The following is a 57,164-nucleotide window of genomic DNA, read 5'->3' as shown; positions in this document are numbered from 1 at the left end:
ATGCTCCCTTTTTCTATCTTCGCCACATAGGATTTATCAAACTTGTGAGTCTCTCCAAACTTTGGCGGTTTTACCCAATCAACCCATTCCGGCAGATCCCCTTTGGGAAGTGTATATGTTACTGTTTCATCCGTATAGAATTCTTTATAAGCATCATGTATATCCGCTTTTGGCATTGCTTTTTCAATCCAATCCTTTGTATGAGTATATAAATCTGACATATATACATCCCCTTTTTCAATTAACAACCTTGCCTATGCCCTATTTTTTCACATTTCGCCGGATACTCCATAATATGTAGAAAAGTATTCAAAGGTGTTGAACAGTCGTCTATTCACACCGATTGCGTACAAACATGGGTAATAGAAACTGGAGGTTCATAACATGATAAACGTAACCGTAACCGGTGCAGGGGGATTTATCGGCAAGAATTTGATTGATAGACTGCGCAGGGAAAAAGGAGTCAAGCTCAAACAATATCATCATGGGGATGACCTGTCATTACTGCATGCATATTTAAATGATTCGGATATCATCTACCATTTAGCGGGAGTAAACAGACCACAAAATAACGATGAATTTGAGAGTGTTAATAAAGGACTTACGGAATCCATAGTCAGCTATTTAATAGATCATCATAAAACCCCGAAAATCATTTTCGCCTCATCCGCTCAGGCTGCGCATGATAACCTTTATGGTTTGAGTAAAAAAGCTGCAGAAGATGTTCTTAAAGCTTATAGTATGAAGACCGGTGCAGATGTGTGCATTTACCGTTTACCAGGCGTCTTCGGCAAGTGGTGCAAGCCACATTATAACTCGGTGGTGGCTACCTTTTGCCATGAAATTGCTCATGATAAAGATATTGAAATCCATGACGCGGATAAAATGCTTGAGCTCGTATATATTGATGATGTCATAGATAGTTTTATCGATTGCCTGGAACAGAAAAAACCGGAAAAGGCTTTCTACAATTCTATCAATAAGACCTTCCATATAACGGTGGATGGGCTGGCTCAAAAACTGTACGAAATAAAGAAAGTACGGGAATCACTGATTATACCTGATCTGTCTGATAAATTAACAAAATATCTGTATACGACCTATCTATCTTATTTAGACGCAAATAATTTTTCATATAAATTGCCTGTTCATCAGGATGAAAGAGGCAGTTTAGTTGAATTAATCAAATCACATCAGGCCGGGCAGATTTTTATATCAACATCCCGCGGGGGCATTGTAAGAGGAAATCATTATCATCATACGAAAGTAGAGAAATTTTGTGTCCTTAAAGGAGCAGCAGCCATTAAATTAAGAAAAATTGATTCTGATAAACTGATTACCTATCACGTGACAGATCAGAATATCGAAATTATAGACATCCCTCCAGGATATACACATTCGATTGAAAACGTAACGGATGACGAAATCGTTGTTATGTTTTGGGCAAATGAATTGTTTGATCCGGATAATCCGGATACGATCTATTTGGATGTTCAGCCGAATGAAGCTGATGAAAAGAAAGGATGATACCTTATGTCAACAAATAAAACATATACATGCCAGGAAGATGATATTTGTCTTGTTGCCTATCCAAAATCCGGGAACAACTTCTTACTATTTCTCGTAACTGCGCTATTATATCGAAAAAAAATGGACTGGGCCACAAAAGGCGAAATGATTCAAAACGTGGCAAGCGAACCAATTGAAAACTTGCCTTCGCCGCATCTTGTATGGAGCCACAATGGTTATGACGCATCCTATCCTAAAGTCATTTACCTGGTAAGAGATCCAAGGGATGTCGTTATTTCATATCATCATCACTTCCAGAAATATTATAATGAAAGCCGGCATTTCGATGCGTTTTTTACCGCTTTTATGAACGGCGAGATCGATCCCGGTATGTGGGACGCACAAGTAGAAAGCTGGCTGGATAATCAGGACAAAGTTAAAAATGGTTTCCTGCTTGTAAAATATGAAGATCTTCTTGCAGATACTGCGAAAGAAGCAAAAAGATTGATAAGCTTCTTAAACTTAAACAAAACCGAACAGGAAATCAACGAAGCTGTTCAATGGGCTTCTTTTGATAATATGAAAGCATTGGAACAGAAACAAAAGGAACATTTAAATGGCCCTTCACAGTCAGCCAATCCTGCCATTCCATTTGTCAGGGAGGGAAAAGCAAATAAATGGAAATCTGTTTTGAGCAAAGATCAGCAGCAGCAAATCAAGCAAGCTTTTGCTAAAACTTTTTCAAGACTCGGATATAATTAAAGAGATCTATGTAGACGAGGCCGGGACAAAAGTGAGTGTTTCATTCCAAACCTGAACCATACACAAATGTAGCGCAGGAAATATACTCGCTCAATCTATGTTTGGAATTTGCCGGGTTAAAATACTTCTGTTCCTGCCTCGTTTTCATTTCAGAAAGGTGGGAAACTCGAATGCTAAAATTACTGCTGATTGCTGCAGACACTTCTCATTTTACGAACAGTAATTATGCTGCTTTAGAGCAGGAACTCGCAAAGGTGACAGATTTGATGGTCTCCCGCAAATCCGGCCCTATCAAAAAAATATTGCATAAGCTTCCTGAAAAACCGGATTTCATCTTAATAATAAATGATGTAGGTAAAACATTCGCGCCTGTTGTCACCGGGTTAGCCGATATCAGCATACCTGCCGGACTGATGGTCAATGACGCACACCGTTTTGTGGAACAAAGAAGAAGGTACATCATACGTAGTCAGATCCAAACATTCTTTGTCATATGCAGGCATAATTTTTATCATCATTATCCCCATCAAAGAGATAATCAGGTGTTTTTTCTCCCTCAATTTGCAAATACCTCCATCTTTAAAGACTATGACAATGAAAAAACAATTGATATGATGATGCTTGGAGAAGTTTCACTTTCAAATATATATCCTTTGAGAGAAAAAATATTACAGCATTATAAAAATACTCCCGGATTTTTTAACCGTCCTCATCCCGGATGGCTAGAATTTACAAACGAGCAGGCAGGAGAAGCTTTAATTGGAGAGAATTACGCCAGAGCCATTAATCAGGCAAAATTGTTTTTTGCATGCGGTTCTATACGCCAGGTGGTGACTTTCAAATATTTTGAGGTGCCGGCATGCCGTACATTATTAATGGCTCCTGTCCTGCCTGAGCTTGAGGAGATCGGCTTTATTGCGGGAAAGCATTTTGTGGATATAAATGCAGAAAATTTTTCAGAAAGAGCTGCGTACTATCTTAAAAATTCAAAAGAACGGGAAAAAATTACGGAAGCCGGCTGCCGTTTTGTTCACAACCATCATTCAACCGCGCATCGGGCAAGCGAATTAGTACAACAAATAACAAGTGTTATATAAGAGACTGATCAAAAATCCCAATAAAAATAGTGAATCCCCTGCAAATGGAGACTCACTATTTTTGATTTTTTCTGGGGGTTGTCCCAGTTCCATTCCTAAAATTCGTGTTTATTTGGATATTTCCAATTCTTTTTTGTGTTTCTTCACGGATTGTTGCTAAAAAAGCTTACTTTGTAATAATATCCGCTTTCTTAAGAATTTGTTCAATGTCCTTGGATTCCATTAATTCATCATCAGATTGGTATCGTGTAAAAGCAACCATCGGTAATTTCTCGTATCTTTTCTTCACCTTTTCGGAAGCATTGTCTGGTAAAATAACATAGTAGTTTTCATCAAATTTATAAGCGTTCCGGGCTTCAGCATTTGATACTAATACCTCATGAATTTTTTCGCCTGGACGAATGCCAATCTCATTGATGTGGATCGCTTTTTTCGCGAAATGCTTTTCCAGAACACCTATTAAATCGACGATCCGGCATGCTTTCATTTTCATAACAAATATTTCTCCGCCAACTGCTTTTTCAGATGCGTATATCAATAAGTCAATGGCTTGAGACACTGTCAGGAAGAAGCGCGTCATTTCTCTGGAGGTAAGCGGAACTGCATGGTGAGCAGTAATCTGTTCTTTAAAAAATGGAATAACGCTGCCATTTGTCCCAATAACATTACCTCCGCGGATACAGACAAAACGTGTATGATTGCTTAATTGATCAGCCTGAATGATCAGCTTTTCTCCAATTGCTTTTGTCAGTCCATAGAAGTTGATTGGTTCAACTGCTTTATCTGTGGAAACATCAATGACTTTCTTCACCTTTTGGTTTAAACTTGCTTTGATAATATTCTCTGTTCCGTTTACATTGGTTTTTAACGCTTCTAAGGGCTGTTCTTCGCATATTGGTACATGTTTCAGTGCTGAAAGATGGAATAAATAATCAACATTTTTTGCCGCTTCATTTACTGCTTCAAAATCTCTTACATCTCCAATCAAAAATTTTAATGAAGAATGATCCGAAAATTCTCTTTTCATTTTCACCTGGGCAAACTCATTACGTGAAAAAATTCTTATTTCCTTCGGCTGAAAGGAAAGCAATTTTTTGACGAGTTCATGGCCCCAGGAACCTGTTCCTCCAGTAATTAATATTGTGGTATTTTGAAACACATTTAAACACTCCTCCAGGAATAATACCTATTATTAATATCATCAGCTCGAAAACATTCTCTTAAAGATGTTCTCGAACATAACTGATGGCTTGGATGACAGGAACGCTCCTCAAACAGGTCCCCGAATTCTTTCGTTTACTTCCTGTTTGGCGACTGACATCATTTATATTCAAATAGGTTATACCTCAATTTATGAAAAAACTAGTAGACGGTACATGATAGTCGTTTAAATAAAGGTAAAAGAGGCAATTGCTGCGAGTCCAAATATTGCCGTCTATATATAAAACCTTACAAATAAGACGGCTATTTTACACTTGACGTCTAATAGCAGAAAATGCCAGAGCAGTAATGATTAATAAAGTGAACAATACTATCAAATTTCATAGATTTTATAAATAAACCAGCATGATAGCCCGCTGGATGCTGAACTGTTTTCTTACTTTCCCCTTGCTTGATCCTGACCGGAATACTGATTTCGCATAACCAGTTAAACCTATGAAACTACGGGCTGCACTGCAAAACGGAACAATATCTTATCTCATAAATACGAATCTAACGCTCTACTAAAAACCAGCCATTTTTCAAATTCTCCCGGTTATAATAAAATCGCTCATTATCCTCATACCGCAACATCCTTCCGCCGGCAGCTTCAACAATTGCCTGGCCCGCTGCAGTATCCCACTCCATCGTCGGCGCATAGCGTGGGTAGTAATCTGCTTTCCCCTCTGCCACAAGACAGAATTTCAAAGAACTTCCTGCTGAAATCTCATCGACTGCGTGGCTATTTCGCAGCTCTTCAATAAACATTTTTGTTTCTTCTGACATATGAGAGCGGCTCGCAATAACATTAATAATGTCACCTGCGTCAGCAATTGGCAGCTTTATACTTTGTTCAATCAATGCTTCATCATCAAAAGGATCAGCAAGTGATGCAGCTTCTAATTTAAACGCTCCCAGTCTGGGCTGCCCGAAGTAAAACACATCCAGCACTGGAGCATAAATGACACCCATTACAGGATAGCCGTCTTCAACTAATGCGATATTTACCGTAAACTCCCCATTTTTATTAATGAACTCTTTTGTGCCATCCAGCGGATCCACCAGGAAAAATATAGACCAATTCTCACGTACAGCATACGGGATTTCACTTCCTTCTTCGCTTAAAATCGGAACACCTTCATACCCGTTTCGAAGCTGTTCGACAATTACTTGATGTGAACGCCGATCAGCTTCAGTCAGCAATGAACCGTCTGATTTTGTCTCAACTGAATAATCTTTATCATAAACATCAAGAATCCGCCGCCCAGCTTTTAATGATATATCCAGCATGTTTTTTAAGCTCACGTTAATCATTATCGAGAAACCCATTCGTTTTTAAATAAGACATAATTGACTGAACCGATTCTTCAATGCTCTCCGTATCCGTATTTACGGTGATTTCCGGGTTCACCGGTACCTCATATGGTGCATCAATCCCAGTAAACCCAGTAATTTCCCCAGCACGCACTTTTTTATAAAGCCCTTTTGGATCACGTGATTTACATGTCTCTATACTTGCATCTACAAATACCTCAATAAATTCACCGCTTTCCATCATTTTACGTATCTCATCACGATCTGAGCGATACGGTGATATGAAGGCTGCCAATATAACCAGCCCGGCTTCTGTCATCAGCTTGGATACTTCTCCGATGCGGCGGATATTTTCTTTACGATCATCCGGACCAAAGCCAAGGTCTTTATTTAATCCATGCCGGATGTTGTCTCCATCCAAACAGTAAGTCCGGATCCCTAACTGATACAGTTCTTTTTCAAGCTCAACCGAAATAGTCGATTTGCCGGAACCGGACAGGCCGGTAAACCATATCACGGCACTTCTATGATTATTCAAATCCCTCCGCTGCTCTTTCGTTACTTTCGAATGATGCCATTTTATATTTTCTGACTCTGCCATAAATTTCCCCTCCTAAAACCATATATGATAGATAATCAAAACAGACGTCACCATTACTATTAGACTTAGCGGAAGGCCTACCTTTACATAATCTATAAATCTGTAGCCGCCAGGTCCATATACAATTAAATTTGTCTGGTAACCGATTGGTGTAATAAAGCTTGCTGAAGCGGCAATCGCAATAAGGACAGCTATTCCCATCGGGTCGACACGAAGCGTATGTGCTATTTCAATTCCAAGCGGGAGTACCATAACAGCTGCTGTGCTATTGCTGAGAATCTCTGTAAATAAATTTGTCAACAGGTAAATCATAAACAAAATGGCCAGCAATCCTAATGGCTTACCAAAATTCAACAGCACATTTGCGCCCCATTCCGCCAACCCTGTTTTTCTCATTGCTGTTCCTATCCCGAATGAACTGGCAATCAACAATAAAACATTAAAATGAATATATTTTTTCGCTTCCTGGGGCGTAATAATTTTTGCGGCTAAAAATACCAATACTGCAAGTGCCATCGCTTTAAACATACTGAGCCATCCAAGAGTGACTGTCCCAACCATGCCAAGCAGCATAATGATAGAAAACCAGCCTTTCTTCACACTCTGCTTCAGGGCTGGCGGTGTATCCAATGGTGACACGACAAAAAAATCATTAGACCGATCATATTTTTCAACAAAATCGGTGCCTGCCAAAAGCAATAATGAATCTCCAGGCTTCAAAACAATATCCCCTATTTTGCTCTTAATCCGTTCATTATTACGGTGTACTGCAATGACCCCCGCATCATACCGCGAACGAAACCGGGACTGTTTAATAGTCTTGGATAAAAGTGATGACTGATCTGATACGACAGCATCCACTAAATTGGTGGACCCATCCTTAATATTGTCAAGGCCGACAGTCGTTCCTGTTTCCAATTTAAGGCCTTTTATATTTTGCAAGTCAGCAATGGTTGAAATCAAGCCGGTAAAAATCAGACGGTCTCTACTTTGAATAACTGTTGTGGACCTGACCGGTGAAATCCGCTCATCCCCCCGGATAATCTCAATCAGATAAAGCCCCTTCAATTCACGGAGTCCTGCCTGTTCAACGCTTTTACCAAGCAGCCCAAAATCTTCCGTTACCTGCATTTCAGCAATATATTCTTTAGGTTCTTCCTTCACTCTCTGACTGAAGCCTTTATTATCCGGCAGCAATTTATATCCGATAGTAAATAAATAAAGGAGCCCGATTAAAGTGACAGGAATACCAACTGCAGTTAAAGTAAATAACGAAAAACCCTCCAGCCCAAAGTCCAGCAGTAATCCGTGAATGACGAGATTCGTGGATGTTCCCATTAACGTTATCATTCCGCCTAAAATGGTGGCATAAGATAATGGAATTAAAAATTTGGAAGGAGCAATTCCGCGATCTTCACACCATTTTTTTATAATTGGCGTAAGGGTTACAACAATCGGTGTATTATTCAAAAAAGCCGAAAATGCAGATGTAGGCACAAAGAATCGCATCATAGAACCTCTGGGAGAGCGGCTGTTCTTTAGCCATTTGTCCATCATTTGATTGATCAAACCGCTTTTTTGTACAACTCCTGCAACGATAAACAATAACGCAACTGTCAGCATCCCTTCATTGGAAAAACCGCTTAATGCTTCATCAACTGTCAATATGCCAGACAGCATCAAAATAATGAGCACTGAGAAAATAACCATATCTGGCCGGGCCACCTCGAGAATCAGAACAGCAAACATGGTCAGAAGTAAAATCAGAACAAATATCATTTCCAACGTCATAGGGTATCAGATCCTCTTTCAGTGCATGTTCAAAAAGAAAAACACACTCCTTTTTAAACAGCAATTATTATTTTTTCTTCATTCCTTTTATCAGTACATCAGCAACCTCCGGACGTGAAAATTCTTTTGGAGGACGTTTACCGCTGCGAAGCATTTCACGCACCTTTGTACCGCTTAAATGAACATGATTTTCCCCGCTATGCGGACATGTTTTGGCAGAGGCCATATTTTCACAGGCTTTGCAGTAAAACGCATGTTCAAATTTGAAAATTTGAATACCAAGTTCCTCTTCATATTGTCCAATCAGTACCTGAGCATCGTACGTGCCATAATAATCTCCGACACCGGCATGATCACGCCCTACGATGAAATGCGTGCAGCCATAATTTTTGCGTACAATAGCGTGCAGAATAGCTTCTTTCGGCCCTGCATAACGCATTGCCGCCGGATAGATGACGAGGCGTACACGATCTGCCACATAGTAGTTTTTCAGAATTACTTCATAGCTTTCCATACGGACATCAGCCGGAATATCATCAGACTTGGTTTCACCGACAAGTGGATTCAACAGTAATCCATCCACCACCTCAAGAGCAGTCTTTTGAATATGTTCATGAGCACGATGAACAGGATTGCGAGTCTGGAAACCGACGATGGTTTTCCAGCCCAGGTCTGCAAACATTTGCCGCGTTTCAACAGGATCCATACAGTATACTGCGAACTGATTGTGATCCGGACGTCGAAGCAGTGTAACAGGGCCGCCAAGGTATATATTTCCTTTCTCATAAACTTTCTTCACACCAGGATGAGCTGCGTCACTCGTCCCATAGATATTTACCGCTTCCCTCGTTTTATCGTAAGCGTACTTCTCCTCCAGGGTGATTGTCCCATAAATAATATCGTCTGTTCCTCTAAGGGCAATTTGTTCACCAATGTTAAAGCTTTGAGCCAGTTCTTCTGTTACCGGCAGTGTAATCGGTATACTCCAGATTGTGCCATCCGCAAGACGTGTATTATGAATAACATTTTCATAATCACCCTGGCTCATAAATCCTGTCAGCGGACTAAATCCTCCTATTCCAATCAGTTCTAAATCAGAGAGCACCCAGGAGTTCACAGATAGTGATGGCAGCTTTTCAGCATTCCTGATTGCTTCATCTCTTTTCTTTCCTTTTAATTCACAGCAGATTAATCTTCCGCCATGTGGTTGATTAACCATAAAACAGCCTCCTGATTCCAGTTTTCATGAAGTTATATATTGAACTGCAGCATTGGAAAGAACACGCATGAGTCAATTTCTGTCACTAATGATTTAGAAACATGTTTCATAACAGAATACCCCGGCTATTAAATCAAGCCAGGGCATCTTTTATCCTTCTTTTTTACGCTGCTACAGGGAAACGGACAAAATTGATAGCATCTACGGAAATATATATTTTGGTATTGCCTCCGTAGCCGCTTGTAACATCAATAACCAGAGCCAAATCAGCAGTGACTGTTGAGAGAATACCTTCGATTAAATTGTTATCCGTAGCTACTTCAACTGTTGATCCAATTCGATTAGCCAGTTCCGTGGTAAACTTTGCTGCAAACATTTAAACTCCTCCTTTACGAATTACTGACAAATTCAATTTTTTCAATTCGGACCAATACTTGTGCACCGGAAGCTTCAATAATTACAATATAGTCATCCTGCACGGAAAGCAGTGTTCCAGATATTGTGTCAAAAGGAGTGGTGACCTGCACTTGTTCGTTCACTAAACCCAACAGAACCTCTCTAATGGTCGTTGGTGTACCAGGAGTTCCTCCGCCGCCTCCCCATTTACCCAGACTTAAATTTAGGTTCTGGCCGCCATCTAAACTGAATCCGGGTAAATTTAGAGCAAAATTGTGACTTAGCGTGCTGTCATTATTGGTGCTATTGGTCGTAACCATGTTTTGTGACATTTGGTTTAACAAATTTAATAGCTTTCTTTGACGATCTGTTAAATTAGCCAAGCTTGTTCATTCCTTTCCATGATGTTTTTTTGGATTTTCATTATTTAATAAGAAAACCCACAAAACAACTAAGAAATTAACTGTGCCTTATGACCAGCTAATCCTTTGTCTTTTTTCCTTTTGAGTCAATACCCCGACAGGCTGTAATCGCCATCAGGATACTGCTTTATAAGGAATCCATTATTTATGCGTGTACACGCATGGAATTTCGACGTATTCTGAAGATTTAATGATGATTCATTCTACGGAGACTTACGTATTTCGGATGATCAGACTCTACTTTGTGCTGCCGTCCCTTTTTTGTACGTTATTATCACAGTGTTTGTCCTAGTATTTGCAGTCCTAATTGCTATAATAATGATCATATTCGCAGTATTTCCCAGTCCCAATGCAGCATCATGAAAGCTGTTCCTTCTTAGGATAAAACTTCTGTTTAAAGGAAGTAACTTTTTCAGAATTACGTCTATTTGATGTTATAACTAACACCCCCTTCATTTAGATATAAAGTAATTTATGCTTCTTTTAATTAGCGAGATTGTACACATTCATTAAAATATTGCTTTCTTAACACAAAGGGCTGGACAAAAACCTTAAAAAAACAAAAAACAGTGACTTCGCACATTTTTGAGCAGGAAGTTACTGTTTTACTTGATAGTTAAATATGGTTGTAAGACTTTCTTCTAAGCATAAGATTCAAAAAAGGAGATCACTATGGTGGAATATCTATTACTTAAGTGAGGTGATTTCACCAATGCCGCCGTTCTCTTTGAACTGCATTTGAACGACCTTTTTTAAGAATTTGTTGATTCTCCCCCATCTACATGAAGTACTTGGCCCGTAACATGCCTGGAATCATCAGACGCCAAGTAAACAAAAGTTGGTGCTACTTCAAATGGTTGAGCCATCCGATTAAATAAATTTTCTCCATGCAGAGCATTCAAATCTGAAGACAAGCTTGACGGCGTAAGTGGTGTCCAGACCCGTCCAGGAGCAATGGCATTCACCCGGATCTGCCGTCTGGCAATATTTTTTGCTAAAGAACGGGTCCATCCAACAATAGCTCCCTTCGTAGCAGTATAATCCATTAATAAAGGTTCCCCTGCATATGTTACAACGGAGGTTGTGCCAATAATAGAGCTTCCTGCTTTTAAATGAGGCAGCGCTGCTCTGGTTGTGTAAAAGTGCGAGTAAATATTTACTTTGAAGGTTTGATCAAATTGCTCATCTGTAATTTTCTCCAATTCATCCTGTTGAAATTGAACACCAACATGATTACATAAAATATCCAATCTCCCAAAATGGTCCATCGTTTCCGACACGATATGTTCACACTGCTTTTTTTCACGGAGGTCACCCGGCAATAATAAGCATTCCTGGCCAAGCTCTTCTATCCTTCTTTTTGTCCGGTTGGCATCTTCGTGTTCATTTAAATAAGCAATTGCTACATTAGCGCCTTCTTTCGCAAAAGCAATTGCCGCAGCAGCTCCCATCCCACTATCTCCACCCGTTATCAGTGCAACTTTTTCTTCTAATTTTCCGCTTCCTTTATAATTTGAATTCTCAATAATTGGTTTTGGCACCATTAATTTTTCGACGCCCGGTTGTACCAGCTGTCGTTGTTCCGGCTGTGTAAGAGGTACCTCTTGATACCTGGTAATTTTACCGTATATAGGGTAATACGGATAAGGATCTTCTATTTTATTTTCTTCAAACCATTTTTGATATACTCAAATTTGTTCCAGCATTTCTTCAGTTAGCGATGGATCACGATCATTATTTTGGTTCTTCATAACGATTCTCCCTTCCCTTTCATAGAATATGATTAGGCTTTTGTATATGTGAAGCAATTTAGTATCATAAATGCTGCTGTAATGGTTTACAGATTGATCTACTGTAAAGCTTCCCCTAAAACGGGATCTTGCTCTTATGAAAGGAGGCAGTAATTTGGAATTTGAATTTTACCCTCAGGTTAGACGCTTATTGGAGAATAGAGTGGAAGAACTGGAAATGCATTATTTGGATTATCACTGGAGTACTCCGACAATTATAATTAGACCCCCTTATTATACCGACCCTGTATATGAGCCTTTTTACCCGGATATTGATTGACTGTTTCACTTTGACGGAAACATAAGCTTGAAAAAAATAATTTATATAAGAATTAAAATGGTGTTACATATATTCCATTCTGATATGTAACACCATTTATTCTTTTTTGTTCAGCATGAGAACTTGATTCGCAAAAATCCTGTCTAAAAAAATAGCAATATGCTTTGAAGAATTACAGGAAAATATATTCGAATCTACAATCAGGTTGATAACTGCGCATGACAAAGCAGCTTCTTTTACTTCAAATAAGGCAGGATTGTATCCAGAACCTTTTGAACCTCCAATGCCTGTTCAGCATATAATTTTTTAGCCTCCGGATTATTTGTCTGAAAGGAATATTCCTCCAAATCTGCCTGTATTTTTTTAAGAGATGCTGCTAACAATGGCCTTTCTTCCACCGCAGTTTTTGTGTATTGATCCTCATATAAATCAGCATACATGTTTCCTCGTGAATCAATTTGAGCCAGAAATACATCCTTTATATCTTCAGCACCTTGTTTCTGTATTTCTCCTGTAAGCCATTCCTCTGAGTAACCAAGATTCTCCAGGCTTTTTTTCATTATTTTTCCATCCATAATTAAGACTGCCGGCCCATGCTCCTGTTCCAGAGGAATTCCTAATGTTTGTGGAGTAACTGCCTGCTGATCCGTTTTCAGCATAATGCTCAATTCACCATTTGTTTCTAAAACAGCCATTTCTACATCAGAAACTTTAAATGTCCCTTTCTCCCTTAACAGCATTAGTAATTCATTAATTGTCAGCAAATTCTTTTTCAAATTTTTATCTAACACTTCTCCATTTCGAATGACTATCGTTGCTTTTCCATCAGTTATCTTTGAAAAAAGCATTGATTTCAAACCAAGATACGCCAAAATAATCGGGAAAAATCCCCAAATAGTTAACGATACTAATCCATTGACTATTTTAACATTTTGATCAACTGACAAAGTTGCAGCTATAGAACCAATAGTGATTCCGACACAATAATCAAAAAAGGTAAGCTGCGAAATTTGCTTCTTCCCCATAATCCGCGCCATTAAGAACAGTAAAAAGAATGCAGTTATTGAACGGATTAGAATTAATACAATCTCAGGCATGATCTAATTCCCGCCCTTTCTTAAATACGTAATATATTCGTATTATGGGGCAATCTATGTATAACCATTCATAAAACAGAAAGGGATTAAAATGAAGAAGATAATAATCATTTTTACGCTTATATTTATCATACTTTCAGGATGCACCAATCAAGTTGGCGGCGATCACTTCTTTAACCAAATTGATAAGCTTGAAAAGGCTATTGCTCAGCCTGAATGGAGTAAGGTTACATCTCAGGCTGAAGAATTAAAGCAAATGTTCGAAGAGGATAAATGGAAAATCCAGCTGATAGGCGATGAAGATGAATATGAGGGATTGGATGAAAGTATCAGTAATCTGATTGCTGCAGCTAAGGAAGAGGATTCAATAAATACCAGGCTGGAGCTTGCAACAGTTAAGTCTATCTTTGAAGGAATTTATTCGTTGTAAGTTAAAATGGAAGTACAAACAGAGTTAAATATACAAAAAATGCAAAAATAACTCTTTATACTAATGGGAATCAAACTGTGATTAAAACTAATAAAACCTAAATAGAAATAAGAAGCCCCTCAGCAGGGGCATATTCTCTTTAATGCAAAGGAGGGTTATTGGTTTGAACAGCAGCTGGTGCATACCCCTCTTGCATCTGCATCATATCCTGCTGCATAAGTTGTGGTACTTGATAATACCCATGTTTATTTTGATACAAAGAAATTTCTATAAAAATCCTCCTAGTTCATTTTCCTTCAATAATATGGTGCTAAAATAACGGACAAATATACGTTTTTTTGAAAAGATTCTAGAATTTATAAAAAGAAATTGATTTTGTTGTTCACACATTCATTTTCGGCGGTTCTTCCATCCAGCCATTATTAAGCATAATCGTTAATCCTTCCCTTGCATATTGGTAGATATCTTTAGCCTTTATTCCAAGACTCGCATTCAAATCATTACGCATACTGAAATTAGCACCGAAGCTTTGAGCTCCAAGAGATACATTACAAAAAAAGAAGGTTGTCATCATCATGAGTTGATCTGAAAAAGGTGCAGTTGTAGAACTTGTCACAGTGCCTCCAGAGGTAGCTGGTGACTGAATATCATCCCGAAGAAGGATTTCCCCAGTTTCATTTAAAATTTCTTTTGAAAGCTCCTTCCCTTTTGTAAAATATTTTTGGACTTCTTTATTCTTAGCACATTGCGCAAAACCTGCCATCAATTGCATACCGGTAATATTAACCTCAATATTTTGATAAAGGTATGAAAACTCTACCGTATTCAGGACTCGTTTATTTCCTAAAATATTTGTCCCTTTCGTGTAATTTTTGTCCGTAATGTAATCTACCGATTTTGGCATAGAGATATAATTTGGACGGGGAAGAAGCCCTTCCTCCAGTAAATATTGAGTGAAATAATTATAATAAGTCTGCGAAATTTGAATAATATCCATATAAAGCTTTATAATATCTTCGCGGTAAGAAACGGTTATATGGAGAGCATACATCGACAGGCTGAGTTTCTTTAATATTCGGCAAAACATAATATCAAAACCATTCTCGTATAGCCTCGGCGCTTCCAAATTCACATCTTCATGGGTAAATCCTTTGGGGGCAGCTGCGCCTTCCGCTTGAATCATCTTTTGCATTTCTTCGACTTTAGGGTGGAGTTTTTTCCATAACCCCGACATTAGATTTCGGGCTTTTTCATTCTCTGCTTTCTCAATAAAATATTCCAAATACCGCAGAATTAATGTTTTCTTCTGGTACGTCATCCAAAGAGCACCGAGTTCTGATGAAGTCATTTTAGGTTTATTGGGCATTAGCGCTTTACCTCCCTATATTTATTATTCGCTTTAAAAAGTAGTATTAGTTTTTTTGATGAATGTATACGTATTGCTGCACTTAAAAAACAGAGCATTAGCGCTATGATAAAATTTGTACCTATAATAAACAATGAGGCAGCTTTTTATGGCCGCCCCCTCACTTCATTCATCAATGATTTCATTCTGAATACATAAAATGGGTTTTCCTTTTGTATTGAATTGATTTGCTGATATTTTTAGCGGAATTAGAGCTTAAATAAACCGCTTTTTCAAATAACAAAATATGGTTCATCAAAAAAGCGAGTGATTTTTTGATAAAGGGATAAAATATAATTCGAGGGCAGTATTTATGTTGGAGCAACTGCTTAAAGCAAGGCTCCGTAAATAAATGTCTTCCTCATATAGAATACTGGGAGGGTTTTCAATGGATAACAATAAACGTAATTTTAATCGCAATGAACGTAGAAATCGTAATAATGAAAACAACCATAATCAAGAAATCAATAACGTGGAATTTGCAAATGAGAATGAGTTTATTGACGAAAATGCCTTCAAAGAAAATAACAAGCGCAACAATGAACGACGTAATAACCGCAAATAGGTAACATTACTTTTAAGATACCTGAATCGTTGGAGAACTAAAAAATCACCGGTTCAGGTATCTTTCTTTTCAAAATTCCAACGGCGAAAACTTCTGTGATTAAATAATTCTCAATACATATTTAATCAGTATATCTCTCCAAAATTTTCAAGTTTTCGCTTATGATAAAAAAATCCTTCTAGTAAATAATAGATATAAATAATACTTAAAGATTAATTTAATTTATGGAAATGAGAGGTGTAAAATGAAGAAAAAAATACTTTATACGATTACTTATCTGCTTCTTACTTCTTGTTTTTTCTTGTTAATCCAGGAACAAACCTATGCGAAAGACAGGTTTGATTTTGAGGAGGACGGGGATATTTTCTGGGATGCAAAAACGGAGGAAAAAGTTATCGCTTTAACCTTTGATGACGGCCCGCACTCAAAATATACTCCTGCTATATTGGATATTTTAGCTGAATATGATGCCAAAGCCACTTTTTTTGTATTGGGAGCCCATGCTGAAAAATTCCCGGATATCATCCAACGGCAAGTAATGGAAGGACATGAACTTGGCAATCATACCTATGATCACACCACTAAACTCAGCAGACTCAGTCAAGAAATGAAAGAAACCTCAGATATCCTTTATGCTATCACCGGAAACCGCCCAAAGCTTTTCCGGCCTGTCGGGGGTGGTTACAATGATGCGATTGTAAAGAGAGCTGAAAAGAACCATCTGCATGTTGTGCTATGGTCCTGGGATCAGGATACGAAAGACTGGGACGGGACAGATTATAAAACTATTGCAGACAATGTCATCAACAACCTTTCTCCGGGAGATGTCGTACTGTTTCATGACGCAGGAGGCAAAAGAGAACAAACAGTTAAAGCTCTTCCGCTTATTCTCGATTATTTAGCTAAAAACCAATATAAAACCATTACAGTATCTGAAATGATGGAAAAAGACCAAAAGTTAAAAGAAAATTAACAAATACAGGCTATATAACCGCTGTCCCTAAACATCAAACTTGAGCGGACAGCTGTTTTATTCCCCTGTAATGAATTTAATTTTTATATTCATCCATCTCCAGTCTGGAAAATGTTTTATCCATTTATTTCCCTCAACATTTAAAAAAACGGATTATTTCCATTATATTCGAAGCTTTTTATAGTAAATAGCAACCATTTCACATTCACCCCTTCTCATCATGAATAATCACGTTATTCTCCACTTTATGCGTTTTGACGTTATTTCTGCTTATGTTAATCTAATATGGTAAGTAAAAAATCCACTCAGGAGGTGAGAGCATTAACACAAACACCAAAAATGAAACAACATTAACTGTTGAATTTGAAACCGTTTTTTATTTTCGCAAGCCTGTAAAAGATGATGGAGCTGCTGTTTGGGAACTGATTAAAGATACCAGGGTACTCGATCTCAATTCATCTTACAGTTATTTAATGTGGTGTGATATTTTTTCTGAAACCTCGATTGTTGCAGAGAAAGACGGGAAAACGCTCGGTTTTATTTCCGGGTATAAAAATCCGAATAATCAGAATAGATTATTTATCTGGCAGGTTGCTGTAGATGCTTCCGCTCGGGGTAACGGATTAGCGACGAAAATGCTGCGCCAATTATTAAAGCGTGAGGCCTGTAAAGGTATTGATTATGTAGAGGCAACCGTTTCTCCTTCTAATCACCCTTCACAAGCTTTATTTAAGGGTCTTGCTGAAAAGCTTGATACAGATTGTCATATCAGTGATTATTTCATCGCGAACGATTTTCCGGATGAAGAGGAAGAACACGAGGATGAGTTACTGTTTACGATTGGACCAATTGCTGCAGAAAATAAATAATAAAAGGAATGATTTCATTGACAACAGCAACATTAAATGATGCGAAAATGAGAACGTTTGAAAATTTAGAATCAGAAGTAAGAAGCTACAGCAGAGGATGGCCTACTGTTTTTGAAAAATCAAAAGGCTACAGGCTGTGGGATACAGACGGAAAAGAATATATTGATTTCTTTGCAGGTGCAGGCACATTAAATTATGGTCACAATGATGATGTAATGCAGGAGAAATTAATTGAATATATCAAAAATGATGGCATTATCCATAGTCTCGATATGGGAACTCCCCCAAGAGAAAATTTTCTGGAACGCTTTAATGAAATTATACTCAAGCCGAGAAATCTTGATTACAAGATTATGTTCCCCGGCCCTACCGGAACAAATACAGTAGAAAGTGCTCTGAAAATTGCCAGAAAAGTAACCGGCCGGGAGACTGTAATCAGCTTTACCAATGCTTTTCATGGGATGACTATCGGATCGCTTTCTGTAACTGGAAATTCCTTTAAACGTCATGGAGCCGGTATTCCACTGCATCATGCTGTATCTATGCCATTTGATAATTATGTTGAGGATCATGATTCCATTGCTTACCTGGATCGATTTTTAGAAGACAGCGGAAGCGGCGTAGCGTTGCCTGCCGCAATTATTCTGGAAACCGTTCAGGGAGAAGGCGGAATTAATGCTGCACGAATGGAATGGCTGAAAAAAGTAGAAGAGCTGTGCAGACGCTGGGATATTCTGCTGATTGTCGATGATGTACAGGCCGGAAATGGCCGTACCGGTACATTTTTCAGCTTTGAACCAGCAGGGATTGAACCAGATATTGTCTGTCTATCCAAATCCATCGGCGGAATCGGCCTTCCAATGGCAATTACTCTGATTAAATCAGAGTATGACCAATGGGGACCCGGCGAGCATAATGGAACCTTCCGCGGCAACAACATGGCGTTTATTGCTGCAACGGAAGCGCTTAAAAATTGGGAGACAGATGATTTCAGTAAGGAAATACAAGAAAAAGGCGTATTTCTAAAAAAAGCAGTGAACAAGCTGATTGAAAAATATCCTGAATTACAGGGAGAAGCCAGGGGCAGAGGTTTAATGCAGGGTATTGCTATTGAAAAAGAAGGATTGGCAGGAGAAATTTGTGCAGAGGCTTTTAAGCGCGGACTGATTGTAGAAACTTCAGGTCCAGATGATGAAGTAGTTAAATTCCTGCCACCGCTGATTATTGATCAGGAAGGACTGGAAAAAGGGCTGAAGCTGCTGGATGACAGCATAAAACATGTACTTGAACGATAAAATAGATAGAGACTTATTAACAGAGAGGGGAAATAATAAATGATCGTAAAATCACTGGAAGATTTACTTGGAACAGATGCTGAAACAAAATCCGAAAACTGGGAGAGCCGCCGTTTTATTTTAAAGAAAGACGGGGTCGGCTTCAGTATGAACGATACAATAATTAAAGCAGGAACAGATAATTTCTTCTGGTATAAAAATCATATTGAAGCAGTGTACTGCATCGAAGGTGAAGGAGAAATTGAAAAGGTTTCGAACGGAGAAGTGTACCAGATTAAGCCTGGCACAATGTATCTTTTAAATGAAAATGATAAACACCGCCTTCGTGCACGTACAGAGATGCGTATGGTGTGTGTATTCAACCCGCCGTTAGTGGGAACAGAAACGCATAATGAAGAAGGATTCTACCCTCTTTTAACTGAATAGCTCAATCTTAAAACCATCTGATAGGAAAAATTCTATATCAGATGGTTTTTTAGGCTTTAAAAGAATTTTACATAATTATGGACCAGCGCAGCTGCAGCAAATCAATCTTTTTCAGATTGTTACACACACGGAAAGAAAAGGCGAATAAACTGGGTGTAGGTTGAAAGGAGGTTAACGGATGTCTTTTCACAATCAACCCTCACCCAAATGGCACCCATATCATCAAAATCAGAGGGATAATATTCAGCAGGATAACCATCATCATCCCGCCGGCAGCAGAAACAAATCGGGTAATCAAGGTGCGGAAACACAACTCCAAGGCCCTGAGTATGGAGCAGGTATGTTACCAGGATACAATATGTTTCCTGTCCGGGATATAAATAAACAGGGACAATATAATACCCATTCAACATATCCTGTCAGCTCCTATGACGGTATAACACCGGATATGCAATCCATGATGCAAATGATGACACATCTCAAAAATCAAATGGATCAGCTTAATCAATTGATTATGCAGAACAATCGTCTGTTACAGTCAATACATGATCAGGAAGATACGAAGTGTGTTCAGGGCAGTGGCGGCGGAGCAGTTATTGTACGAATGTGATGAAAAATAAACAGATTTTCTCGAATTATTATCTATTACCTTTGTATTTAGCGGGCTTATTTCAGGGGAAGATACAATCCTCTGAAATAAGCCCGCTATTATTTGTTAATTTAAAACTTCTTGTTCTGAGTATATCTTCTCTCCTTATGGTGATGGACTTGGATAAGAAGATAATAATTAATCTTATTCAATATAGTTTCTTCCTATAGCAAGCGATACATTTTTACAATTACCTTATAACTGCCGTTTCATGATAACATTCTGTTTAATCATTTACATTGTGAAATTTAACTCAACGGAAGGAAGATTAAAATTATGCGGACGGTTCAAACAACGCAAGTTCTGGGTAACAGTAAATTTAATAAATTCCATTTACTTATTTTTCTTTGGTGCTTTTTCGCTATCGGCTTTGATGGCTTTGACGTGGCCATATACGGAATTGGGTTACCTTTAATGATGGAGGATTTTAATATCAGCAGAGTGGAAGCTGGGGCTATAAGCAGCTATACTCTTATCAGTGCGATGGTCGGTACTTTTCTGCTTGGTTCTATTTCTGATCTAATTGGCCGTAAAAAAGCAATTGCCATTTGCTTAACCTTATTCAGCTTTTTTACCTTTTTAGCAGGCTTTGCAAAGGACCCAACCTTATTTATGATTATGCGGATTATTGCTTCACTGGGCTTAGGCGGAATTATGCCGATCCTTGTAGCAATTATGGGTGAGTATTCTCCGGTGAAGAAACGGGCGTTGACGATTGCTACAATGTACTGCGGCTATTCTATCGGAGCAATTATCGCTTCCTTAATCGGAATGTACTTGATGGAATTGACGAGCTGGAGATTATTATATTGGACTAGTATTATTCCCCTTATCACACTGCCTTGGTTCTTAAAGCAATTTCCTGAATCTGTTTCTTATTATCTTAAAAAGAAAAAAGGAGGTAAAATCGCAGAAATTCTCAATAAAGTTGACCCTGGTGGTAACTATCAAGCGACCGATAACTATGAATATGAAACATTCAAAGCGAGCACAAGAGAATTCCCGATTAAAAAGGTTTTCTCGAATAAACGGACCAGCAGCACCCTTGCATTTTGGATTGCAGTCACTTGCTCGATGCTCGTTATATCGGGATTAACAACCTGGCTGCCGCAAATTATGGTTGAATCAGGTCACGGCCTCGCGTCCAGCCTATCCTTTAATCTGATGCTTGCTGTCGGACAAATTTCCGGTTCTATATTTGGCGGGATGTTAGTGAGCCGTCTTGGACATCGTTTTGTCTTAATCCTGATGTTTTTTATCGGATCACTATGTTTTGTTATGTTAAGTATAACAACAAATTCACTCTTACTATATCTTATCATTACATTAACAGGCGCTTGTACCGTGGGGACACAAAATTTAGTCAATCCATATATTTCCGAATTCTACCCAAGAGAGATTCGTACGACCGGATTAAGTATAGCTGTTGGTGTCGGGCGAATTGGAGGAATCATGGCGCCGGTAGCCATTGCGCTTTTACTGACAACCAATTTAGATCCGCAGCATGCGTTTATGGCATTTGCTATACCTAGTCTGATTGGAGCTGTTGCTTTTATTACAGTCAGGGAAAAGAATGCGAGTTTTGACCATGTCGTACCAGTGAAAAAACATAAAATAGCTTAAAGTATTACCTGCAATTATATAATACTGCACTTGCTATAAACTATTGAATAATAGCTCATCATAAAACAAGCCGCCTGCTTCTCAAATCTTTCAGAACAGGTGGCTTTATAAAACGAACTAGTTGTCTTACCTATCAGATATCGTACTGATTCCATTCTAAAATTATATTTTAAAGATGTTTACACAGTAAACTTTCTAATAAGCTGACTTTTTTAGTTATTCCACAGCCATAATTCCTTTCAATATATCGGATTGTGTCAAACTGATAATCTGTTCTTTTTCAAGCGATAGCTCAGATTGCTCTAATAACCTCTCAGACTGAACCTGAATAATCGATTTAACAATTTCTTCCGGCCATTGAATGATATGCTCATCTACAGATGCCGGATAATTATCTTTAATAGATTCCTTTAGAAAGGCTGAATCAAAAACAAATTGATGCTTCACTAAGATTTGACAGGCAATTTCTGCTGTTTCCTCTGCTGTATAGAAATCAAATACAGCTTTATAGTTTAATTGCTCCATTAATTTTGGAGCAAAATGCTTCAATTGATTAATCTCTGTTTCTTCTCCGGAAATAATGATAACGAGATTTTGATTAAGAAATTTATTTTCTAATAAGGCCATCAGGTCCGTGTCATTTTCTATTTTTTCAAGCTGATCCACCCATAATAAACCGCTATTTATCTGATCTAAATCGCTTAATGAAGGCATTTCAGACAATCGAAAATATTCGTTTTCTTTTATTAGCTCCGCTTCAATAAGCAGGTTTCGAGTTTGCTCAAAGAAAGGTGTAAGATCCTTCATTCCTTTTTGCAGCCATAGTACTCCCCACTGCTGATCCATTGAAATCCCCTGAGTAGTCCGGACCTTATACAAAGTGATTTCTTTCAAGAGTTTTTTCATCATTTCTTTATAAGCTGTCGGGCCAATCAGGCTTTCCATCTGAACAGATTCTTTATCCTTAGGCTGTGGTTCTTTCTTTTTAAATGAAATGGCAGTATTGACCGGCGCTGGCCCTGCTTCTTTTCCAGTAAAGTCATATGTTAACACCATATTCGGAGAGTGTATTAAATTTGATGAAAACCGGCTGCTCTTATCCTTCGCCAGCCACACTCTTACACTTGGATCATCAAACTGAACTCTGGCAGCAGTTCCTCTTAATAGTTTAAAGTGGACTGCTTCTTTCTCTATATTCCTGAACGTCAGATAGGAAATATCTATGGTACTGTCCATCGAAAAAACTCCTCCGGAAAGCTGCAGTGAACTTGCATTTAGACTGCTTCGTTCTCGTAAAGAAATAGCTGCCGTCTTATCAATTACCTCAATACTATCCAATGCTACCTTGGCATTAGCAATGGAAATGGCAGCATCTACTGCTTTTGGTATATCTGAATTTCTTTCGTAGGTTGCCGAGCTGTTCAGATTATTATTTTCTAAATAGCTGTTGCGAATATCCGCCTCGCCATCCTGAAGTATCAATGCATTTTTATAGCAATTTTTTATTGTCAGCTGATTGGCATTTAAAATAGATTTTTGTATATACACCCCTGTATTTACTGCATCAAATGTCACATCATCTAAGTACGTGTTTTGAACTCCATCTAAATAGACAGCATCATGAAGAGAACCCTTTATGGTCGTTCCTTCCAGATGGAGACTTCCTTGTTCCTTCATAAAAATAACCGGATAATTTTTTTCGTGCTCATTTACACAATGATCAAACAAGCTGTTTTTTATCATTACATTTGATTGTCCCGCCACACTGACAGCATTGTAGTCCAATTGTGTCATTTCTATATTTTCCAGTTTAACGGTAGATTGCTCGCGAATATAGATGCCCATAAACAATTTTTTCAAAAAAGCATTAGAAAGCTCCAATTGAGACTGATAGACTTGAATTCCGTCAAAAAGAGAATCATGTATATCCACATTATTCAATTTTACAATAGAATGATTTTTTATATAGACAGCAGGATAGCCGGCCTTCTCATCCTTTCTCTTTATTTCACAAAAGTTTTTCATTTCCGACTTTTCCACAGTTAGTTCACTGTGATCCACCCTCAGCACATCCCGATATGTATGATTGGTTGTCAGGGAATTGATATAGCCTTTGCTATCTTCTAAGATAACAGCTACGCCACCGCCGGTCATACTTACTTCGTGCAGATTCAGCTCTGCTTCTTTTGCAAAAATTCCATAGTTGCTGGGATTTTTTATTACCAGATTCTCAGCAGTCAGCCTGCTTCCTAAACCGGCATAAATCCCCACCCCTTTCACATCACAGTTCTCTATAGTTACAACAGATTCTTCTGTATGAAGCGAATTGGAGGTATGACCGATAAGTGTGCTGTTTTTCACATGCACCTTTGACTCCAAACCAATCCAAAGGGCCGGATAAGTTGTCTTTACATCCTTATAATTTTCGCCTTCAATCTTACAACCCTCTATGTTAACCTCCGATGTTTCCTTTACATAAATTGCATTGGTGTGCCCTGCCTGTTGAAATGCAATTCCTTGAAGCATGACAGCTGCATCTATTGTTTTTAATAAAGGCACATTTGACGAACTTGAAATAATAACTTGTCCTTTTCCCTTTAGTGTTATACTTCTGCCATCAACAACTAGATTTTCTGTGTATTGACCGCTCTCTATATAGACTGTACCACCGTCTAAAACAGCATCTATCCCTTGTTGAATTGTGCGATATTTATTAAATAGTCCGCCTTTTTTTACTACTACTGACTCTTCCATATGATGTCTGTCCCTTCTAAGAGGTTTAATAAAATTAATTGTAAAAGAAATGAACAAAGGTTTCCAACTACACATCCAACCTATTATTCTAATTTTATAACTTTTTCAAAGCCAAATGCAAAATTGGATAATTTCTTCCCTGATCATCCTGTTTCGATTTACTAATTACTTGAAACCCATTTTTTAGATAAAAATCAGCTGCCTGCTTATTATCCTCATTGACATCCACTGAATTGATGCCATCATTTTCTATCAAAGACGTTAAAATATTACTTCCAAATCCGTACCCTGTTTCCCTGGGATCTAAGAACAACATTTCCAAATGTTTTTCATTCACGCCGGAAAACCCAATGAACCTGTCATTCTGATACCACATCTTCATATCCAACTGCGGAAAATATGCAGGTATTTCTGTTTTAATTGCTTCTCTATCCGCTTTATCTAAAAAGTGATGCGTTGCCAAAACAGACTTCTCCCATAATTGAATCAAGCTGATATAATCTTTTTCAGCCGCTTTTTCCCATTTCATTATCTTTTCCCTCATTTCCCAAAAAATGAACCTATTCTTAACCTGGAATATCTATATTCTCTATTTTAATATAAAAGACAAACAAAAACATGCCCCGCATCAGCAAGACATGTTTTTTGTTACGCACTGATATTAGATTCATATTTATTTTTTGCAAGCTTCGATAAGACAAACGCTGCTAAAACAAGCAATACAATTGTTAATACGACAGTCCACGGACTCCCGGTCAATCCAGCCACTACGAAACCAATTAAAGCAATGATTGCATTGGTTAACGCATATGGGAACTGTGTTTTTACATGATCAATATGATCTGAACCGGCTCCTGTGGATGACAGAATACTAGTATCAGAGATTGGAGAGCTGTGGTCTCCAAAAATGCCGCCTGATAATACAGCACCGATGCAGACAAGCAGCTGTGCATCCAATGCAACCGCCATCGGAATAGCAACGGGAAGCATGATCGCAAACGTCCCCCACGAAGATCCGGAAGCCAGGGAAACAATGGCACCAATAACAAATAGCAATGCCGGGATAATAAATGCTGGAACTCTTCCCTGCATCAGTTCAACAATATAATTTGCTGTCCCCATTTCACCGATTACCGTTCCTAGGGACCAAGCTAAAACGAGTGTTGCTGCAACATAAACCATCTTCTGCATTCCTGTTGTGTAAATATCAAAAATCTCTCCAAATTTTTTCAAACGGAAAATGATTAATAAAATAAAAATGGTAATTGCCGCAAATAAGTAGGCCGTCGTCAAGGAAACACGGAAGTCATTTCCGTCTACTGGTTCAAAAGGAAATCCTTTTGTTAATAATAAACTGAACAAAGTAACAAACAACACCAACAAAGGCAGCCAGATTAGAATAGCTTTACTTTCCTGATGATCAGCCTCCGTTTGATTATCTGATCTTCGCAGTGGCTTTGAATCCTTCCAATACAGTTCGCCTGTCTCTCTGACTCTGCGTTCCGCTTTAGCCATCGGGCCAAAATCCAATTTTAATACAGCCATTAATGGTACCATTAAAACTGCTGAAATTGCATAGAACTGAAAAGGAATGACTTGCACAAATGTATCGAATTCTGATGCAGTTATTCCCAAGCTGTCAAATTCACTCTTTATCAGTCCCATGATATAAACACCCCAGCCAATAAAAGGAATTAATACAGCAACCGGAGAGGATGTAGAGTCAATGATATACGCCAGCTTCTCTCTGGAAATTCTTGCTTTATCAAAGATTTTTTCAAATATAGGACCGATGATCAAAGGGGTTCCTAAATCTGAGAAGAAAATAATCAATCCTCCCAGCCAGGCAGACAATTGTGCTTTCACCTTCGAATTAATGGATTTGACAGTTTTGGCAGCAAGCGCAGCTCCGCCTCCTGATTTTTCCACCAGAGCAACAAATCCTCCTATAAAAAACAGCAGAACAAGTACAGCTGCGTTATAACTGTCCGTTAATTGCGGAAACAGGAAATTACCTATCGTTTCTGTTGTTGCAGTTAATGGATTCCCTCCCACAATAATGAGGACGCCTGTAAAAGTTCCTAAAAATAATGAAATAATAACGTTTTTTGTAATAATCGCTAAAATAACTGCCAAAATCGGCGGAATAAGCGACAACCATCCCATATGTTCCATTTTTTCCCTTCTTTCCTGCTAATTTCATTACAGTATTCAATGTCCATGCTTGAATAAATGTATTTTTCAAGCTTCAATAACTGCTAAAAACAACAATTATCGCAATCTATCATAAAATGTTGTATGATTCCAACCAACCGATAATCATTCACTCGTATGAATAATTATACAAAATTTATTATTCTTTTACATCAATAATTAAAAGTATTATCTGTTTATACGGAAACTGCTTATTTACCTAGAATGGATTTTAGTTTACCACATAAAATAGCATAAAAGAATATATTTTCAGATTTTAATTTTACGATTTCAGCTATTTACTATAAAAATGCTGATTAATTTATGTTAGTAAATAATCTAAAAATGTAAAAAGCTGATGTGCACTCTTTGATCGTTCTCAGGTTAATCATTTTTTCATCAAAATCGTGAAGAAGACCCTCAGCTATTGTGCTCAGGGCCTTTCACTTTCCTTATCTTCCTTCCTATTCTGCCTGTATTTCCTTTCACTTTGTGAATCATCCTTCGATTTTGTCTTCTTTTTCTCATCCTGTGCTTCTATCTTTAAATCTTCCATCGGTATATCATCTACAAATTTCTGTACCCCATGCTCATCCAGCTCTGTCCTTCTTTCTTCATTCCGATTCGGCTTCCCGCTCTTTGAAGAACACTTATCTCCCTTACTCATGAATATCTCACCTCGCTGTCTCTTTTTTATTTCTTTTCCTTTCTTTTAGTATTACTAAACATTCGCCATGTATAAATATCTGCTTGGTGAAATGACGATTCCAGATCTGCATTGTTACTGTACCGTCTCATGCAGGTCATAAAATTATGTTTTAGATTATTTAACATATAGAAATGGCCCTTCGTTTCACATGGTTTTCATTGTATATGATGCAAACTCTCCGTCTATAAAAAACTTTAATTCATCCAGAGTTTTACGGACATTTATCTGCAAAAAAGAGCAACTAAAAATGAATAAGTATAGCAAAGCTGTTAAAAATACAGATGTATAAGTACAGGCTTCTTTTGATTTTTGTGATCGATATGACCATCCCAATCCTGTGGTTGAGTTTAGTCCATATGCTCCAAAGATCAAAAGATTAGCCTGTTAAATGCAAGAAAAAAGGAGTGAGTCAAATGGGTAGAGATGAACATAAGAAGAGAAAAAATAATTATTTGGCACAAACCCCCAAAAATCAGAAAACAGATGGCATCGACGTCGAATTCTCTGATGAGCTTGCTGATGCAAATGATAAAGAAGCACAAGCGAGAAGCCGTGCTGCTGATAAACGGGCACACGAAAAATAATTCATACAATGAAGCGATTCCTGTCAATGGCAGAATCGCTTCTTCTTTATTATTACGTTCTTCCCTGTATATTTCTGCTGAATTCAGGAAAAATTATATGCAGGAGGGATTTTTATGAAGCAGGGTTTTTTATCAATTGAGGAATTTAATGCGCTTATTCAACAATGGAGCGGAAGAATGATTAAAATTACAAAACACGAAATAAATGATATCGATCAGACAGTAATGAATCTACAAAGCGTATCCTATGATCAGAAAACACGTAGAATCGACGACTATGTACCGAGGCATAGTTTACTTTTAAACGGAGATGGCCAAATTGAAGCATTGTCTACAATGAGTAATGAGCCGCTCCCGTTATCTAATTATGAAATCCCTTTGGAGGATAATTCCCTGTACGAATTTAACGGGAGAAAGTTTATTATTACTACTGATCGTGGAATTTATAAGATTGAATTGGCATGAATAATAAAAGGGCTCCAATAGCCCTTTTACGGTATTACTTTAAAATCACAGCGGAGGATAGTTCCTTGTCTACCATCACAATCATAAAAGAGAAGTGCTCAGATTTCCAAGAAGCAAAAATTATGTCTGTTTAAGTACTCTCTCTTACTCCTCTGTTAAAAATTCCGCCTGGAGGATACTCATTCTTAACCGGTCAACAAACCCGTCACTTCTTTTACGGTCTTCTCTTAAGATGCCTTCTTCTACAAAACCAGATCGCTTATAAGATTTAATTGCTCTTTGGTTATCTATATCCACCCGTAACCAAACTTTATGAAGATATAATTCCCGGAAACCCCATTGCAGCATTCTCTCCATTGCTGCCATTCCATACCCTTTCCCCCAAAAATCTCTATTCCCAATCGTAATTCCCAGTTCAGCCTGTTGATTGAACGTATCTATATTTTTTAAATCGATCCAGCCAATATGCTTTCCATCTCCAGTAAGAACAGCTTTTTGTTCATACCCGTTTGATTTATCCATACATTTTTGAATCCAATTTTTCGTTTCTTCCATAGTAAACGGCGGATATGTATCTGGAACATTTAAATATTTTGTTACCTCTTTATCCAGACACCACTTATAGCGATCTTCTGCGTCTTCCAGCATTAACTCTCTTAATTTCACTTCTGGCAATCTCAATTAGTTATTCTCCTCCCTATTTTAAAATAAGAAATATTTATTTCATTGTAGCACTTGGAACCGGGAAGAGACATAATCTCTGTGCTGCCGCATTTTGGGCCATCGACTATTAAATTGAGATTCCATTTCTTACAAAAAAAGAATGCTTCTGCTACAATATAGCTAATCAGATTGATGGAATAATACTTCCTGATAGTAAGGAACAATCATCTGAAATCAGGAGAACAGATAAAAAATTAAAGCATAAAATGACTGGAGTGAAGGAAGGAAAAACCGATGATACATAAACAAACAAAACGGCCTGTCGTACTTATTGCCCTGATATTATCGATGTTTATGGCAGCAATTGAAGGAACCATCATCGCTACTGCAATGCCAAACATTGTATCTGATCTGGGTGGATTTACTTTATATAGCTGGGTCTTTTCCAGTTTTCTATTAATGCAGGCAGTCACTACCGTGATATATGGAAAACTGGCTGACTTATTTGGCCGCAAACCCATCTTTGTCATAGGCGTCATTATATTTTTGATTGGTTCCTTATTATGTGGATTAGCGGAAACCATGACTGCTCTTGTCGTGTTCAGGCTTATCCAGGGACTTGGAGCCGGTGCCATTCATCCCATGGTAACCACGATTGTCGGTGATATGTATAGTTTAGAGGAACGCGCCAAAGTACAAGGTTATTTAGCAAGTGTCTGGGGTATATCTTCCGTTGCCGGGCCGCTTTTAGGCGGTATGATTGTTCAATATGTTGATTGGGCCTGGATATTCTGGATTAATATTCCGATTGGTATTATCGGATTGGCTGGAGTTGTTCTGTTCTTCCATGAAAAAGTGGATAAAGAGAGGAAAACCATCGATTATCTTGGGACAAGCTTCTTTTTTATTGCAATATCTTCGTTGATTATCGTCTTTGTACAGGCAGGAACTAATTGGGCCTGGACTTCAATAGAAACACTTGGACTGCTCGGCATTTTTCTAATTTGTATTTCCTTATTTATTTGGCAGGAGAAAAGATGTCCCGCACCAATGATGCCTTTATCCTTATGGAAAAATAAATTAATGGTCATTGCCAATATTGCCACCCTATTCTCAGGAATGATTATTTTAGGATTAAGCAGCTTCCTCCCTACTTACGTACAGGGAGTCATGGGTGAATCAGCTATTGTGGCGGGCTTTACCTTAAGCACCTTATCCATCGGCTGGCCAATCTCCTCAACTATCGCCGGACATCTGGTATTACGGATCGGCTTTCGAAAAACGGCTTTTCTTGGAGGGGTTGCATTATTTGCCGGTACATTTCTCTTTTTCCTGCTTGATGCAGAAAAAGGAGCCATTTACGCCGGTTTCAGCTCTTTTATCGTTGGAATAGGTATGGGACTTACTTCAACAACGTTTATCGTTGCGATTCAAAATAGTGTATCCTGGAAAGCAAGAGGATCAGCTACATCCTTAAACATGTTTATGCGCATTATCGGCAGTGCAATCGGAACTGCGCTGCTCGGTGGTATCCTGAATCTGCGCCTTCAGCAATATTATCAGCAGCAGACAATAGATGATATGCCAAATACAGATGCAGTCTTAAATGAAGGAATGAGAGATACCCTTTCATCGGATACACTGGCTTTGATGCAGGATGGATTGGCCTATGCGTTCCATACAGTTTTCTTCGGCTTATTCTTAATTGGTACCCTTACCTTTGTTATCCTGTGGTTTTTCCCGAAGGACGCAATGGCCAATAAGTAACAGACTTTCCGCATGAAAATAAATAATATAACCAATATCAGCAGGAGACTAAAACAGCTGCTTGATTAGTTTCCTGCTTTTTATTTTATAGATAGCGGCAATTTCACTTTCTATCTTTTTCAGTTTTATTTTGTAACCAATTATGCATTATCAATTATTTATTTCTAGTTTTCTTAAGAAAAATTGCCACATTTTATTTTATCTGTTAATATAGTGAGTGATTACTCACTATATGATTTAGAAAGGAGACAGTAACAATGATTAAATTATCCAATATATCCAAAAGTTTTGGAAAACAAACAATCTTACAGGATGTGTCCGTAGATATCAGCACGAATCAAATAACCGGTTTGATTGGTCCATCAGGTACTGGTAAAACAACATTAATTAAATGCCTGATGGGAATGGAAAAATACGATAACGGAACGATCGAGATAGATAATGTCACTGTACCAAACCGTAAGCTCTTAAATAAAATCGGTTATATGGCGCAAAGTGATTCGTTGTACCATGATTTGACCGGACTCGAAAATATTCAGTTTTTCGCTCATATGTACGGTAATAAAATCTCGAAACAGACTGTTCAATCTATCTTAGATCTGGTCCAGCTTGAGCAGGATAAAAAGAAATTGGTCCAGCATTATTCCGGCGGGATGAAACGCCGCTTATCTCTGGCGATTGCCCTAATAAATCAGCCTAAGTATTTAATTTTAGATGAGCCGACAGTCGGAATTGACCCTGTTCTCAAATTAAGCATCTGGGATCAGCTGCATGAATTAAAAAAAGACAGCACCCTGTTAATCACCACGCACATTATGGATGAGGCCATGAAGTGCGATCAGCTTTTATTAATGAAAAATAAAGGGATTGCAGCAAGCGGCACCCCGCAGGAAATACTGGAAAACTTTGGTGTCAGTGATATTGATCAAGTCTTTTTGAAATTGGAGGAGCAGGAATATGAGAATGCTGCAGTTAATTAAACGGATTTGCAAACAGGTCCTCCGTGATAAGCGTACCCTTGCACTGTTATTTCTGGCTCCTATTTTTGTAATCACATTGCTGAATTATATTTTTCCTGACCCGGATGACGAGGTAACTATTGCTGCTGTCAATGTCCGTGATGATGTGATCGATATTTTAGAAGACAATGATATGATTGTGAAACAAGAAAAAGAGATTGATATAAAGTCTTATCTGGAAGAAGGAAATGCCACCGGTGTTTTAGAGGAAAAGGACGGAGAATGGACATTAACCATCCTCAATGATAACCCGATGGATGAAGGTCCCGCTATCCAGGGAAGCTCACAGGCAATTATGGAAACGAATTTAAATGACCTTTCCGATAATATTGATGACATGATAAATAATATGGAAGACATGTCAGCAGGTTTAGAAGAAATGATGGAAAATATCAATGAAATGATGGATCAGCTTCCACCTGAAGCAGCTCAGAACCTGGATATAAATACAGACCTGGATGTAGACACGGATGTTGATACTGAAATAGATTCAGAAATTGATATGGATGAAGATCCAATTACCGTAGAATATATTTATGGCGATGAAAGCTATACCTTTTTTGAAATTTTAAATCCAATTTTAGTCAGCTTCTTTGTATTCTTTTTTGTTTTCTTAATTGCCGGCATGTCCATGCTGAAGGAAAGAAGCAGCGGCACATTGGAGAAGTTGCTGTCCACACCGATTAAAAAGTCTGAGATAGTATTTGGTTATCTATTCGGATATGGGATTTTTGCTATTTTGCAGACAGCTATTATTATCTTGTACTCCGTGTACATTTTAGATATGGAAATTGCCGGTTCCATCACCAATATGTTTATTATTAATATTCTATTAAGCTTCGTTGCCCTGGGACTTGGCCTTCTGTTATCTACATTTGTCAGCAGCGAATTCCAAATGATTCAATTCATTCCCCTTGTGATTATTCCGCAGATCTTTTTCTCTGGCATGCTGAATGTAGATACAATGGAAACATGGCTGCAATGGATTGCGCCGATTATGCCATTATATTATGCAGGGAATACCATGATTGATGTGGTCTTAAAGGGATTTACACTTGGAGAGATAATGGCTCCTTTATCTATTTTAGTTTTATTTATTGTTGTTTTTGTTACGTTGAATATTGTGGGAATGCGGCGGTATCGGAAGGTGTAGGAATTAAGTTCTTGTTGGATTGTAAGATTGAATTCAAATTGCTTATAACAGACAATAAGAAGTTATAAAATACACTTTCTTTATTTTATTAAAAGAGCCATTCTGTATACAGGAAGGCTCTTTTAGTTATCTGTTATATTTTCTAAGGTTATTGATCATTTTTTGCTCTTTCGGTTAATTTTTGGGAAAACAAGTCAATCTGATTCATTATTTCATCAAAACTTATCCCTTTAGCATAGGGTTTACTATCTTCAAAATTTGACCATATTTCTTGCTGCTTATTCGACTTTCTGAAATAATCACCTAACATTTCATTCACAATACCGGGAGAAGCTTTTTTATATCTCAACATATCTACTACTGTTTTTTCTAAATTTGTTACTCTCAAAGGATTGGAATCCCAGCTATCTATTACTTCAATATCTTCATCATTCAATTCATTTTCAGAAACATAATAAGCCTTTATATTTTGTTCTTTAGAATTGATTAAATGATACCCTCTTGGAAATGAAACATGATATACGAAGGGATAATTTGTACTTAACCAATGCAGCAGTGCGAAAAAACACCTTTAGGATATTTTAATTGAAGAATATACAAGTCATCAAAATAAACATCGTCCAATAAATAAACGCCTCTGCCATGTTTTTGGATATCTTTTCGCTCAATCACTTTCCTGAGAGTAGAGCCATTAATACCATATTCTTTTGCCATTTTTGCAGTCAAGATACCATTATTTTCTTCAAATGCTTGTTTTAATTTCTGTTGAATCATGGTTTTCACTTCCATACTATTATACCAAAATTCACGTTTTATACTACAATTATATCCATATTTTTACATTTATTGCATTATTCCCTTCAGCATACTGAACTATTCTATGTTAAAAAAATCAAACCAAATACATCACATAATAAAGCATAAATACCGTAATGAACAAAGCATCAACTGTACTCCGAAACCAGATTATATTTGTTTTTGCCAGTTGTTCTGGAGTAGAGTTAAAAATAGCGTGATAGGTATCCATAATGATAAATATACCTAAAAGAAAAATGATGATTAGGTTACCAGTTAGATTAAAAGCTATTAAATAAATAAGCCAGCTTCTAAAAAATGCAAAAACCAGAACGAACAGAATCACGGTCATGCTCTCTATCCTTATCAATACATCTTCTGAAGACATACCTTGGAGATCTTCTCTGTTTTGTTTATACTCAAACAAATACGAAATATTAATGTACATGAGTACACAACAATAAATGATGATTAACAGTGCTTGATTCGCTTGAACAAATTCTACCATTGGAACCCCCCTCGCCCATGGTATTTAGTTTGGTATTTGAAATTTTCCTTTTATCTCTAAATCAGCCATATTAAACCCTGCCTTGATTCCATTTGTCAGTCCCTCTTGGTAAGTCACTGCAGACTCCTCTATTTCTTCTTTAATCAAGCTGTTCTTATGAATATGCTGTAATACATGGTTAATATGTTTTTCACTTAATTTATCCGAAGTATCAAGCATAATCGAAATATAGTTCGCCACTTGTTCATAAGCAAAACCCATTCCTTCAAACATTCCTTTTTGAAAATCAGGCTCTATATTTTTCAATTCCTCCATTGCATCTTCAGGAATATCATCCTTGTAATAGCTTTCCTGAACAGTATCGTACAAATCATTCTTACTTTGCTCCAGATTACTTTCTGCTAACCTCCGAAAAACCTTCTCTAACTCTTCAAATTTTGTCCTCAATTTTAATTCCTCCTTTTTATATTCAAAATCTCTGACCATTCTATTAACTACATAGCGATAAGCGCTATTCATCCCTTTAGCTATCAACCGGAATTCGGTGTCTGTATCTTGCATCTGTTCCCTCGTGGAGAACTCCATTTGGATAAAATCTTCAATACAGTCCTCAATTTTAGCGCCTCGAAACATTCGTTTCCGATAATCAGCAGTGATTGGAAACACCTCCTAATTATTATTTTAGCTTAAATGTAAACATATGTATACATTTAAATTCAGAATTTTGGCCATTTAATATATAATTTACTTTTGTATTCCTTGTCACCTTGACAAAATGTTAAAAATATATTACAGTAAGTTAAAAATATACGTCATTTAGTTAGAAATATATTGCAACTCGAGAAGGCTGGTGAACTAATGAAATGAACAAAAATGGTGAACTGTATAATAAAATTCCTATTCTCAGAGCTGAAAAGAAATGGTCGCAAAAGGATTTGGCAAATCAAGTCGGTGTTACGAGACAAACTATTGCGTCTATAGAGGCAAATCGTTATAATCCCTCTTTAATATTGGCATATGAAATCGCTTTTGCTTTTGAAAAAGAGATTTACGAAGTTTTTGAATATAAATTTACAAATTAGGAGGTACTCATTATGCTAAATTTAATTGGTTTTATTGTTTCATTTCTGGGAATTATTGCTTTCATTTTTGTAATCGGATTTATGAAAAAGGAAGGGAATGATGAAAGAGGTGATAAAATACTGGGGCAGGCCGGAATGTTTGGATTTGTTTCCTTCCTGCTTGGATATAATATCATTTTTCTTACAAATGTTTTTTACGGTTTAAACGGGGAACAGTATACTTTTGCTTTAGCTTGCCTTCTAGGAATCGTGCTTGTTACTTATAGCGGTACTATTTTCTCATTAAAAAAGAAATATTAGTTTATAAAAGCATACCATTCAATGTATTTTTACTTCTTCAAACTTTTTAAAACAATATATGTATGATCAAGTTTTTCGATTTTTTATTAGCAAGTCAAATACATCCTTCATGCTTCGTCGAGCACATATTTTTTTAATTGTCAAATAGTGAAACTCTTTCTCCATTTTTGCGGGAAAGAGTTTTTTATACATCAGCTCTAGATTTCCTCCCAGATCATGACGGTTAATAACTGCATAAACTGGTTTGGTTTGGCCGGAACTAAAAAACGGTCGATTATTTGGCTCAAAAATAGATTCCTGCGATGTTTTTTTACAAACCATCATTCTCTAATCCTTCCTCATCTCTCGTTTCTTGGAAGTTTGATACAAAAATCTATCCCCTGCGGAGAAAGATTCTCAACAGTTATTTCTCCCCCATGCTCTTCGACAATTTGTTTTGCGATTGAAAGTCCTAAACCATAGCCGCCTGTTTCTTTCGCACGGGATTTATCCTCCCTGTAAAAACGGTCAAAAATATGCGCCTGCGCTTCTTTTGAAATGGATGGCCCAGTATTTGTTACATGGACTTCCCAGCTTTTATGTCCTTTCGTAGAAATTACCTGAATCTTATCTCCCTGCTTGGTATACTTTAAAGCATTATCTAGCAGAATCACAAATACTTGATATATTTTCTTTTGGTCAAAATGAACAGTTAATGTATTTTTCGTTATTAAATCCAATGTCTTCTCATCAATTTCTGCCATTTCTTTGAAGGGAGTGACTAATTCTGTTAAAAATTCAGTTGTGTCTGTTGCTGTTTTATCCAAAGTCAGTTGATTGGCATCACTTCTGGCGATGGTTAACAAATCCGTTGTTAAACCAGTTAATCTTCTTGTCTCGTTTAAGGCCTGTGCGATATTTTCTGATTCGTCAATAACCGTATGATCTGGTTTACGAAACAGTCCTTCCAGACGATTTTGAATAATGGTTAATGGTGTTCGTAATTCATGCGAAGCATTTTCAACAAACTCTTGCTGCTTCTGCCATGCGTTTAGCACAGGTTTCATAGAATTGGTGGATAACCAATAACTCACGCCAATGGATAATAACCAAAAAACAATCATACAACCTATGACAATGATACGGAAATTCTGTAAGGAGTGCTGGATTTGGTTAACATTTGAAACGATTTGAACATACCCAATCTCGTGGTCATCGTAAGCCTGTGTAATGGAATGAAAAATTAATTCTTCATTATCAATATCGCTTTGTAAAGAAAGGGTTTCAACCTCCTCCAGATTGTCCGTTTCCAGTCGGAGGTTCTCCAGTTCAGAAAAACGACCGCCTAATGCTTCTTTGTTTAAAATCTCCCCCTCTTTCGACCATAAAATAATTTGTGTGTTGAATGGATTACTGGATGGACTGCGCGGAGGTTCTTTCAGCTGTTCATTTGTTGGAAAAATCGACGAACCTTCCTGATACCGAAAAATTTCCTGTTGGATAAATTCAGATCTTTGGGTCATTTCCACTAAGGTTTCATCAGTTTCACGATACGCCGTTTGACTTAATAATTGCAAAATAATGATTCCAAGGAAAAAAAATATAATAGCAAAAGCACTCAGATTCATGAAGAAAAATGCACTTCGCTGTTTACTGGAAAGTTTTTTATTCATTGTTCGCTCCCTTCAACATATAGCCTACGTTACGCAGCGTGCGAAATTCTTTATCCAAGCCGGTTTGCCTCAGATGTTTTCTTAAATTACTCATATATACTTCTACCACAGTTAATGTCGTCTCTGAATCAAAGCCCCAAATCCGGTCAAAAATTTGTTCTTTTGTAAGAATCATCCCCTGATTTTGGAGGAAATAGGTTAGTAAATCAAACTCTCTTCCTTGAATCGGTAAAATTTCTTCACCAAAATACACTTCTTTTGCAGCTAAATGACACACGATATTTTTGTAGCTTAAAGTATTTTCATCGAATAAACCCAATGAGCGTTTTAACAGGGCTTTAATCCGCATGATAAGCTCTTCCCGATGGAATGGTTTAGTCAAATAATCATCTGCTCCTTTTTCAAAGCCTTCGATTTTATCCTCTAAGCCATCCTTTGCAGTTAATATAAGCACAGGAGTTTGTGCTTGTTTTCTTAATTCTGCCAGCACTTTATAGCCATTCATCTCAGGCAGCATCAAATCTAAAATAACTAAATCATACACTCCCGATACAGCTTCATAGAGCCCTTCACTGCCATCATAAATTTGGGTTACCTCCCCTAATTCTAATACAATTTCCTTAATCGTATCAGACAGCACCACATCATCTTCTATCAGCAGAAAATTAATCATTATCTTCACCTTCTTTAGCTGTATCATATCATTTTTAACTTAAAGAAACCTTAATACAAGGGATGGTAAAAAATTTTTACCTGCTTAAGCTAACTTTAAGGTTCGTGAATTATTCTTTTATCACACCAGCAAACAAGGAGGAATTCACATGAGCTTGAAAAAAGTCTTTCAACGAAAAGAAACCAAATATTTATTGAATCAAACACAGTTCTCTATTTTTTTTGAAGCATTGCAAGCACATATGTCTGTAGATCAATACGGATTGCATACCATCCGTTCCCTCTATTATGACACAGCAGATTATCGATTTATTCGACATTCTATAGATAAGCCCATATATAAGGAAAAATTCCGGATTCGCAGTTACGGTACACCCAGACCTGATAGTGTTATCTTTTTAGAAATTAAAAAGAAAATCAAAGGGATTGTCTATAAAAGACGATTACCAATCAGTTACGAAGCATACCTTTTTTGGCAGCATACAGGGGCTTTACCAGAAAATATTGATCAATCTCAAATTGGACAAGAAATTGCCTGGCTGTTTTTTAAACATCCAGATTTGTCACCGAAAGTTTTAATTTCCTACGATCGTTTCTCTCTTTTTTCCGAAGTCGAAGAGGATTTCCGGGTAACCTTTGACCAAAACATTCGTTATCAGGATAGAAAATTAAATTTAGATGCAGCACGGGGTGCGTTCGTTGCTCCAGAGCTGGATGTTTTAATGGAGGTTAAAGCAATGGGGGCCTACCCTTTATGGTTTGTGGAATTATTAACAAAATATCATATTCAAAAAGGGAGTTTTTCAAAATACGCACAAACTTATCAACGTCATTTATTTAAGGAGGAACTATTCCATGTTATCTAGTCTATTTACAGAAGGCGCAACATCCATTCCCTTAAGTGAGCTGCTAATCTGTATTCTTGCTTCCATTATTTTAGGCCTTTTAGTTGCCTTCACGCATATGTATCGTAATGTTTACACAAAAAGTTTCGTGATTACCTTAGCAGTACTCCCTGTCCTGGTCCAATCCGTCATCATGCTGGTAAATGGCAATATCGGCACAGGAATTGCCGTACTGGGAGCATTTAGTCTAATTCGTTTCCGTTCCGTTGCTGGAGGTGCCCGGGAAATTGCAAGTATCTTTTGGGCCATGGGTATTGGTCTGGCAACCGGAATGGGCTATGTTTCTTATATCGCTGTATTCTCCGTGATTGTCGCTGCCTTTTTATTACTTATCTATCACACTAAATTTGGTAATATCAAATCTGCAGAACGAGAGCTGAGAATTACGATTCCGGAAGATTTAGATTATCCGAATCTATTCGATAATATTTTTGACGAATTTGCTTATAACCACCAGTTAGATTCTGTTCGCACTACAACGATGGGCAGCTTATACGAAATACGTTACATTGTACATTTAAAAGATCAACAGCAGGAAAAGGCATTCATTGATGCCATTCGTGTCCGTAATGGCAATTTACCAATCATTTTAGGAAAAGTCGCTGCAAACCGCGACGAATTATAAAAAAGGAAGTGGAAACTGATGAAAAAAATAATTTGTATTTCTCTTATAACTGCTCTACTATTAAGTGCCTGTTCTCAGAATACGACAGCTGCAGGAGATAACAGCCAATCACAAGAAACTGCTGTTTCAACCAGCCAGGAACCAGCGGCTGGCGATACCTTTGGAAGCTACGAAGAGGAAGATACAGACACCAGCTATGATGATTCTTCCGCCACGATCGAATTGTCAGAGGAAATGACATCTTCAGAAGGTGTCACCGTTGACGGGCAAACTGTAACCATCACGGAAGCAGGTACGTATGTTTTAAGTGGTGAGCTCGCTGACGGCCAGGTTATTGTCAACATAGACAAGGAAGAAAAGGTTCATTTAGTACTGAAAGACGTAACCATTACCAATTCTCAAGGACCTGCCATTTTAATTGAGCAGGCAGAAAAAGTTATTACAACTTTAGCAGATGGCACATCGAATACTTTAACAGACGGCACAGATTATCAGCTTGCTGATGACGAAACAGAACCCGATGCGACCTTCTTTAGTAAAGAGGATTTGGTGATTAATGGAGAAGGTGAACTAATTGTCAACGGGAACTACAATAACGGGATTCGCAGTAAAGATGACTTAATTTTAATTTCTGGCAGTTATACAGTTAATGCAAAAAACAATGCCTTAAAAGGAAAAGATTCTGTACAAATTTCAGATGGGATTTATACGCTGACTACAGAAGAAGGAGACGGGATCCAAGCGAATAACAGCGATGACGAAGCGAAGGGATTTATTGCTATCGACGGCGGTAATTTCACAATCACTTCCGGACGTGATGGCATTCAGGCTGAAACGGCGGCCCGTCTGCAGGCAGCTGATATAACCATCCAGACAGGAACAAATACTATTTCCAGCGAAGAAAGCTACAAAGGTATCAAAGCCGGAACAGAGCTGTTGATTCAAAGCGGCAGTTACGACATCCATACTGCAGATGACAGCTTGCACAGTGATGGGGATATTACGATTGAAAACGGCGATCTTCTTTTAGCTTCTGAAGATGACGGGATTCACGCCGACAACAATTTGACGATCAATGGCGGAAATCTTACGGTGACTGATTCTTATGAAGGCTTGGAAGCAGGTGTTATTACTATCAATGACGGTGATATCCAAATTACTGCCAGCGATGATGGATTGAATGCCAGCGGCGATAGCGGTACGACAGAAGAATCAGAAACATCGGCCAGCGCTTCATTTGGTGGTCCTGGCGGTGCTGAACAGCCAGATGAAAGTAAAATGATTCTCATTAACGGCGGAACCTTGGCAGTCGATGCACAGGGAGACGGGTTGGACAGCAATGGAAATATACAGATGTCAGGAGGAACCGTTACAGTAGATGGACCAACGGATAATGGAAATGGCGCGTTGGATTACGATGGCACTTTTGAGTTAAGCGGCGGTATATTGATTACTGCTGGCAGTAATGGTATGGCAATGAATGTTTCAGAGTCTTCTTCGCAAGCTTCTTTTGGGATTTACTTTACCGAAGCACAAGAAGCAGGAACAATTATCAGTCTTCAGGACAGCAGCGGAAATGTGATCGCAACCTATCAGCCAAGTAAAGCATTCCAGCATCTGGTTATTTCCTCCCCTGAATTAAAAGTTGGTGAAACCTATACGCTTATTCAAGGAACGGAAGCCGATAATTCCGAGAAAAATGGCTACTACGAAAATGGAAGTATCGTTAATGGCATAGAATTAGGCGCCTTGACACTTTCAGATACAATTACCAACATAGCGGACACTGGTGAAGAAGTAACACAAAGAGGCATGATGGGAGGCGCTCCCGGTATGATGCCAAATGATGGTGCAATGCCGAATAATGGTGAGATGCCTGATGGCGGCGAGATTCCAAATAACGGCGAAATGCCTGATGAAGATGAAACGCCAAATGGTGGTTTTCCCCAATAATTTATAATTCCGAGGCAAAGCCTGATAAAACAGAAAAAGTGACTTCCACATTTAAGCCGGGAAGTCACTTTTTCTTGATTTTTCTTATATTCCAAGAATGTTTTCTGACTGATTGATATTCTTTGCAGTAAATCGTATTCAGCTAATCGCAATTAAGAGAAATATTCTTTAAGAAAAGCTTGAAATAATCTATTCTCTTCCGTATCCTCACGAGTAATGAGATAAGTTGATGCCTTAGGAAGCTTTAAATCCGGTGTTCTTACTTCCAGCAGACGCCCCTCCATCAGTTCCCGTCTCAGTGACATCTCAGGAAGAAAAGAAAATCCCAATCCTTCTTCAATAAATCTTTTCGTAATATGAACCTGTGTCACAACCATAGTGCGTACTTTAGAGTACTTTGCATGAATAGCACTTAATAAATCATCCCAGTATTCAGGATGATTATAAGTAAACAGAGTCTGATTTTCGAATAGATCATGGATATCGATGGGCGGGCTGCTTTCCAGATCCCCGCCATCATGAGGACATACACATATCACCTTGTCCTCCTTTATTTTTTCCACGTACAATGTCTTTTGTAAAGGCTTCATCTGAAGCAGCCCCAGATCAGCTTCACCTTTTTCAATCATTTCACTAATTTCTTTGGAATCCTTCACCTGCACGATGACTTCAACATCTACATGCCGCTCCATAAATTGTCTAATAATATACGGGAGCATCGTGGCAGCCAGTAATGGAGAAACAGCAATATTCAGTTTTCTTTTATAGCCCTGTTCCCATGCTAACAAGTCATGTGTCCCGCGATCATAGGAGGACAATATCGATCGGGCGTGGGGTAAGAACCTACGGCCAGATTCTGTGAGAACGATATTGCGTCCAGATCTCCTGAAGAATTGTGTGCCTATATCCCTTTCAAGCTGTTTAATATGCGCTGTTACAGTTGGCTGGGCCATGTACAGCTTTTCCGCTGTTTTTCTAAAATTTTCATTTTCTGCAGCGATGATAAAAGTCCGTAACCAATTAATATTCATTATTACCACCTCAATTGATAATGATTTTTAATCATTTAGTGAATAAATAACTAATATTCATTATTATATATATCATTTATAATATAAACAATCACAAAACTGGAGGGTTTATTATGGATTTCCGACCTGGTCTTGAAGGCGTTATCGCAGCGCAGACCAATTTGAGTTCTGTAGACGGAGAAAATGGCCGCTTGATTTTTCGCGGCTACCGTGCAGATGAATTAGCTCGTAAATATATGTTTGAAGAAGTTGTCTATTTACTTTGGTATGGTGAAATGCCCGGTCAAATTGAATTAGAAAAATTGAAAAGGAAGCTTCAGGAAGCAAGGAAATTACCAGCTAACATCGTTCGTATTATGGATGAATTACCGGAAAATATGGAAATGATGGCCGTTTTAAGAACGTGTATATCTTCATTAAAAGCAAAACCAGAATGGCCGCCAACATTCGAAGAAGCGATCCATATAACAGCTGTGATACCAACGATACTTGCTTACCGTTACAGATCTTTACACAGGCTAGAATTTATTCTGCCGGATCATCGTTTGGATCATGTTGCCAACTACTTATATATGCTTACCGGCAACAAACCAAAAGAGGCACATGTAAGGGTTATGAATGCCTATTTTGTCCTTACAGCAGAACATGGGATGAATGCTGCCACGTTCACATCAAGAGTGATTGCATCTACGGAATCTGATTTGTTCTCTGCAGTTACAGGGGCTATCGGTGCAATGAAAGGTCCATTGCACGGCGGTGCGCCAACTGGTGTCATATCTATGTTAAACGAAATAGAAACAGCGGAAGACACTGAAGATTGGCTAAGGAGAAAACTGAATAACAAGGAAAAACTGATGGGATTCGGTCATCGTGTTTATAAAACCAATGATCCCCGAGCTGAAGCATTGAGAGATGTTACGGAAAGTTTATCGGCCAATGATGACTGGTTTAAACTTGCAAGGCATGTGGAAGATACAGCTATTCGTCTGCTGGAAGAATATAAACCAGGACGCAGACTTTATACTAATGTAGAATTTTATGCAGCTGCTTCCTTCAAGGCTGTAGATCTGCCTGAGACGCTGTATACTCCTACATTTACTGCAAGCAGAGCGGCTGGTTGGTGTGCTCATGTTCTGGAGCAGGCAGGAAACAATCGGATTTTCCGGCCTCTTTCTGAATATACCGGACCGGAGAGTATGTAATTAAAGTGATTAAATATTGATGGGTTAAACAACTTAAAAACGCTTGGGAAATTGCTCAAGCGTTTTTACTAGTTTGATTTAAAGAAATTGTTTTTACTAATGAATAACAAAAAATCCACCTTACAAAAGATATTGTTGGAATTTTTTCTCCTTTTACCACACTCTTTAATCCTTTGAATCAAGTGTTACCCAGGCTATAAGATAAGTAAGATAGCATATAATAAGGCTGCCTCCCAAAATGCCGATAATCATAGTTTGAAAGATTTTGATATCCGAAAAGAACAATCCTAAGAACAGGTTCAATCCAAAACTTATAGCGAGAAGAATAATCCATAAGGGTATCAGCATCTTAAAGGTAATTAGACTTGCTTTTTTCGAGATTAGCTCTTCCCGCTCATCCTGTGCACTGAATTCTCCCTTTTTTGTACTATATCCTTCATTGTTCTTTTTCTTTCCATACCAAAATCGGGCAATACCAAAAACAATGAGCCATCCTAAAAATAAAAACCAAAAAATACCGAATTCAAAAGAAAAAAAGATTGGGTCTTCTCTTACAGTAGCAGTGAGAACGGTTTGAATCATTGCCAGAGTCGCAAGCAAAATAAGAATAATATTACCGGTTTGCTCAAATATAATTTTCTTCATAGCAGGGTCACTCCTTTTCCAAATAAAAAATCGTATGAATATCCGTTTCCAACACCTCTGCAATTTGCAGCGCCAGTAATAAAGATGGTGTGTAGTTACCTTTCTCCAGAGAAACAATCGTCTTTCTGGATACACCGACCCTATTTGCCAATACTTCCTGTGTCATTTTTTTCTGCTTTCTAAATATCTGTACCTGGTTGATAACAATCATTTGATGTCTTTTACTCCTTCATAAATGTGAAGTTAACTTCTCTTTTATGGTATCAAAAACAAAATGAGAAGTCAACTTCACATTTTATTTGATTGGTGAAGGATTATTAATTACCTTACTCAAGCTATAATTAAAGGAGTAATTAATATATTTGCTCTTCTTCATTACTAAGCTTTACTAAAAATGGCACTAGAATAAAGAAAATAATAACTGTAGAACCAAATAACAAATTTATCAGAGAAGAACCGGAAAGATATTGTTTCTTACCGCAGTTCGGACATTCTACTCCATCATTAGCAAATACTATTTTATATGTTTTGAATAACCCCCATCTTTTTCCACAATTCCTGCAGACAGTCATCGAAGAACCTCCCTTACGCTTTTTTTACAAGCGGGTATGATAATATAATTAAAAAATTTTCTTATTTTTATTTGCTTCTATATCACTCTCTGTTTTTCTTATTAGTTTCTCTAAATACCTTGATTTTTTTAAAGGTTAATCTATAAAGAAACTTAAAAAAAACATAGTTCGAATCTTGAAGCACTTACATTATCGTGGTTTGATATTATATTCATGGTTTTCCCCCTTTTCAAACATATGGTTACTTTCCTTTATAGAGTGTAAAATATTTTACACTCTATAAAGGAAAGTGCCAGAATGAACTATTTTTCCGGCTTTTTTTCTGTTACAAAGTTACTGAAGATTGATATAGCAATACCAATAATGCCAATTGGTAAAATTACAGCCCACGGTAAGCTATGAAAATGATACTCATCATTCACCCCAAATAGCTCAACTATTAACAAAAAAGTCATCAGGAAACCTACAATTTGTAAACTTTTTTTATTAACTATTTTTCCTCCTTGTATCTTCTTCAATACAGCATCTCCTTATATAGTTTACTCTCCGGCTTTACAATTATTTAGCTGTTAAAGTTGCTATGTTATCAAAAAACAAATTTTTCTTTAAGACAAAATTTGCTTCCTAACCTCACAACAAAGCTTAATACAGGCTTCCGCCAGATTTCCGTTTAAACACAGATTTTCCACTTGTTTCGCTCACTATATCGATCGTAACTCCACGATTAATCCGCTTTGCACTTACGGACAAGAACAGCCATGCAATACCAAACGACAATATGAACATAAGCAGTAGACCCAAACTGATTACTACGATTGGATGACTTGCTTTCCATGTAAGCAAAACACCGAATACGTTAAACACAAAACCGAAAAATCCGGAACTATCATTACCCATTTCAACTACAAGTGGAGCTGCCTCACCGGATACAAGCATTAATGCGTAAGGAATGCTTAAAACAGCCAAATACACATATGCCAACAATAATAGAAACATAGACGTTCCAAAGGTTAACCGCTGCTGCGGATTGCTCGGATTAAATTTTGCACCAATTGTTCCAATCCAAATGCCAATGGAGCTGATTCCGATTGTAATTCCTGCTTTTACCACAATTCCAAAGATAAACTGCCACCATGTCCAGCCAAGAAATACTCCTACAATGCATTCCAAGATTGTTAAAATAATAAATGGCAGTAACCAGCTGATCCATAGTTTTCCTAAGGCAATATCGCGCCCTGCTAACGGGAGCGTGCGTAAGATCCACGCGGACAACCCTTCCCGTGAAATAGCCGCAGCAGCGATTTGCCCGTTAAACAATGCATAAATAAATAAGAAGAAGCCTTGAGCAATTGGCCATGAAATATCATTAAATCCATGGAGGTCACTTAAGCGGACGTCACCACCCATGAAGAAACCAATTACAGGAAAAACGATTAAAAAGGCAAGCGGTAAAAACGCCATCCATTCCCTCATATCGCGCTTAATGGAAAACCATTCTTTCTTGCCGATCGCAATAACCGGATGTGATACACCCTGTGCACGTTCTTTTTTAGGTTTACGCTTTTTCTTTTTCCCGCTTCCCTCACTTAGTCTGATCCAACCCGTACGGAACCCTTTTTCAACTAATGTTGTCGTAAGTAAAATCGATACAATTGTGAGTAATAGAAATAAAATCAAGGGCAGGAAAAAGCTCAATGATCCATTCGTTGCATCAATTAATGCATTACTCCCCCAGCTGACCGGCACCCAATCTGGTAAAATCGGAAGTCCTGCCATGAGTGACTCTGTAAATGAACGGCCGCTCGATATTTGCGGCAGCATAAACAGCAAATAGACAAGTAACCCTGATAGAAAACTCATCGCAGTCATAAATTCATTAGCTCTGCTTGCAGGGACAAACTGTATAACAATTAAATTAAGCAGGTATGCAATGGAAAGCCCAATAGTTGACGCAGCAAACAACACCAATATGAGTACAAAATAATATAAAATATTGGCATTACTAGCCACCCCATAAGCTGCAAATGGTATTAAAAAAAAGAAAAAAGCAAATAATGGTGTACCAATAAAACTTTGGAGATACTTCATCAGAAAGATGTGCTTTGTTTTAATCGGCATTGTAAACAGAAACTCTAAATCAGTTGCTGAATACAATTGCTTAAATACTTGAGGCATCCCGATTAAAATAACCATCCCAATAATCATTAACAAGCTGTAAGAAAAGATTCCAGCTAAAACTGGCTCGGTCACTGAACCGGCAATATTCCATATTGTTTGAGAAAATAAAAAGAGCAGAGCACCTAAGACGGCAAAAATAACGAGGTAAGCAAAATAGTTTTTCAGTTCTTGAGACCTCAGTGTATTCACAAATATTCTTTGCTGGTTTTTGATCAAATGTTTCATCATAAAGAATCACCTGATTGATCTTCTTTCGCCATCTCCTGAATAACCGCTTCCTGATCATCGCCTCCTGTTAACTCCAGGAAAATATCTTCCAGACTTCCTTCTGTACGCCCGTCTTTCTCTCTTAATTCATCCATCGTTCCCAGAGCGATAATATTGCCGTCTGAAATAATCCCGATCCGGTCACACATCTGTTCCGCTATTTCAAGAATATGCGTTGTTAAAAACACTGTCATCCCATTATCGCATTCTTCTCTAAGTAAATTTTTCAGGTTGCGTGCACTTTTTGGATCAAGCCCGACTGTTGGTTCATCTAAAAACAATATATCCGGATCATGCACGAGTGCTCCACAGATCGCAATCTTCTGCTTCATTCCATGAGAATAGCCTTCAATTAATTCATCAGCCCGATCAGTCAGACCAAATATGGACAGCAGCTTATTCCCTCGTTCCTTAAAATGATCTGATGGTATTTGAAATACAGATGCCACAAACTCTAAATATTCCCACCCTGTCAGTTTCGGATATAAATTTGGCTGGTCTGGAACATAAGCAATCTTCTTTTTCGCTTCAAGCGGGTCCTTCCAAATATCGTAACCATCTATTTCTACTGTGCCACCTGTTGGCTCAAGCAATCCCGTCATCATTTTAATCGTTGTCGTTTTCCCAGCTCCATTCGGCCCTAAAAATCCAAACAATTCTCCTTTCTTCACTTCAAAATTAATTTGCTTTACTGCAGTTTGTTGTCCGTATTTCTTCTCAAGCCCTAAAATTTTAACGGATTGTTTACTCATTTTATTACCTCCTATGTAAACTCATTCATTTCTTAATATGAATACATTCTTTTATCCAATGAAAAGGCTCTCCTTTTGAATAATTTCCTCCACAATCAAACTAGTATTTTTGTTATCTGCTTTTATACAGTAAATATTATTAATTATCAATCAATTCATCTTAAATAGATTCTTCTCAATTTCATTAGGTTTCATAGATTTTTTATATTTTATATCCCCTTCTTAAATTATCGTCTCATCTTTATCACTTAAATTAAGAAGGAAAGGGAAAAAATGATAATAAGTATAGCAATTGTTCCGCTTAAATACCCTAACCCCAATAAGAATCCTCTATCTTTAAAAGCTAAAAATTGTCTGGTATTACAAACTGGACATACTTTCCCTTTTTTAGTAAATCCAAGAAGCCAGACATCCTTTGTTTTCCATTTGTAGTTACAATTGGTGCAACGTGCCATTAAATTCCTCCTTCCTCTAATACTTTTGCTTTATGAATTAGTTTTAAGTTAGTTAAGTCAGGAAACTAATCAAAATTGTATTTATTTTTATGTATGTTGCAACACTCAGTTATGCAACTGTACCTTAATTATTGCAAATCCTGCCCTGCATTTAACACGGGTATGGTTACTATAAGAATAATTTCATCATACCTTTTTTCAGAATAAGTATACTTCCTTCTACAAAATATAAATATTTCCTTACTTTACTTACGATTAATCCCAAATAAAGTTTCAATGATATTGTAATATTACTGAACAATAGTGAATATTGTTGCAGTTTCCATATCCCTCATCCACTCTCTTAAATTTTTATGCTTTTCATGTTATCGTTTAATTTATCATCCTGCTTTTTTCAGTATCCAACAGTGAAATAACAAGATTCTAAAGCTGCCCTCAAATGTATATCATACATTCGGGAGCAGCTTCTTTCCTTATCGTATAGATGCAACTCTTTCCTTACGAACCAGACACATAATACCGCTAATGAGTAAAAAGATGCCAGGAATAGCACCTGCTCCAAAAGTAATAATCGCTCCTAAGACAGAAGTAACGATTAAAATAACTCCAGCAATCACAGGCTGTTTATTTCCTTTAACCAAAAAGATAGCCACCACACTCAAAATGATTGCGATAATAGAAATAGTGACAAGCATCGTTCCACCTGTACCCATTCCTTCTATAATGGTATTCAAATCACCCATATTAACATCCGGATTCTCCTCTGCCGCTTCCTGGAGAATATCCTCATTATTTTGCAGGAATAACATAAATCCTCCTAAAGCACCCAGAAGTCCATACCCTAGTATTCCAATAACACTTAATACAATTTCACCAGTTCTTTTCATTTTTTTAATCCTCCTTCAATATACTACTGACCTGCAATATCTCTTTTAGTAAATATTCCCCAGGATGCTGCTATAAAAACTGCAAAATAAACAAGTAAAACCGCAATGGAGAATGGTAATGTCATTCCTTCAATCCAAGGTGCACCATTCGCATATTGGCTTAAATCCGTATTTGCAAATAAAATATACTTCGACCAGCTATATTCCGAGAAAAAGCTGACAATGGAATTCCCGGCCATCATTAGGAATACTGCTGTCCCTATAGCAAGCGCACTATTACGGAAAATGCTTGAAATCATAAAGGCAAAGGTTCCCATCATCACTAAGTTAACCAGTTTATACCCATAGTTGCCGGCAGTCTCCTGGATTACTGACACATACTCCAAGCCGCTGACCTTTTCCATAACGATATGAGGATTCAATCCTTCGACACCAAAGAAAACAGCTCCAATCACCCAGGAAAAGACAACGACAAATAATAGGGTAACAAGTGAAAATAAGAGAACAGCCAGATATTTGGATAATAATATCTTTGATCTGGAGATTGGACGGATAAGTAAAAGCTTTATCGTTCCCCATCTAAATTCATTCGCCACAATACCTGCAGCAATAATGATCGTGAATAAACTAACAATCGACAGCATCATGTCCATTTTCATTAAAAATTGCCATGCATCATATCCTGCCGGCTGAATATCATTTTCTAAATAGTAATTATTCTGTTCAATCAGACTCGTGTTGAAATCCTGGAGAAACTCTTCCTCTTCCATCTCTTGTGCCAGCTCTTCATTTTCCTGCTGTAATTCCGCACGCCATGAATCGGAATCTGTGCTCTCCCTCTCCTCACCAAAGAAATTCGTTATCAGCCCAAATCCCAGAATAATGACCGCTAAAAATATGTACATGATCCAGGTGGATTTTTGGATATATATTTTGTTGATTTCATTTTGAATTAAGCTAAATAAGTTACTCAATGACATTCTCTCCAATCAGATCAAAGAATTTATCTTCCAATGTTGCTCTGGATACCATTACCTGGTAAACTAATATCTCATTTCGTACAAATGTCTGAATGATCTTTGGTATCTCTTCTCTTTGACTTTGAAAAGTTCTCAGTCCTCGTGTAAGCTTTGCTTCTATTTCATATTCTGTTTTTAACAGCTCCATAGCCTTCTCCGCAGAGCTGACCTCCATTTGTACCTGATTGGAATCCTGTTCTGAATCCGTGGAATCGTGGACTGTTTGAATTGTCACAAGCTCTCCATCTTTGATAACTCCAATTCGGTCACACATTAATTCAATTTCCGATAATAGATGACTTGAAATGATGACCGCAACACCATGCTCCTCAGCCAGTCGCCGAATATAGTGGCGGATCTCCCGGATACCAGCAGGATCAAGACCATTTGTCGGTTCATCCAGGATTAAGACAGACGGATTTTGTAATAAAGCTTGCGCAATTCCCAGCCTCCCACACCAGTAGATGCCCATGTCACCTGAAATCCTTCTCTGTCTAAGTGATCCTTCATAATCCGGGCAATTTCATAATCATCTTCTACAATTAATATGTTTGTTTTCTCTTCCACCTGGATCCCTCTTCTCTTACTACTTTTAGTATAAATCATCTATTATGCTGACTTTGAATTCTTTATTTTAGTTAATAACTGCTATGTAAATGAATTTCAAAATTACTCTTCTTAAAAACAAAATTCTAATTAACTACCATTTTACAAGTTTTGGAGAGGTACTTCTTTTTTCAAGTCCTGGACTTATTAAGACTTACGGGTTAAGAATTATGAAATTCATTTAATTATCAGAACGATAATATTAACAGCGGTAAAAATAAAATCGGTTTGAATACTATGAAGCTAACGAATACTTTTCCAAAAGAAGGAGAAGTACCTATTCTTGTTGAAGTTATTATTTTAAGGAATTATTTCTATACATAACAGAGGTGGAATTATGATCATACGAAGAGCTCAATTAGATGATGAAGCAGACATTGCAAAAGTTCATGTTGATAGTTGGAAAACAACTTATAGAGGCATTATTCCAGATGACTTTTTAAATAATTTAACTTACGAAGACCGGACAGAATTATGGAAACGTAATATTGCGGAAGAAGAAAATTATATTGTGGTTGCTATGAATGAAATAAACCAAATAATCGGTTTTGGAACTGCAGGGAAAAGACAAGAAAATAATGAAGGTAATACAGGAGATCTAACATCTATTTACTTGCTTGAAGAATATCAAGGAGAGGGAATTGGTAAAAGGCTGCTTAAAGAACTATTTAAGCATTTTCAACAGTTGAATTATGAAAAGATATTTGTTGAAGTCCTTGAAAAAAACAAAACACGTTACTTTTATGAATATTATGGTGCGAAATTAGTTAAAACTTTTCAAATTAAAATTGGCGGAAAAATATTAAACGAATTAATTTATGAATGGAATAATATTGATGAGGTTATTGAAAAATTATAACTTTTTGATTGTCTTGTGAAATCGACAGATATTCAGGTGATTTCCTGTTCAATTAAAGAATGCTTTTATATAAGAATCCATATTATGTAAGAGCGCATTACAGCTGTTTCACCTGTAACGCGCTCTTTGATTAATCTGTATCATAAGGCAAAACCACCGTTACGATTGTACCCCTGTCTTTTTCAGATTGGACAGAAATCGTTCCTTTATGCAGCTTGGCAATTTGTAAAGCAATACTCATTCCAAGTCCTGTCCCTTCATTTCTCTCATCTGTGTTTGTCCCCCTGTAATAGCGGGTGAACAGATGCTTTTGTGTTTCCTCATCCATGCCGGTTCCATTATCAATAATTCTTATTTTCAATGCCTTTTCTTCTTCCGATTCAGTTGCTTCTATCTTTATTGCTATTTCAGGCGGATTGTGCTTCCATGCATTATAAACCAGATTATCTATCATTCTTTCAAACAGCCGCTCATTGACTTCTATTTTTCTGTCTGGGTGAATAGGTTTGTACACAACCTGATAATCATTAAAGGCTACATCCTTTTGAAATTTCACTAAAATATGTTCCATATAGTTATTGAGATTCACCATGTTAAAGGCTAAGCTGCCGGCATCATTTTTCAGCCTAAAGCTGAGCGTAAAGTCTTCGATTAAATCAACCATATAATCACTTTTTTCGGTGATGGTATCTCCAATCTCCTGAAGCTCCTGCTTCGACCAGTCGTATTCCTTATTTCCCAGCAAGCGGCCATAGCCCTCCATGGTGGTAAGCGGTGTACGGAGATCATGGGAAATTCCTGCAACCCATTCCTCCCTGCTCTTTTCCAGCTGTTCTCTTTCTTTCCGGGATGCATCCAGTTTTTCGGCCATATCATCAAATGCCTGGAATACCTCTTTATATAATTTATATCTTCTTTTTAATTTGCCATTTTTACGATATACTTTTTTCTTTTCCTGTTCAGTTAAAACTTCCTCATAATTACCATTTCCCATCCGGTTCAGCCAATTTGAAAAAATAAATAAAGGACTTCCATAGCGGAAGCTGTTCCAAAAAGCGATAAAGACTGTTACTAGCAATATAATTCCTGCTAACCCAACGAATACAAGAGTAATATTTCTATATAATGTTAATGGCATATCTTGATTTTGTTCATTTGGCGTGTATAGGATCCATGAGTTACCGGAATCTCTATCTAAAAAAGTATACTGTTTTTCAGAGAAATGATCTGGAGAAGTGTCTTTCTCGATTATCCCTAGTGGTTGTTCTTCTACTTGTTTCTGATTTCCAAACTGTTGAACCAAATTCCCATCCTCATTATAAATAACAAGTGTTCCTTCCAGTCGGTTCAATTTTCCTTCTACCTCAGACTTGTCTGCTTCTGGAATGCTACCATTGACATTTTCTACCAATTCATTCATCAGGATTGTTCCTGGATCTTTATAACCCAGTACATATAAATATTCGTTTTCATTCCCATACAAAGGTTTTTCTAATGAGTATTTTATAGCAGACTCTCCAAGCTGTTCCCGCTCCTTCATCTGTACCATGTCAAAACTGCTATAACTTTCTTTTAAATCTTCCGGGGCATTTTCAGACTCAATTACGTTCCCCTCTTCATCTATAATTTGCAGCCACACGTTTTCTGGTAACACATCACTAATATCGTTTCCCATTTCTTTATAATCGTATGGATCACCTACTTTAATTGCAAGTTCTTCTAATTGTGTTTGATAATAATCTGCTTCTCTATCCTCATTAGAAAGGTAATACAATCCGATAAAAAAGGCAGTAAAAACAACAACTATCATCAACAAAGAAATAAAACCAAACTGAATCGAAAAATGAAAAAATAACCTGCTCCGTAATTTCTTCATGAGGCATTCCCTTTCACTAATTTATATCCCAATCCCCGTACAGTCAGCAGTAATTCCGGTTTACTCGGATTGGCCTCAATTCTTTCCCGGATTCTTCTAATATGTACCGAGACCGTGTTTTCATCTGCATAATGCTCAAATCCCCAAACAGCCTCCAGTAAATCCGCTTTAGAAAAAATTCTGTTCGGATGCTTACATAAGTAAAGAAGCAGTAAGTAAACCTGTGTCGGGCACGGAACGCTTTCTCCAGTTACCTTCAGCTCTCCCGCATTTTCATCCAAGATAAAACGGCCAAAGTCATATTTCCTGGACTTTTCAAATGGATGATTTTCTTTTTGGGTTGATCTTCTTAGATAGGCTTTGATTCTTGCTGCTACTTCTAATGGGTTAAATGGTTTGGTAACATAATCATCCCCGCCTGTTGCAAAACCTGTTAACACATCTAAATCAGAAACCTTTGCCGTTAAAAAGAGAATATATGCATCCGTAAGCTCTCTGATTTTCGGACAAAAATCAAATCCGCTCCCATCCGGCAGCATCACGTCTAATATAATAACCTCTATTTTATTTTCCTTTAATATATGTATGGCTTCCTGCCCTGTATAAGCTTTATGTACACGCTGGAACCCTTCCTTCTTCAGCATCATCTCTAACATATTCACAATTGCTTTTTCATCATCTACGATCAAAATATCTGTCTGTTCCTCCACGTACAACACCTCCAATAGGTAGCTTACCACAGCAAGTTTACGAACAGTTGAACAAATGGAGGCTTTTTTTATTTATTGGTAAAGTTCTGTTCAAATAGAAGACAGCTGCGGTTGTTATAGTGAGATTAAGAAACAGGAAAGGAAGATGATGATATGAAATATAAAACAGAAACAATTTTAACAGCTATTGGTATTCTCTTATTTGGCATTTTATTCGCAGGCAGTATTTTACTGTACGGTAACCTTGAGGGAAGCCCCGATACGTTGGAGCTTGTCCAGTCTTTTATGGAGGACGAGAATATTAATGAATTCAGTGAACAGCAGCTCATCAATTATATTGGTTATCTTTTTATCTACTTATCTATTATTTCGTTTGTCTGGATAATCTTAGGGGCTGTTGCTATTTTCTTATTAAAAAAAGAAAACAAGGGAAAAGCTGCAGGAATTTTATTAATAGTGACTGCAGTACTCGGCACCCTGTCAACAATCGGTTTAGGAATTTTTAGCGGTATTATCTATCTGGCAGCCGGAATTATGGCCATAACCCGCAAGCGTGTGATCAGTTAACATGTACAAAAAAAGGAGTAGATTGATTTATGTTTACAGTCGGTTTTAGAGAATTTAAAAGTTTATTTACAAGTATCCGCTCTATTTTAATTATTGTCGTACTATTTGGCGTAACAGCCGGAACTGCAAAATTAGTACGTCAATTCGAAGCCCCCCTGCACGAATTAGGACTTGGAAATGATGCCTATGCTATGGGACTAATGCTTTTATTAATTTTAGCTGCTTCTTTATTTGTAACGGGCTTATCCCACAATATCGTCAATAAAGAGATAGATACACGAACCATCCGTTTTTTAGCGACGAAAACAAGCAGGAGGAATATTATTATTGGAAAATTTATCGGAAGCTTTTTATTTTGGGCAATATGTATCACTGTCGCATTATTACTTATTATTCCTTTTTCAAAATCATTTTCTATGCTAACTCTGGTTCAATCGATTATTTTTGTATCTTACTTCATCGGCTTGACGCTTTTTCTTTCTACCATTATCCCAAAGCCGTCTTTAAGTATGTTTTTAGGAATTATTATTTCAATAGCATTGCCGGTACTTGGATTATGGAGTTCAGGGACAGATAATCTTTTTGTGAAAGTAATTGGTTATGTGACACCTTATTTTTATTATCTGCAGGAGGAGGATTCCTATTATTATTCCTATTTCGTAGTGCTATTCCCCATTTTATTTATTTTATTAAGCTTAGTTATCTTTAGAAAGAGGGATTTATGATGACAGCCTTGCAAACAAATCAGCTAACAAAAAAATATGGAAAGAAAACTGTTGTCGATTCAGTTAATTTACATATTCCCCAAGGAACGATTTTTGGTTTCCTTGGAAAAAATGGCGCCGGTAAATCAACCCTGATTAATATGGTAACCGGGCTGATTAAGCCAAGCTCCGGTTCCTTCGAGGTTTTAGGACAGCCTGAAAAAAGGCTTGAGTCTATTCAGAAAGAGATTGGGGTCCTGCCGGATTACTCCACATTCTATGATGACCTGACTGCATTCAGCCATTTAAATTACTTTCAGAAATTATTAAAGCAATCGCTCTCCAAGCAGGAAATTATACGTGTTCTTTCACAGGTCGGTTTAGAGGATGCTGTCCATGTAAAAGTGAAAAAATTCTCATTTGGAATGAAAAAGAAACTTGGAATTGCGCAAAGTATCATTCATCAGCCTAAACTGCTCTTCCTTGACGAACCCACATCAGGTGTTGATGCCAACGCCGTTTTAAATATCCATTCTTTAATTAAGGAAATTGCTGCACGAGGAACGACCATCTTCTTAACCTCTCATAATTTAAATGAAGTGGAAAAATTATGTGATGAAATTGCGATTATGAATAAGGGACGTATTCAAACACAGGGAACGATGAAGCAGCTGCGCGAACAGTATCAGCAGGATATTGTAGTTCATATCCACCACCGTTCCCTCTCTGAAAAGGAGCAGACACAATTAAAAATATCTCTTACAGAGCTTGCTGTGAAAATTGAAATTGGTGGGGATGCTTCAGAAATCATTGTCCAGTCAAGCGAGCTTATTCCGCAAGTAAATAAGCAATTTGTACGGCAGGATATCGATGTTTTTGGTCTGGAAATGGAACAACCGTCGCTGGAAGAAATTTTTCTTAATTTAGAATAATAGTGTGGGTTAAGAATTTTTACTGATATATCTATTAAAAGTACCTGGACAGATATCAGCCATTATTTATACCAAATTAAAAAGTGCTAGAATATAGCACTTTTTAATTTGGTATAATCTCATTCAACAGCAAACCTGCTAATTAAAGACTCCGGATCGCTGACTGCAACGTATCAATCAGAAAGTCCAAATCTTCCTCCGTACTTGTTAATGGAGGCGCAGCAATAATAACATTGTTGTGACCCGGAACGGTATCTCCATTCTTTCCAATGATCAGTCCTTTTTCTTTACACAATCCAATTATCTTGGCTAATTTTTCATCAGCTAACGGTGTTTTGGATTCTTTATCCTCCACCATCTCAATACCCAATAGAAAACCAGTCTGCCTGA

General features: G+C 37.5%; 63 protein-coding genes and 3 pseudogenes (2 of these 66 cut by a window edge). 27 read left to right on the top strand and 39 right to left on the bottom strand.

Translation table 11 applies throughout. The annotated features are described in order from the left end of the window. Positions 1 to 221, bottom strand: partial view of a glycosyltransferase family 61 protein gene (locus IEX29_RS06100; RefSeq protein ID WP_188733578.1) — the beginning only. 880 nt of this gene lie to the left of the window's left edge; the window shows 221 of its 1,101 coding nt (coding positions 1–221); its start codon is at positions 219 to 221; its stop codon lies off the left edge, out of view. 163 nt (positions 222 to 384) lie between these two features. On the opposite strand from IEX29_RS06100, the gene IEX29_RS06095 reads away from it, so the two are divergent. The 3 genes from IEX29_RS06095 (at position 385) to IEX29_RS06085 (ending at position 3,368) form a co-directional block, all read left to right on the top strand. Further along, the gene (locus tag IEX29_RS06095) at positions 385 to 1,527 is read left to right on the top strand and encodes a polysaccharide biosynthesis C-terminal domain-containing protein (protein WP_188733577.1); all 1,143 of its coding nucleotides are present in this window, start codon (positions 385 to 387) and stop codon (positions 1,525 to 1,527) included. Between the two features lie 6 nt (positions 1,528 to 1,533). Then, entirely contained in the window at positions 1,534 to 2,271 is a 738-nt protein-coding gene (locus tag IEX29_RS06090) for a sulfotransferase domain-containing protein (protein ID WP_188733576.1), read from the top strand. 170 nt (positions 2,272 to 2,441) lie between these two features. Then, the gene (locus IEX29_RS06085) at positions 2,442 to 3,368 is read left to right on the top strand and encodes a glycosyltransferase family protein (protein WP_188733575.1); all 927 of its coding nucleotides are present in this window, start codon (positions 2,442 to 2,444) and stop codon (positions 3,366 to 3,368) included. A 166-nt stretch (positions 3,369 to 3,534) separates the two neighbouring features. Here the strand turns inward: IEX29_RS06085 and IEX29_RS06080 are convergent, their stop codons facing one another. The 8 genes and pseudogenes from IEX29_RS06080 to IEX29_RS06045 form a co-directional block, all read right to left on the bottom strand. Next, positions 3,535 to 4,527, bottom strand: coding sequence for a polysaccharide biosynthesis protein (locus tag IEX29_RS06080; RefSeq protein WP_188733574.1), 993 nt, complete (start codon positions 4,525 to 4,527; stop codon positions 3,535 to 3,537). Positions 4,528 to 5,081: 554 nt separating this feature from the next. Further along, positions 5,082 to 5,882 carry a 3'(2'),5'-bisphosphate nucleotidase CysQ gene (gene cysQ, locus IEX29_RS06075; protein ID WP_188733573.1) on the bottom strand — a complete coding sequence of 267 codons (801 nt, stop codon included), beginning with the start codon at positions 5,880 to 5,882 and terminating at the stop codon, positions 5,082 to 5,084. Then, on the bottom strand, positions 5,875 to 6,483 hold the full coding sequence (gene cysC / locus IEX29_RS06070) for an adenylyl-sulfate kinase (protein WP_188733572.1): 609 nt from the start codon (positions 6,481 to 6,483) through the stop codon (positions 5,875 to 5,877). The genes cysQ and cysC overlap by 8 nt, the downstream gene beginning before the upstream one ends. 12 nt (positions 6,484 to 6,495) lie before the next feature. Continuing rightward, the gene (locus IEX29_RS06065; protein WP_188733571.1) at positions 6,496 to 8,274 is read right to left on the bottom strand and encodes an SLC13 family permease; all 1,779 of its coding nucleotides are present in this window, start codon (positions 8,272 to 8,274) and stop codon (positions 6,496 to 6,498) included. 67 nt (positions 8,275 to 8,341) lie between these two features. Beyond that, the gene (gene sat, locus IEX29_RS06060) at positions 8,342 to 9,493 is read right to left on the bottom strand and encodes a sulfate adenylyltransferase (protein WP_188733570.1); all 1,152 of its coding nucleotides are present in this window, start codon (positions 9,491 to 9,493) and stop codon (positions 8,342 to 8,344) included. Positions 9,494 to 9,656: 163 nt separating this feature from the next. After that, entirely contained in the window at positions 9,657 to 9,869 is a 213-nt protein-coding gene (locus tag IEX29_RS06055) for a hypothetical protein (protein ID WP_188733569.1), read from the bottom strand. A gap of 13 nt (positions 9,870 to 9,882) precedes the next feature. Then, positions 9,883 to 10,272: a DUF2642 domain-containing protein gene (locus IEX29_RS06050; protein WP_188733568.1), complete on the bottom strand. Its 390-nt coding sequence runs from the start codon at positions 10,270 to 10,272 to the stop codon at positions 9,883 to 9,885. A gap of 791 nt (positions 10,273 to 11,063) precedes the next feature. Continuing rightward, a pseudogene (locus IEX29_RS06045) lies at positions 11,064 to 11,966 on the bottom strand (SDR family oxidoreductase); the annotation flags it as partial. A gap of 250 nt (positions 11,967 to 12,216) precedes the next feature. Here IEX29_RS06045 and IEX29_RS06040 point away from each other — a divergent pair. Then, entirely contained in the window at positions 12,217 to 12,381 is a 165-nt protein-coding gene (locus IEX29_RS06040; protein ID WP_188733567.1) for a hypothetical protein, read from the top strand. 236 nt (positions 12,382 to 12,617) lie between these two features. Here IEX29_RS06040 and IEX29_RS06035 read toward each other — a convergent pair whose 3' ends face one another. After that, entirely contained in the window at positions 12,618 to 13,478 is an 861-nt protein-coding gene (locus tag IEX29_RS06035; protein WP_188733566.1) for a DUF421 domain-containing protein, read from the bottom strand. 91 nt (positions 13,479 to 13,569) lie between these two features. Between IEX29_RS06035 and IEX29_RS06030 the strand changes: the two genes are divergently transcribed. Then, positions 13,570 to 13,908, top strand: coding sequence for a DUF4363 family protein (locus IEX29_RS06030; RefSeq protein WP_188733565.1), 339 nt, complete (start codon positions 13,570 to 13,572; stop codon positions 13,906 to 13,908). Between the two features lie 139 nt (positions 13,909 to 14,047). Here IEX29_RS06030 and IEX29_RS26610 read toward each other — a convergent pair. Both IEX29_RS26610 and IEX29_RS06025 read right to left on the bottom strand, forming a co-directional pair. Next, positions 14,048 to 14,176, bottom strand: a pseudogene (locus tag IEX29_RS26610) (spore coat protein); the annotation flags it as partial. A 114-nt stretch (positions 14,177 to 14,290) separates the two neighbouring features. Next, on the bottom strand, positions 14,291 to 15,274 hold the full coding sequence (locus IEX29_RS06025) for a DUF3231 family protein (protein ID WP_188733564.1): 984 nt from the start codon (positions 15,272 to 15,274) through the stop codon (positions 14,291 to 14,293). 427 nt (positions 15,275 to 15,701) lie between these two features. Here IEX29_RS06025 and IEX29_RS06020 point away from each other — a divergent pair, with 427 nt between their 5' ends. The 7 genes from IEX29_RS06020 to IEX29_RS05990 all read left to right on the top strand — a co-directional run bounded on the left by IEX29_RS06020 (position 15,702) and on the right by IEX29_RS05990 (position 21,713). Next, on the top strand, positions 15,702 to 15,878 hold the full coding sequence (locus IEX29_RS06020; protein WP_188733563.1) for a hypothetical protein: 177 nt from the start codon (positions 15,702 to 15,704) through the stop codon (positions 15,876 to 15,878). A 244-nt stretch (positions 15,879 to 16,122) separates the two neighbouring features. Continuing rightward, entirely contained in the window at positions 16,123 to 16,851 is a 729-nt protein-coding gene (locus IEX29_RS06015) for a polysaccharide deacetylase family protein (protein WP_188733562.1), read from the top strand. Positions 16,852 to 17,150: 299 nt separating this feature from the next. After that, positions 17,151 to 17,720 (top strand): diaminobutyrate acetyltransferase, encoded by a 570-nt coding sequence (ectA, locus tag IEX29_RS06010; protein WP_308423627.1) that lies wholly within the window; start codon positions 17,151 to 17,153, stop codon positions 17,718 to 17,720. A gap of 8 nt (positions 17,721 to 17,728) precedes the next feature. Next, positions 17,729 to 19,015 carry a diaminobutyrate--2-oxoglutarate transaminase gene (ectB, locus tag IEX29_RS06005; protein ID WP_373290651.1) on the top strand — a complete coding sequence of 429 codons (1,287 nt, stop codon included), beginning with the start codon at positions 17,729 to 17,731 and terminating at the stop codon, positions 19,013 to 19,015. 39 nt (positions 19,016 to 19,054) lie between these two features. Then, positions 19,055 to 19,441: an ectoine synthase gene (locus IEX29_RS06000; protein WP_188733561.1), complete on the top strand. Its 387-nt coding sequence runs from the start codon at positions 19,055 to 19,057 to the stop codon at positions 19,439 to 19,441. Positions 19,442 to 19,619: 178 nt separating this feature from the next. Further along, on the top strand, positions 19,620 to 20,051 hold the full coding sequence (locus tag IEX29_RS05995; RefSeq protein ID WP_188733560.1) for a hypothetical protein: 432 nt from the start codon (positions 19,620 to 19,622) through the stop codon (positions 20,049 to 20,051). A gap of 315 nt (positions 20,052 to 20,366) precedes the next feature. Continuing rightward, positions 20,367 to 21,713 (top strand): MFS transporter, encoded by a 1,347-nt coding sequence (locus tag IEX29_RS05990; protein ID WP_188733559.1) that lies wholly within the window; start codon positions 20,367 to 20,369, stop codon positions 21,711 to 21,713. Between the two features lie 216 nt (positions 21,714 to 21,929). On the opposite strand, the gene IEX29_RS05985 is transcribed toward IEX29_RS05990, so the two are convergent. The 4 genes from IEX29_RS05985 to IEX29_RS05970 form a co-directional block, all read right to left on the bottom strand. Next, the gene (locus IEX29_RS05985; protein WP_188733558.1) at positions 21,930 to 24,467 is read right to left on the bottom strand and encodes a right-handed parallel beta-helix repeat-containing protein; all 2,538 of its coding nucleotides are present in this window, start codon (positions 24,465 to 24,467) and stop codon (positions 21,930 to 21,932) included. A gap of 94 nt (positions 24,468 to 24,561) precedes the next feature. Continuing rightward, positions 24,562 to 24,996: a GNAT family N-acetyltransferase gene (locus tag IEX29_RS05980; protein WP_188733557.1), complete on the bottom strand. Its 435-nt coding sequence runs from the start codon at positions 24,994 to 24,996 to the stop codon at positions 24,562 to 24,564. Positions 24,997 to 25,115: 119 nt separating this feature from the next. After that, a complete protein-coding gene (locus IEX29_RS05975; RefSeq protein WP_188733556.1) occupies positions 25,116 to 26,642 on the bottom strand; it encodes a Na+/H+ antiporter NhaC family protein in 1,527 nt (508 codons plus the stop codon). Between the two features lie 451 nt (positions 26,643 to 27,093). Beyond that, complete coding sequence (locus IEX29_RS05970; protein WP_188733555.1) at positions 27,094 to 27,327, bottom strand: YczO family protein; 234 nt, start codon at positions 27,325 to 27,327, stop codon at positions 27,094 to 27,096. A 455-nt stretch (positions 27,328 to 27,782) separates the two neighbouring features. On the opposite strand from IEX29_RS05970, the gene IEX29_RS05965 reads away from it, so the two are divergent. Then, positions 27,783 to 27,953, top strand: coding sequence for a YfhD family protein (locus IEX29_RS05965; protein WP_188733554.1), 171 nt, complete (start codon positions 27,783 to 27,785; stop codon positions 27,951 to 27,953). A gap of 114 nt (positions 27,954 to 28,067) precedes the next feature. Further along, positions 28,068 to 28,418 (top strand): protein YmzB, encoded by a 351-nt coding sequence (ymzB, locus tag IEX29_RS05960; protein WP_188733553.1) that lies wholly within the window; start codon positions 28,068 to 28,070, stop codon positions 28,416 to 28,418. A 144-nt stretch (positions 28,419 to 28,562) separates the two neighbouring features. Here ymzB and IEX29_RS05955 read toward each other — a convergent pair whose 3' ends face one another. Beyond that, positions 28,563 to 29,099, bottom strand: a complete 537-nt coding sequence (locus IEX29_RS05955; protein WP_188733552.1) for a GNAT family N-acetyltransferase — start codon at positions 29,097 to 29,099, stop codon at positions 28,563 to 28,565. Positions 29,100 to 29,375: 276 nt separating this feature from the next. Between IEX29_RS05955 and IEX29_RS05950 the strand changes: the two genes are divergently transcribed. The 3 genes from IEX29_RS05950 to IEX29_RS05940 all read left to right on the top strand — a co-directional run bounded on the left by IEX29_RS05950 (position 29,376) and on the right by IEX29_RS05940 (position 33,020). Further along, complete coding sequence (locus IEX29_RS05950) at positions 29,376 to 30,848, top strand: MDR family MFS transporter (protein ID WP_188733551.1); 1,473 nt, start codon at positions 29,376 to 29,378, stop codon at positions 30,846 to 30,848. A 257-nt stretch (positions 30,849 to 31,105) separates the two neighbouring features. After that, a complete protein-coding gene (locus IEX29_RS05945) occupies positions 31,106 to 31,828 on the top strand; it encodes an ABC transporter ATP-binding protein (protein WP_188733550.1) in 723 nt (240 codons plus the stop codon). Then, on the top strand, positions 31,806 to 33,020 hold the full coding sequence (locus IEX29_RS05940; RefSeq protein ID WP_188733549.1) for an ABC transporter permease: 1,215 nt from the start codon (positions 31,806 to 31,808) through the stop codon (positions 33,018 to 33,020). Before IEX29_RS05945 ends, IEX29_RS05940 begins: the two co-directional genes overlap by 23 nt. A 148-nt stretch (positions 33,021 to 33,168) precedes the next feature. Here IEX29_RS05940 and IEX29_RS05935 read toward each other — a convergent pair whose 3' ends face one another. The 4 genes from IEX29_RS05935 to IEX29_RS05920 all read right to left on the bottom strand — a co-directional run bounded on the left by IEX29_RS05935 (position 33,169) and on the right by IEX29_RS05920 (position 34,770). Continuing rightward, positions 33,169 to 33,456 (bottom strand): hypothetical protein, encoded by a 288-nt coding sequence (locus tag IEX29_RS05935; RefSeq protein ID WP_188733548.1) that lies wholly within the window; start codon positions 33,454 to 33,456, stop codon positions 33,169 to 33,171. Positions 33,457 to 33,560: 104 nt separating this feature from the next. After that, on the bottom strand, positions 33,561 to 33,794 hold the full coding sequence (locus IEX29_RS05930) for a type IV toxin-antitoxin system AbiEi family antitoxin domain-containing protein (RefSeq protein WP_188733547.1): 234 nt from the start codon (positions 33,792 to 33,794) through the stop codon (positions 33,561 to 33,563). 118 nt (positions 33,795 to 33,912) lie between these two features. Continuing rightward, the gene (locus IEX29_RS05925) at positions 33,913 to 34,323 is read right to left on the bottom strand and encodes a hypothetical protein (protein ID WP_188733546.1); all 411 of its coding nucleotides are present in this window, start codon (positions 34,321 to 34,323) and stop codon (positions 33,913 to 33,915) included. 24 nt (positions 34,324 to 34,347) lie between these two features. Continuing rightward, positions 34,348 to 34,770 carry a hypothetical protein gene (locus tag IEX29_RS05920; protein ID WP_204799025.1) on the bottom strand — a complete coding sequence of 141 codons (423 nt, stop codon included), beginning with the start codon at positions 34,768 to 34,770 and terminating at the stop codon, positions 34,348 to 34,350. A gap of 416 nt (positions 34,771 to 35,186) precedes the next feature. Between IEX29_RS05920 and IEX29_RS05915 the strand changes: the two genes are divergently transcribed. Both IEX29_RS05915 and IEX29_RS05910 read left to right on the top strand, forming a co-directional pair. After that, positions 35,187 to 35,405: a helix-turn-helix transcriptional regulator gene (locus IEX29_RS05915; RefSeq protein ID WP_188733544.1), complete on the top strand. Its 219-nt coding sequence runs from the start codon at positions 35,187 to 35,189 to the stop codon at positions 35,403 to 35,405. A gap of 12 nt (positions 35,406 to 35,417) precedes the next feature. Continuing rightward, positions 35,418 to 35,705, top strand: coding sequence for a DUF2178 domain-containing protein (locus tag IEX29_RS05910; RefSeq protein ID WP_188733543.1), 288 nt, complete (start codon positions 35,418 to 35,420; stop codon positions 35,703 to 35,705). Between the two features lie 66 nt (positions 35,706 to 35,771). Here IEX29_RS05910 and IEX29_RS05905 read toward each other — a convergent pair whose 3' ends face one another. From IEX29_RS05905 to IEX29_RS05895, 3 genes are read right to left on the bottom strand one after another with little or no spacing between them, the layout of a single operon-like run. Next, complete coding sequence (locus IEX29_RS05905; protein WP_188733542.1) at positions 35,772 to 36,029, bottom strand: hypothetical protein; 258 nt, start codon at positions 36,027 to 36,029, stop codon at positions 35,772 to 35,774. A gap of 14 nt (positions 36,030 to 36,043) precedes the next feature. After that, the gene (locus IEX29_RS05900) at positions 36,044 to 37,357 is read right to left on the bottom strand and encodes a sensor histidine kinase (protein ID WP_188733541.1); all 1,314 of its coding nucleotides are present in this window, start codon (positions 37,355 to 37,357) and stop codon (positions 36,044 to 36,046) included. Next, a complete protein-coding gene (locus tag IEX29_RS05895; protein ID WP_188733540.1) occupies positions 37,350 to 38,030 on the bottom strand; it encodes a response regulator transcription factor in 681 nt (226 codons plus the stop codon). Before IEX29_RS05895 ends, IEX29_RS05900 begins: the two co-directional genes overlap by 8 nt. Positions 38,031 to 38,178: 148 nt before the next feature. On the opposite strand from IEX29_RS05895, the gene IEX29_RS05890 reads away from it, so the two are divergent. From IEX29_RS05890 to IEX29_RS05880, 3 genes are read left to right on the top strand one after another with little or no spacing between them, the layout of a single operon-like run. Then, positions 38,179 to 38,895 (top strand): polyphosphate polymerase domain-containing protein, encoded by a 717-nt coding sequence (locus tag IEX29_RS05890; RefSeq protein ID WP_188733539.1) that lies wholly within the window; start codon positions 38,179 to 38,181, stop codon positions 38,893 to 38,895. Continuing rightward, entirely contained in the window at positions 38,885 to 39,559 is a 675-nt protein-coding gene (locus IEX29_RS05885; RefSeq protein ID WP_188733538.1) for a DUF4956 domain-containing protein, read from the top strand. The genes IEX29_RS05890 and IEX29_RS05885 overlap by 11 nt, the downstream gene beginning before the upstream one ends. A gap of 18 nt (positions 39,560 to 39,577) precedes the next feature. Next, on the top strand, positions 39,578 to 41,512 hold the full coding sequence (locus IEX29_RS05880; RefSeq protein WP_188733537.1) for a carbohydrate-binding domain-containing protein: 1,935 nt from the start codon (positions 39,578 to 39,580) through the stop codon (positions 41,510 to 41,512). Positions 41,513 to 41,664: 152 nt separating this feature from the next. Here the strand turns inward: IEX29_RS05880 and IEX29_RS05875 are convergent, their stop codons facing one another. Further along, complete coding sequence (locus IEX29_RS05875; protein ID WP_188733536.1) at positions 41,665 to 42,543, bottom strand: LysR family transcriptional regulator; 879 nt, start codon at positions 42,541 to 42,543, stop codon at positions 41,665 to 41,667. Positions 42,544 to 42,656: 113 nt separating this feature from the next. Here IEX29_RS05875 and IEX29_RS05870 point away from each other — a divergent pair, with 113 nt between their 5' ends. After that, positions 42,657 to 43,745, top strand: coding sequence for a citrate synthase/methylcitrate synthase (locus IEX29_RS05870; RefSeq protein WP_188733535.1), 1,089 nt, complete (start codon positions 42,657 to 42,659; stop codon positions 43,743 to 43,745). A gap of 165 nt (positions 43,746 to 43,910) precedes the next feature. Here the strand turns inward: IEX29_RS05870 and IEX29_RS05865 are convergent, their stop codons facing one another. The 11 genes and pseudogenes from IEX29_RS05865 to IEX29_RS05815 form a co-directional block, all read right to left on the bottom strand. Beyond that, a complete protein-coding gene (locus IEX29_RS05865; protein ID WP_188733534.1) occupies positions 43,911 to 44,390 on the bottom strand; it encodes a DUF2178 domain-containing protein in 480 nt (159 codons plus the stop codon). Positions 44,391 to 44,397: 7 nt separating this feature from the next. After that, positions 44,398 to 44,601 carry a helix-turn-helix transcriptional regulator gene (locus IEX29_RS05860; RefSeq protein WP_188733533.1) on the bottom strand — a complete coding sequence of 68 codons (204 nt, stop codon included), beginning with the start codon at positions 44,599 to 44,601 and terminating at the stop codon, positions 44,398 to 44,400. A gap of 142 nt (positions 44,602 to 44,743) precedes the next feature. Further along, positions 44,744 to 44,962: a hypothetical protein gene (locus IEX29_RS05855; RefSeq protein ID WP_188733532.1), complete on the bottom strand. Its 219-nt coding sequence runs from the start codon at positions 44,960 to 44,962 to the stop codon at positions 44,744 to 44,746. Positions 44,963 to 45,264: 302 nt separating this feature from the next. Further along, a complete protein-coding gene (locus tag IEX29_RS05850) occupies positions 45,265 to 45,480 on the bottom strand; it encodes a hypothetical protein (protein WP_188733531.1) in 216 nt (71 codons plus the stop codon). Positions 45,481 to 45,604: 124 nt separating this feature from the next. Then, complete coding sequence (locus IEX29_RS05845) at positions 45,605 to 47,368, bottom strand: putative ABC transporter permease subunit (RefSeq protein WP_188733530.1); 1,764 nt, start codon at positions 47,366 to 47,368, stop codon at positions 45,605 to 45,607. Further along, complete coding sequence (locus IEX29_RS05840; RefSeq protein ID WP_188733529.1) at positions 47,365 to 48,159, bottom strand: ABC transporter ATP-binding protein; 795 nt, start codon at positions 48,157 to 48,159, stop codon at positions 47,365 to 47,367. The genes IEX29_RS05845 and IEX29_RS05840 overlap by 4 nt, the downstream gene beginning before the upstream one ends. Before the next feature lie 248 nt (positions 48,160 to 48,407). Further along, positions 48,408 to 48,614, bottom strand: coding sequence for a hypothetical protein (locus IEX29_RS05835; protein ID WP_229720115.1), 207 nt, complete (start codon positions 48,612 to 48,614; stop codon positions 48,408 to 48,410). A 473-nt stretch (positions 48,615 to 49,087) separates the two neighbouring features. Further along, complete coding sequence (locus IEX29_RS05830; protein WP_188733528.1) at positions 49,088 to 49,501, bottom strand: DUF4064 domain-containing protein; 414 nt, start codon at positions 49,499 to 49,501, stop codon at positions 49,088 to 49,090. 23 nt (positions 49,502 to 49,524) lie between these two features. Then, on the bottom strand, positions 49,525 to 50,475 hold the full coding sequence (locus IEX29_RS05825) for an ABC transporter permease (protein WP_188733527.1): 951 nt from the start codon (positions 50,473 to 50,475) through the stop codon (positions 49,525 to 49,527). Next, positions 50,468 to 50,971: pseudogene (locus IEX29_RS05820) on the bottom strand (AAA family ATPase); the annotation flags it as partial. The gene IEX29_RS05825 and the pseudogene IEX29_RS05820, both read right to left, overlap by 8 nt. Continuing rightward, entirely contained in the window at positions 50,926 to 51,087 is a 162-nt protein-coding gene (locus IEX29_RS05815) for a response regulator (RefSeq protein WP_188733827.1), read from the bottom strand. The gene IEX29_RS05815 and the pseudogene IEX29_RS05820, both read right to left, overlap by 46 nt. 376 nt (positions 51,088 to 51,463) lie before the next feature. Here IEX29_RS05815 and IEX29_RS05810 point away from each other — a divergent pair, with 376 nt between their 5' ends. After that, a complete protein-coding gene (locus tag IEX29_RS05810) occupies positions 51,464 to 51,985 on the top strand; it encodes a GNAT family N-acetyltransferase (RefSeq protein WP_188733525.1) in 522 nt (173 codons plus the stop codon). A 130-nt stretch (positions 51,986 to 52,115) separates the two neighbouring features. Here the strand turns inward: IEX29_RS05810 and IEX29_RS05805 are convergent, their stop codons facing one another. Both IEX29_RS05805 and IEX29_RS05800 read right to left on the bottom strand, forming a co-directional pair. Next, positions 52,116 to 53,861 (bottom strand): sensor histidine kinase, encoded by a 1,746-nt coding sequence (locus IEX29_RS05805; protein ID WP_188733524.1) that lies wholly within the window; start codon positions 53,859 to 53,861, stop codon positions 52,116 to 52,118. Further along, positions 53,858 to 54,571, bottom strand: a complete 714-nt coding sequence (locus IEX29_RS05800) for a response regulator transcription factor (RefSeq protein ID WP_268239021.1) — start codon at positions 54,569 to 54,571, stop codon at positions 53,858 to 53,860. Before IEX29_RS05800 ends, IEX29_RS05805 begins: the two co-directional genes overlap by 4 nt. A gap of 153 nt (positions 54,572 to 54,724) precedes the next feature. Between IEX29_RS05800 and IEX29_RS05795 the strand changes: the two genes are divergently transcribed. The 3 genes from IEX29_RS05795 to IEX29_RS05785 are packed head-to-tail and all read left to right on the top strand — an operon-like array spanning position 54,725 to position 56,774. Next, on the top strand, positions 54,725 to 55,138 hold the full coding sequence (locus tag IEX29_RS05795) for a DUF4064 domain-containing protein (protein ID WP_188733523.1): 414 nt from the start codon (positions 54,725 to 54,727) through the stop codon (positions 55,136 to 55,138). A gap of 29 nt (positions 55,139 to 55,167) precedes the next feature. Continuing rightward, the gene (locus tag IEX29_RS05790; RefSeq protein WP_188733522.1) at positions 55,168 to 55,863 is read left to right on the top strand and encodes an ABC transporter permease; all 696 of its coding nucleotides are present in this window, start codon (positions 55,168 to 55,170) and stop codon (positions 55,861 to 55,863) included. Then, positions 55,860 to 56,774, top strand: a complete 915-nt coding sequence (locus IEX29_RS05785; RefSeq protein ID WP_308423621.1) for an ABC transporter ATP-binding protein — start codon at positions 55,860 to 55,862, stop codon at positions 56,772 to 56,774. Before IEX29_RS05790 ends, IEX29_RS05785 begins: the two co-directional genes overlap by 4 nt. 142 nt (positions 56,775 to 56,916) lie before the next feature. Here the strand turns inward: IEX29_RS05785 and IEX29_RS05780 are convergent, their stop codons facing one another. Then, positions 56,917 to 57,164 carry the end of an aminotransferase gene (locus tag IEX29_RS05780; protein WP_188733521.1) on the bottom strand. Its footprint extends 1,108 nt past the window's final position, so only the last 248 of its 1,356 coding nucleotides appear in the window; the start codon falls outside the window, past its right edge — the gene reads right to left on this strand; it ends in the stop codon at positions 56,917 to 56,919.

This window comes from Oceanobacillus neutriphilus, from assembly GCF_014645515.1.
GTDB classification, from domain to species: domain Bacteria; phylum Bacillota; class Bacilli; order Bacillales; family Amphibacillaceae; genus Oceanobacillus; species Oceanobacillus neutriphilus.
Note: the sequence above shows the minus strand (reverse complement) of the source record. Positions and strands in the feature narration are given on the sequence as shown.

Coding starts and splice junctions, on each gene's coding strand:
- IEX29_RS06095 (WP_188733577.1), top strand. CDS start 385: ATGATAAACGTAACCGTAACCGGTGCAGGGGGATTTATCGGCAAGAAT.
- IEX29_RS06090 (WP_188733576.1), top strand. CDS start 1,534: ATGTCAACAAATAAAACATATACATGCCAGGAAGATGATATTTGTCTT.
- IEX29_RS06085 (WP_188733575.1), top strand. CDS start 2,442: ATGCTAAAATTACTGCTGATTGCTGCAGACACTTCTCATTTTACGAAC.
- cysQ (WP_188733573.1), bottom strand. CDS start 5,882: ATGATTAACGTGAGCTTAAAAAACATGCTGGATATATCATTAAAAGCT.
- cysC (WP_188733572.1), bottom strand. CDS start 6,483: ATGGCAGAGTCAGAAAATATAAAATGGCATCATTCGAAAGTAACGAAA.
- IEX29_RS06065 (WP_188733571.1), bottom strand. CDS start 8,274: ATGACGTTGGAAATGATATTTGTTCTGATTTTACTTCTGACCATGTTT.
- sat (WP_188733570.1), bottom strand. CDS start 9,493: ATGGTTAATCAACCACATGGCGGAAGATTAATCTGCTGTGAATTAAAA.
- IEX29_RS06055 (WP_188733569.1), bottom strand. CDS start 9,869: ATGTTTGCAGCAAAGTTTACCACGGAACTGGCTAATCGAATTGGATCA.
- IEX29_RS06035 (WP_188733566.1), bottom strand. CDS start 13,478: ATGCCTGAGATTGTATTAATTCTAATCCGTTCAATAACTGCATTCTTT.
- IEX29_RS06030 (WP_188733565.1), top strand. CDS start 13,570: ATGAAGAAGATAATAATCATTTTTACGCTTATATTTATCATACTTTCA.
- IEX29_RS06025 (WP_188733564.1), bottom strand. CDS start 15,274: ATGCCCAATAAACCTAAAATGACTTCATCAGAACTCGGTGCTCTTTGG.
- IEX29_RS06020 (WP_188733563.1), top strand. CDS start 15,702: ATGGATAACAATAAACGTAATTTTAATCGCAATGAACGTAGAAATCGT.
- IEX29_RS06015 (WP_188733562.1), top strand. CDS start 16,123: ATGAAGAAAAAAATACTTTATACGATTACTTATCTGCTTCTTACTTCT.
- ectB (WP_373290651.1), top strand. CDS start 17,729: ATGATTTCATTGACAACAGCAACATTAAATGATGCGAAAATGAGAACG.
- IEX29_RS06000 (WP_188733561.1), top strand. CDS start 19,055: ATGATCGTAAAATCACTGGAAGATTTACTTGGAACAGATGCTGAAACA.
- IEX29_RS05995 (WP_188733560.1), top strand. CDS start 19,620: ATGTCTTTTCACAATCAACCCTCACCCAAATGGCACCCATATCATCAA.
- IEX29_RS05990 (WP_188733559.1), top strand. CDS start 20,367: ATGCGGACGGTTCAAACAACGCAAGTTCTGGGTAACAGTAAATTTAAT.
- IEX29_RS05985 (WP_188733558.1), bottom strand. CDS start 24,467: ATGGAAGAGTCAGTAGTAGTAAAAAAAGGCGGACTATTTAATAAATAT.
- IEX29_RS05980 (WP_188733557.1), bottom strand. CDS start 24,996: ATGAAATGGGAAAAAGCGGCTGAAAAAGATTATATCAGCTTGATTCAA.
- IEX29_RS05975 (WP_188733556.1), bottom strand. CDS start 26,642: ATGGAACATATGGGATGGTTGTCGCTTATTCCGCCGATTTTGGCAGTT.
- IEX29_RS05970 (WP_188733555.1), bottom strand. CDS start 27,327: ATGAGTAAGGGAGATAAGTGTTCTTCAAAGAGCGGGAAGCCGAATCGG.
- IEX29_RS05965 (WP_188733554.1), top strand. CDS start 27,783: ATGGGTAGAGATGAACATAAGAAGAGAAAAAATAATTATTTGGCACAA.
- ymzB (WP_188733553.1), top strand. CDS start 28,068: ATGAAGCAGGGTTTTTTATCAATTGAGGAATTTAATGCGCTTATTCAA.
- IEX29_RS05950 (WP_188733551.1), top strand. CDS start 29,376: ATGATACATAAACAAACAAAACGGCCTGTCGTACTTATTGCCCTGATA.
- IEX29_RS05945 (WP_188733550.1), top strand. CDS start 31,106: ATGATTAAATTATCCAATATATCCAAAAGTTTTGGAAAACAAACAATC.
- IEX29_RS05940 (WP_188733549.1), top strand. CDS start 31,806: ATGAGAATGCTGCAGTTAATTAAACGGATTTGCAAACAGGTCCTCCGT.
- IEX29_RS05930 (WP_188733547.1), bottom strand. CDS start 33,794: ATGATTCAACAGAAATTAAAACAAGCATTTGAAGAAAATAATGGTATC.
- IEX29_RS05925 (WP_188733546.1), bottom strand. CDS start 34,323: ATGGTAGAATTTGTTCAAGCGAATCAAGCACTGTTAATCATCATTTAT.
- IEX29_RS05915 (WP_188733544.1), top strand. CDS start 35,187: ATGAACAAAAATGGTGAACTGTATAATAAAATTCCTATTCTCAGAGCT.
- IEX29_RS05910 (WP_188733543.1), top strand. CDS start 35,418: ATGCTAAATTTAATTGGTTTTATTGTTTCATTTCTGGGAATTATTGCT.
- IEX29_RS05905 (WP_188733542.1), bottom strand. CDS start 36,029: ATGATGGTTTGTAAAAAAACATCGCAGGAATCTATTTTTGAGCCAAAT.
- IEX29_RS05900 (WP_188733541.1), bottom strand. CDS start 37,357: ATGAATAAAAAACTTTCCAGTAAACAGCGAAGTGCATTTTTCTTCATG.
- IEX29_RS05895 (WP_188733540.1), bottom strand. CDS start 38,030: ATGATTAATTTTCTGCTGATAGAAGATGATGTGGTGCTGTCTGATACG.
- IEX29_RS05890 (WP_188733539.1), top strand. CDS start 38,179: ATGAGCTTGAAAAAAGTCTTTCAACGAAAAGAAACCAAATATTTATTG.
- IEX29_RS05885 (WP_188733538.1), top strand. CDS start 38,885: ATGTTATCTAGTCTATTTACAGAAGGCGCAACATCCATTCCCTTAAGT.
- IEX29_RS05880 (WP_188733537.1), top strand. CDS start 39,578: ATGAAAAAAATAATTTGTATTTCTCTTATAACTGCTCTACTATTAAGT.
- IEX29_RS05875 (WP_188733536.1), bottom strand. CDS start 42,543: ATGAATATTAATTGGTTACGGACTTTTATCATCGCTGCAGAAAATGAA.
- IEX29_RS05870 (WP_188733535.1), top strand. CDS start 42,657: ATGGATTTCCGACCTGGTCTTGAAGGCGTTATCGCAGCGCAGACCAAT.
- IEX29_RS05865 (WP_188733534.1), bottom strand. CDS start 44,390: ATGAAGAAAATTATATTTGAGCAAACCGGTAATATTATTCTTATTTTG.
- IEX29_RS05860 (WP_188733533.1), bottom strand. CDS start 44,601: ATGATTGTTATCAACCAGGTACAGATATTTAGAAAGCAGAAAAAAATG.
- IEX29_RS05855 (WP_188733532.1), bottom strand. CDS start 44,962: ATGACTGTCTGCAGGAATTGTGGAAAAAGATGGGGGTTATTCAAAACA.
- IEX29_RS05845 (WP_188733530.1), bottom strand. CDS start 47,368: ATGATGAAACATTTGATCAAAAACCAGCAAAGAATATTTGTGAATACA.
- IEX29_RS05840 (WP_188733529.1), bottom strand. CDS start 48,159: ATGAGTAAACAATCCGTTAAAATTTTAGGGCTTGAGAAGAAATACGGA.
- IEX29_RS05835 (WP_229720115.1), bottom strand. CDS start 48,614: ATGGCACGTTGCACCAATTGTAACTACAAATGGAAAACAAAGGATGTC.
- IEX29_RS05830 (WP_188733528.1), bottom strand. CDS start 49,501: ATGAAAAGAACTGGTGAAATTGTATTAAGTGTTATTGGAATACTAGGG.
- IEX29_RS05810 (WP_188733525.1), top strand. CDS start 51,464: ATGATCATACGAAGAGCTCAATTAGATGATGAAGCAGACATTGCAAAA.
- IEX29_RS05805 (WP_188733524.1), bottom strand. CDS start 53,861: ATGAAGAAATTACGGAGCAGGTTATTTTTTCATTTTTCGATTCAGTTT.
- IEX29_RS05795 (WP_188733523.1), top strand. CDS start 54,725: ATGAAATATAAAACAGAAACAATTTTAACAGCTATTGGTATTCTCTTA.
- IEX29_RS05790 (WP_188733522.1), top strand. CDS start 55,168: ATGTTTACAGTCGGTTTTAGAGAATTTAAAAGTTTATTTACAAGTATC.
- IEX29_RS05785 (WP_308423621.1), top strand. CDS start 55,860: ATGATGACAGCCTTGCAAACAAATCAGCTAACAAAAAAATATGGAAAG.